This is a genomic window from Gemella sp. GL1, assembly GCF_013415365.1.
Lineage (GTDB): Bacteria > Bacillota > Bacilli > Staphylococcales > Gemellaceae > Gemelliphila.
This window is the reverse complement of the sequence record NZ_JACBYB010000013.1, coordinates 57,672-115,342: the sequence shown is the minus strand read 5'-3', so window position 1 is coordinate 115,342 and position 57,671 is coordinate 57,672. Positions and strand designations below refer to the sequence as shown.

General features: G+C 31.4%; 56 protein-coding genes and 2 pseudogenes (2 of these 58 cut by a window edge). 43 read left to right on the top strand and 15 right to left on the bottom strand.

Annotation, left to right across the window (positions count from 1 at the left end; translation table 11 throughout):
* From rnpA to HZY82_RS04015, 13 genes are all read left to right on the top strand, one after another.
* Positions 1 to 242, top strand: partial view of a ribonuclease P protein component gene (gene rnpA / locus HZY82_RS04070; RefSeq protein ID WP_135157084.1) — the 3' portion only. It extends 94 nt beyond the left edge of the window; 242 of the gene's 336 nt are visible here — the last part of the coding sequence; the start codon falls outside the window, past its left edge; the stop codon is at positions 240 to 242.
* A gap of 11 nt (positions 243 to 253) precedes the next feature.
* Positions 254 to 1,147 carry an RNA-binding cell elongation regulator Jag/EloR gene (gene jag, locus HZY82_RS04065; protein WP_135157086.1) on the top strand — a complete coding sequence of 298 codons (894 nt, stop codon included), beginning with the start codon at positions 254 to 256 and terminating at the stop codon, positions 1,145 to 1,147.
* Positions 1,148 to 1,158: 11 nt separating this feature from the next.
* Positions 1,159 to 1,527: a response regulator gene (locus tag HZY82_RS04060; protein ID WP_135157088.1), complete on the top strand. Its 369-nt coding sequence runs from the start codon at positions 1,159 to 1,161 to the stop codon at positions 1,525 to 1,527.
* 133 nt (positions 1,528 to 1,660) lie between these two features.
* Positions 1,661 to 3,049, top strand: coding sequence for a tRNA uridine-5-carboxymethylaminomethyl(34) synthesis GTPase MnmE (gene mnmE, locus HZY82_RS04055; RefSeq protein WP_228098242.1), 1,389 nt, complete (start codon positions 1,661 to 1,663; stop codon positions 3,047 to 3,049).
* Positions 3,050 to 3,082: 33 nt separating this feature from the next.
* Positions 3,083 to 3,751, top strand: a complete 669-nt coding sequence (locus HZY82_RS04050; protein ID WP_179938754.1) for a response regulator transcription factor — start codon at positions 3,083 to 3,085, stop codon at positions 3,749 to 3,751.
* Entirely contained in the window at positions 3,751 to 4,728 is a 978-nt protein-coding gene (locus HZY82_RS04045; protein ID WP_179938752.1) for a sensor histidine kinase, read from the top strand. Before HZY82_RS04050 ends, HZY82_RS04045 begins: the two co-directional genes overlap by 1 nt.
* Positions 4,729 to 5,177: 449 nt before the next feature.
* Positions 5,178 to 5,726, top strand: a complete 549-nt coding sequence (locus HZY82_RS04040) for a hypothetical protein (RefSeq protein WP_179938750.1) — start codon at positions 5,178 to 5,180, stop codon at positions 5,724 to 5,726.
* Entirely contained in the window at positions 5,707 to 6,087 is a 381-nt protein-coding gene (locus HZY82_RS04035; RefSeq protein WP_135157098.1) for a hypothetical protein, read from the top strand. Before HZY82_RS04040 ends, HZY82_RS04035 begins: the two co-directional genes overlap by 20 nt.
* A 177-nt stretch (positions 6,088 to 6,264) precedes the next feature.
* A complete protein-coding gene (locus tag HZY82_RS04030) occupies positions 6,265 to 7,029 on the top strand; it encodes an ABC transporter ATP-binding protein (RefSeq protein WP_135157100.1) in 765 nt (254 codons plus the stop codon).
* Entirely contained in the window at positions 7,022 to 9,049 is a 2,028-nt protein-coding gene (locus tag HZY82_RS04025) for an FtsX-like permease family protein (protein WP_179938748.1), read from the top strand. Before HZY82_RS04030 ends, HZY82_RS04025 begins: the two co-directional genes overlap by 8 nt.
* 162 nt (positions 9,050 to 9,211) lie before the next feature.
* The gene (locus tag HZY82_RS06625) at positions 9,212 to 9,694 is read left to right on the top strand and encodes a hypothetical protein (RefSeq protein WP_228098241.1); all 483 of its coding nucleotides are present in this window, start codon (positions 9,212 to 9,214) and stop codon (positions 9,692 to 9,694) included.
* 11 nt (positions 9,695 to 9,705) lie between these two features.
* Positions 9,706 to 10,968: an ATP-binding cassette domain-containing protein gene (locus HZY82_RS04020; RefSeq protein WP_228098238.1), complete on the top strand. Its 1,263-nt coding sequence runs from the start codon at positions 9,706 to 9,708 to the stop codon at positions 10,966 to 10,968.
* Between the two features lie 549 nt (positions 10,969 to 11,517).
* Positions 11,518 to 11,775 (top strand): hypothetical protein, encoded by a 258-nt coding sequence (locus HZY82_RS04015; protein WP_135157104.1) that lies wholly within the window; start codon positions 11,518 to 11,520, stop codon positions 11,773 to 11,775.
* A gap of 327 nt (positions 11,776 to 12,102) precedes the next feature.
* On the opposite strand, the gene HZY82_RS04010 is transcribed toward HZY82_RS04015, so the two are convergent.
* A complete protein-coding gene (locus tag HZY82_RS04010; protein WP_179938746.1) occupies positions 12,103 to 13,059 on the bottom strand; it encodes an L-lactate dehydrogenase in 957 nt (318 codons plus the stop codon).
* A 299-nt stretch (positions 13,060 to 13,358) separates the two neighbouring features.
* On the opposite strand from HZY82_RS04010, the gene HZY82_RS04005 reads away from it, so the two are divergent.
* The 3 genes from HZY82_RS04005 to HZY82_RS03995 all read left to right on the top strand — a co-directional run bounded on the left by HZY82_RS04005 (position 13,359) and on the right by HZY82_RS03995 (position 15,244).
* Positions 13,359 to 14,405 (top strand): LacI family DNA-binding transcriptional regulator, encoded by a 1,047-nt coding sequence (locus tag HZY82_RS04005; protein WP_179938744.1) that lies wholly within the window; start codon positions 13,359 to 13,361, stop codon positions 14,403 to 14,405.
* An 82-nt stretch (positions 14,406 to 14,487) separates the two neighbouring features.
* A complete protein-coding gene (locus tag HZY82_RS04000; protein WP_179938742.1) occupies positions 14,488 to 14,952 on the top strand; it encodes a low molecular weight protein-tyrosine-phosphatase in 465 nt (154 codons plus the stop codon).
* On the top strand, positions 14,945 to 15,244 hold the full coding sequence (locus HZY82_RS03995) for a PspC domain-containing protein (protein WP_135157111.1): 300 nt from the start codon (positions 14,945 to 14,947) through the stop codon (positions 15,242 to 15,244). Before HZY82_RS04000 ends, HZY82_RS03995 begins: the two co-directional genes overlap by 8 nt.
* A gap of 118 nt (positions 15,245 to 15,362) precedes the next feature.
* Here HZY82_RS03995 and HZY82_RS03990 read toward each other — a convergent pair whose 3' ends face one another.
* The 3 genes from HZY82_RS03990 to HZY82_RS03980 are packed head-to-tail and all read right to left on the bottom strand — an operon-like array spanning position 15,363 to position 19,381.
* The gene (locus HZY82_RS03990; RefSeq protein ID WP_179938740.1) at positions 15,363 to 17,138 is read right to left on the bottom strand and encodes an ABC transporter ATP-binding protein; all 1,776 of its coding nucleotides are present in this window, start codon (positions 17,136 to 17,138) and stop codon (positions 15,363 to 15,365) included.
* Positions 17,128 to 18,942: an ABC transporter ATP-binding protein gene (locus HZY82_RS03985; protein WP_179938738.1), complete on the bottom strand. Its 1,815-nt coding sequence runs from the start codon at positions 18,940 to 18,942 to the stop codon at positions 17,128 to 17,130. The genes HZY82_RS03990 and HZY82_RS03985 overlap by 11 nt, the downstream gene beginning before the upstream one ends.
* Positions 18,935 to 19,381 (bottom strand): MarR family winged helix-turn-helix transcriptional regulator, encoded by a 447-nt coding sequence (locus HZY82_RS03980; RefSeq protein ID WP_135157117.1) that lies wholly within the window; start codon positions 19,379 to 19,381, stop codon positions 18,935 to 18,937. Before HZY82_RS03980 ends, HZY82_RS03985 begins: the two co-directional genes overlap by 8 nt.
* Before the next feature lie 908 nt (positions 19,382 to 20,289).
* On the opposite strand from HZY82_RS03980, the gene HZY82_RS03975 reads away from it, so the two are divergent.
* The 4 genes from HZY82_RS03975 to ftsH are packed head-to-tail and all read left to right on the top strand — an operon-like array spanning position 20,290 to position 24,854.
* The gene (locus HZY82_RS03975) at positions 20,290 to 20,922 is read left to right on the top strand and encodes a S1 RNA-binding domain-containing protein (protein WP_179938736.1); all 633 of its coding nucleotides are present in this window, start codon (positions 20,290 to 20,292) and stop codon (positions 20,920 to 20,922) included.
* Positions 20,912 to 22,228, top strand: coding sequence for a tRNA lysidine(34) synthetase TilS (gene tilS, locus HZY82_RS03970; protein WP_179938734.1), 1,317 nt, complete (start codon positions 20,912 to 20,914; stop codon positions 22,226 to 22,228). The genes HZY82_RS03975 and tilS overlap by 11 nt, the downstream gene beginning before the upstream one ends.
* Positions 22,229 to 22,241: 13 nt before the next feature.
* The gene (gene hpt / locus HZY82_RS03965) at positions 22,242 to 22,784 is read left to right on the top strand and encodes a hypoxanthine phosphoribosyltransferase (RefSeq protein ID WP_368667357.1); all 543 of its coding nucleotides are present in this window, start codon (positions 22,242 to 22,244) and stop codon (positions 22,782 to 22,784) included.
* A 30-nt stretch (positions 22,785 to 22,814) separates the two neighbouring features.
* Entirely contained in the window at positions 22,815 to 24,854 is a 2,040-nt protein-coding gene (gene ftsH / locus HZY82_RS03960; RefSeq protein ID WP_179938730.1) for an ATP-dependent zinc metalloprotease FtsH, read from the top strand.
* A gap of 174 nt (positions 24,855 to 25,028) precedes the next feature.
* Here ftsH and HZY82_RS03955 read toward each other — a convergent pair whose 3' ends face one another.
* The 3 genes from HZY82_RS03955 to cdaA all read right to left on the bottom strand — a co-directional run bounded on the left by HZY82_RS03955 (position 25,029) and on the right by cdaA (position 27,104).
* Entirely contained in the window at positions 25,029 to 25,277 is a 249-nt protein-coding gene (locus tag HZY82_RS03955) for a hypothetical protein (RefSeq protein WP_179938728.1), read from the bottom strand.
* Between the two features lie 64 nt (positions 25,278 to 25,341).
* Positions 25,342 to 26,298: a CdaR family protein gene (locus HZY82_RS03950; protein ID WP_179938727.1), complete on the bottom strand. Its 957-nt coding sequence runs from the start codon at positions 26,296 to 26,298 to the stop codon at positions 25,342 to 25,344.
* Positions 26,298 to 27,104 carry a diadenylate cyclase CdaA gene (cdaA, locus tag HZY82_RS03945; RefSeq protein WP_135157132.1) on the bottom strand — a complete coding sequence of 269 codons (807 nt, stop codon included), beginning with the start codon at positions 27,102 to 27,104 and terminating at the stop codon, positions 26,298 to 26,300. Before cdaA ends, HZY82_RS03950 begins: the two co-directional genes overlap by 1 nt.
* Positions 27,105 to 27,258: 154 nt before the next feature.
* Here cdaA and HZY82_RS03940 point away from each other — a divergent pair, with 154 nt between their 5' ends.
* Together HZY82_RS03940 and HZY82_RS03935 are read left to right on the top strand one after the other, a co-directional pair.
* Positions 27,259 to 27,453, top strand: coding sequence for a DUF1659 domain-containing protein (locus tag HZY82_RS03940; protein WP_135157134.1), 195 nt, complete (start codon positions 27,259 to 27,261; stop codon positions 27,451 to 27,453).
* Positions 27,454 to 27,469: 16 nt separating this feature from the next.
* Positions 27,470 to 27,682 carry a DUF2922 domain-containing protein gene (locus HZY82_RS03935; protein ID WP_135157136.1) on the top strand — a complete coding sequence of 71 codons (213 nt, stop codon included), beginning with the start codon at positions 27,470 to 27,472 and terminating at the stop codon, positions 27,680 to 27,682.
* Positions 27,683 to 28,121: 439 nt separating this feature from the next.
* Here HZY82_RS03935 and HZY82_RS03930 read toward each other — a convergent pair whose 3' ends face one another.
* Both HZY82_RS03930 and HZY82_RS03925 read right to left on the bottom strand, forming a co-directional pair.
* Positions 28,122 to 28,373: a hypothetical protein gene (locus HZY82_RS03930; RefSeq protein ID WP_135157140.1), complete on the bottom strand. Its 252-nt coding sequence runs from the start codon at positions 28,371 to 28,373 to the stop codon at positions 28,122 to 28,124.
* Complete coding sequence (locus HZY82_RS03925) at positions 28,374 to 28,733, bottom strand: helix-turn-helix domain-containing protein (RefSeq protein ID WP_135157142.1); 360 nt, start codon at positions 28,731 to 28,733, stop codon at positions 28,374 to 28,376.
* 359 nt (positions 28,734 to 29,092) lie between these two features.
* On the opposite strand from HZY82_RS03925, the gene HZY82_RS03920 reads away from it, so the two are divergent.
* From HZY82_RS03920 to HZY82_RS03910, 3 genes are all read left to right on the top strand, one after another.
* Positions 29,093 to 29,425: an RNA polymerase sigma factor gene (locus HZY82_RS03920; protein WP_135157144.1), complete on the top strand. Its 333-nt coding sequence runs from the start codon at positions 29,093 to 29,095 to the stop codon at positions 29,423 to 29,425.
* Positions 29,409 to 30,113, top strand: a complete 705-nt coding sequence (locus HZY82_RS03915) for an N-acetylmuramoyl-L-alanine amidase (RefSeq protein WP_135157146.1) — start codon at positions 29,409 to 29,411, stop codon at positions 30,111 to 30,113. The genes HZY82_RS03920 and HZY82_RS03915 overlap by 17 nt, the downstream gene beginning before the upstream one ends.
* Positions 30,114 to 30,314: 201 nt before the next feature.
* Positions 30,315 to 34,253, top strand: coding sequence for a MucBP domain-containing protein (locus tag HZY82_RS03910; RefSeq protein WP_179938726.1), 3,939 nt, complete (start codon positions 30,315 to 30,317; stop codon positions 34,251 to 34,253).
* Positions 34,254 to 34,335: 82 nt separating this feature from the next.
* Here HZY82_RS03910 and HZY82_RS03905 read toward each other — a convergent pair whose 3' ends face one another.
* A complete protein-coding gene (locus HZY82_RS03905; RefSeq protein ID WP_179938724.1) occupies positions 34,336 to 35,004 on the bottom strand; it encodes a ribonuclease H1 domain-containing protein in 669 nt (222 codons plus the stop codon).
* 10 nt (positions 35,005 to 35,014) lie between these two features.
* The gene (locus HZY82_RS03900) at positions 35,015 to 36,133 is read right to left on the bottom strand and encodes a nucleotidyltransferase family protein (RefSeq protein WP_179938722.1); all 1,119 of its coding nucleotides are present in this window, start codon (positions 36,131 to 36,133) and stop codon (positions 35,015 to 35,017) included.
* Between the two features lie 531 nt (positions 36,134 to 36,664).
* Between HZY82_RS03900 and HZY82_RS03895 the strand changes: the two genes are divergently transcribed.
* The 5 genes from HZY82_RS03895 (at position 36,665) to HZY82_RS03875 (ending at position 41,561) form a co-directional block, all read left to right on the top strand.
* Positions 36,665 to 38,614 (top strand): M23 family metallopeptidase, encoded by a 1,950-nt coding sequence (locus HZY82_RS03895; protein ID WP_179938720.1) that lies wholly within the window; start codon positions 36,665 to 36,667, stop codon positions 38,612 to 38,614.
* A gap of 145 nt (positions 38,615 to 38,759) precedes the next feature.
* A complete protein-coding gene (locus HZY82_RS03890; RefSeq protein WP_179938718.1) occupies positions 38,760 to 39,269 on the top strand; it encodes a sigma-70 family RNA polymerase sigma factor in 510 nt (169 codons plus the stop codon).
* A 47-nt stretch (positions 39,270 to 39,316) separates the two neighbouring features.
* Positions 39,317 to 39,922 (top strand): hypothetical protein, encoded by a 606-nt coding sequence (locus tag HZY82_RS03885; protein WP_179938716.1) that lies wholly within the window; start codon positions 39,317 to 39,319, stop codon positions 39,920 to 39,922.
* Positions 39,923 to 40,074: 152 nt separating this feature from the next.
* Entirely contained in the window at positions 40,075 to 40,794 is a 720-nt protein-coding gene (locus HZY82_RS03880) for a YebC/PmpR family DNA-binding transcriptional regulator (RefSeq protein WP_135156856.1), read from the top strand.
* A 5-nt stretch (positions 40,795 to 40,799) separates the two neighbouring features.
* Positions 40,800 to 41,561, top strand: coding sequence for a DeoR/GlpR family DNA-binding transcription regulator (locus tag HZY82_RS03875; protein ID WP_218925242.1), 762 nt, complete (start codon positions 40,800 to 40,802; stop codon positions 41,559 to 41,561).
* An 11-nt stretch (positions 41,562 to 41,572) separates the two neighbouring features.
* On the opposite strand, the gene HZY82_RS03870 is transcribed toward HZY82_RS03875, so the two are convergent.
* Both HZY82_RS03870 and HZY82_RS03865 read right to left on the bottom strand, forming a co-directional pair.
* Positions 41,573 to 41,845, bottom strand: coding sequence for a hypothetical protein (locus HZY82_RS03870; protein ID WP_179938714.1), 273 nt, complete (start codon positions 41,843 to 41,845; stop codon positions 41,573 to 41,575).
* A 201-nt stretch (positions 41,846 to 42,046) separates the two neighbouring features.
* Positions 42,047 to 43,153, bottom strand: a complete 1,107-nt coding sequence (locus HZY82_RS03865) for an ArsR/SmtB family transcription factor (RefSeq protein ID WP_135156852.1) — start codon at positions 43,151 to 43,153, stop codon at positions 42,047 to 42,049.
* A 257-nt stretch (positions 43,154 to 43,410) separates the two neighbouring features.
* Here HZY82_RS03865 and HZY82_RS03860 point away from each other — a divergent pair, with 257 nt between their 5' ends.
* The 11 genes and pseudogenes from HZY82_RS03860 (at position 43,411) to HZY82_RS03815 (ending at position 52,986) form a co-directional block, all read left to right on the top strand.
* The gene (locus HZY82_RS03860; RefSeq protein ID WP_135156851.1) at positions 43,411 to 44,193 is read left to right on the top strand and encodes an MBL fold metallo-hydrolase; all 783 of its coding nucleotides are present in this window, start codon (positions 43,411 to 43,413) and stop codon (positions 44,191 to 44,193) included.
* 186 nt (positions 44,194 to 44,379) lie between these two features.
* Positions 44,380 to 44,834: pseudogene (locus tag HZY82_RS03855) on the top strand (ATP-binding cassette domain-containing protein); the annotation flags it as partial.
* Positions 44,832 to 45,008, top strand: a pseudogene (locus HZY82_RS06620) (ABC transporter permease); the annotation flags it as partial. The pseudogenes HZY82_RS03855 and HZY82_RS06620, both read left to right, overlap by 3 nt.
* A gap of 102 nt (positions 45,009 to 45,110) precedes the next feature.
* The gene (locus HZY82_RS03850) at positions 45,111 to 46,271 is read left to right on the top strand and encodes a CD0519/CD1768 family membrane protein (RefSeq protein ID WP_135156849.1); all 1,161 of its coding nucleotides are present in this window, start codon (positions 45,111 to 45,113) and stop codon (positions 46,269 to 46,271) included.
* A gap of 199 nt (positions 46,272 to 46,470) precedes the next feature.
* On the top strand, positions 46,471 to 47,520 hold the full coding sequence (locus HZY82_RS03845; protein WP_135156847.1) for an LLM class flavin-dependent oxidoreductase: 1,050 nt from the start codon (positions 46,471 to 46,473) through the stop codon (positions 47,518 to 47,520).
* Positions 47,521 to 47,591: 71 nt separating this feature from the next.
* A complete protein-coding gene (gene yidD / locus HZY82_RS03840) occupies positions 47,592 to 47,843 on the top strand; it encodes a membrane protein insertion efficiency factor YidD (RefSeq protein WP_135156845.1) in 252 nt (83 codons plus the stop codon).
* A complete protein-coding gene (locus HZY82_RS03835; RefSeq protein ID WP_179938712.1) occupies positions 47,840 to 48,754 on the top strand; it encodes an SLAC1 family transporter in 915 nt (304 codons plus the stop codon). The genes yidD and HZY82_RS03835 overlap by 4 nt, the downstream gene beginning before the upstream one ends.
* A 217-nt stretch (positions 48,755 to 48,971) precedes the next feature.
* Positions 48,972 to 49,790, top strand: coding sequence for an alpha/beta hydrolase (locus tag HZY82_RS03830; RefSeq protein ID WP_135156841.1), 819 nt, complete (start codon positions 48,972 to 48,974; stop codon positions 49,788 to 49,790).
* Between the two features lie 53 nt (positions 49,791 to 49,843).
* Positions 49,844 to 51,004, top strand: coding sequence for an ATP-grasp domain-containing protein (locus HZY82_RS03825; protein WP_135156839.1), 1,161 nt, complete (start codon positions 49,844 to 49,846; stop codon positions 51,002 to 51,004).
* 47 nt (positions 51,005 to 51,051) lie between these two features.
* Complete coding sequence (locus HZY82_RS03820; protein WP_228098237.1) at positions 51,052 to 52,236, top strand: ATP-grasp domain-containing protein; 1,185 nt, start codon at positions 51,052 to 51,054, stop codon at positions 52,234 to 52,236.
* A 9-nt stretch (positions 52,237 to 52,245) separates the two neighbouring features.
* On the top strand, positions 52,246 to 52,986 hold the full coding sequence (locus HZY82_RS03815) for an esterase family protein (protein WP_135156837.1): 741 nt from the start codon (positions 52,246 to 52,248) through the stop codon (positions 52,984 to 52,986).
* 65 nt (positions 52,987 to 53,051) lie between these two features.
* Here the strand turns inward: HZY82_RS03815 and HZY82_RS03810 are convergent, their stop codons facing one another.
* On the bottom strand, positions 53,052 to 54,053 hold the full coding sequence (locus tag HZY82_RS03810) for an NAD(P)/FAD-dependent oxidoreductase (protein ID WP_483299221.1): 1,002 nt from the start codon (positions 54,051 to 54,053) through the stop codon (positions 53,052 to 53,054).
* A gap of 88 nt (positions 54,054 to 54,141) precedes the next feature.
* Positions 54,142 to 56,274, bottom strand: coding sequence for a cation:proton antiporter (locus HZY82_RS03805; RefSeq protein WP_179938706.1), 2,133 nt, complete (start codon positions 56,272 to 56,274; stop codon positions 54,142 to 54,144).
* 183 nt (positions 56,275 to 56,457) lie between these two features.
* Here HZY82_RS03805 and HZY82_RS03800 point away from each other — a divergent pair, with 183 nt between their 5' ends.
* Positions 56,458 to 57,369: an ABC transporter ATP-binding protein gene (locus HZY82_RS03800; protein ID WP_135156831.1), complete on the top strand. Its 912-nt coding sequence runs from the start codon at positions 56,458 to 56,460 to the stop codon at positions 57,367 to 57,369.
* On the top strand, positions 57,362 to 57,671 hold the 5' end (the start) of the coding sequence (locus HZY82_RS03795; protein ID WP_179938703.1) for an ABC transporter permease. 899 nt of this gene lie beyond the right edge of the window; the window shows 310 of its 1,209 coding nt (coding positions 1-310); it begins with the start codon at positions 57,362 to 57,364; its stop codon lies off the right edge, out of view. Before HZY82_RS03800 ends, HZY82_RS03795 begins: the two co-directional genes overlap by 8 nt.

Sequence of the window (57,671 nt, the reverse complement as noted above, 5' to 3'; positions counted from 1 at the left end):
ACTCACCTAATCAGCAGGATCACTTTAGATTAGGAATATCTGTTAGTAAAAAATTAGGTAAGGCTCATAAAAGAAACAAACTAAAGCGTTATGTAAGAGAAGCGATCAAGCAGCATAAGGATAGGATAGTGGATAGAGATATAATTATAATAATAAGAGCTGGTGCTGTTAACATATCTTTTGAGGATTTTGTGAAATCAATAAATCATATTTTAAGAAATACTAAATTATTGAAAATATAGAGGGAAAAAGAATGCGTAACTATGAATATAAAGCAAATTCTGTAGATGATGCGATAAAAGAAGGATTAAAAGAATTAAACTTATCTGAAGATAAGGTAAAAATAGAAGTATTAGAAGCTGGTTCGGCTGGATTTTTTGGATTATTTAAAAAAGAAGCCTTAGTAAGACTAAGTCCCCTAGCCAACGACTATGGTCAAGAAGAAATCATAGAATCATCAGCAAAAAAAGTAGAAGTAGATGAGATAGAAGTAAAAAACTCTCCTGAAATAAAAGAAGATTTAGCAAAAGAAGAAATTGCTAGCCAGATAGAAGATAATGAAAATCTTGAAGAAAAAGATTTAGAAAAGACTATGGGAGAAAAATCTCAAGATTTTGAAGAAACAAGTCAAATTATAGAAGAATCTGAAAATCAAGAGAAACAAGAAGTAGTAAAAAAAGAAGATAAGATAATAAAAAATCAAGAAGCTATTGTTACTTATATTAGAAACATTGTTCACTCAATGGGATTCAAAACAGCAAGTATTGATTTTGACTTGATGGCAAGTAAGATATATCTTTTAAAAATAAAAGATGTAGACAACTCTAGCCTCTTGATAGGAAAAAGAGGTAACACCCTTAACTCAATACAGTATTTAGCAAATAATTATGCTAAAAAATTTACAAATAATTACTTTAAAATTATAGTAGATTGTGAAGATTACAGGCAGAATAGAAAAGTAACCCTAGAAGAATTAGCCCTAAATATGGCTAAAAAGTCTAAAAAATTAGGAAGACCAGTAGAATTAGAACCTATGATAAGTGAAGAAAGAAAGATAATTCATAATGCTCTGAGTAATATTAAAAATGTAGAGACATTGTCAGAAGGAAAAGAACCACATAGATACTTAATAATAACAGCTTGGTAGGAGGTAATCTTATGAAAGTTTTAATAGTAGATGATTCAGGATATTATAGAGAAAGGGGAGCAGATATTCAAAGAAAGCTGGGAAATGAAGTATTTTTTGCTAAAGATGGATATGAAGCTATAGATCAATATAGAAAAGTTCAACCTGATATAGTAACTATGGATATTTGTATGCCAAATCTTGATGGTCTTGATGCTAGTAAAGAAATAGTGAAGGATGATCCTAAAGCAATAATTATGATTTGTTCGAGTGCTGGTCATATTTATAAGAAGCAGGCCTATAAGAATGGAGCCCTATATATTCTAAAAAAAGAATATGATGAATATGATTTTAAATCAGCTCTTTATGAACTAGACCTAATAAAGAAAGAAGAATTATAAAAATTAAGAGCTGGATTTTGATGTTTTAAAATTTTTAAGTAGAAATTTAAGAAGAAGTGTAGAAATCTACACTTCTTTTTATTTTATCTAAAATAGTTTATAATTATAAAAGAAATATTATGAAAGTTGAGAAATGATAATGACAGAAACAATCGCAGCCATATCGACGGCTATGGGAGAGGGAGCTATTGGAATAGTAAGGCTTAGTGGACCTAAAGCTTTTGAAATTGCAGATAAAATATTAAAATTGCCAAAAGGAAAAACAATTCAGTCAGTGGATAGCCATACAATCAATTATGGACATGCCTATGATCCAGAAAATGACCAAATTATAGAAGAAATTATGGCTGTTAAAATGGCAGCCCCAAGAACTTATACCTGTGAAGATATAGTAGAAATAAATTGTCATGGAGGGATTATAACAATTCAAAAAATCTTGCAACTTTGTTTGGATAATGGAGCTAGAATGGCAGAAGCAGGAGAATTTACAAAAAGAGCTTTTTTAAATGGAAGAATTGATTTATCTCAAGCAGAAGCAGTAATTGACTTTATCAAATCTAAGACAGATGAGGCTTCAATGATTGCCAATGATCAAATGCAGGGAAGACTGTCAGACTTAATCAAGAGATTGAGAGCTGAAATTTTAGATATATTGGCAGTAGTAGAAGTAAACATTGATTATCCAGAATACGATGATTTAGAAGTAGAGACAACATCAACAATACTTGAAAAATCAAAATCAATAAAAGAAGACTTAGAAAACTTGTTAGAAACTTCGAAACAAGGAAAAATCATTAAAGAAGGTCTAAATACAGCCATTATAGGACGTCCAAATGTAGGAAAATCATCACTACTTAATAACTTGCTACAGGAAAATAAGGCAATCGTAACAGATATAGCAGGAACTACACGTGATGTTTTAGAAGAACATGTGAATATTAAGGGAGTTCCTATTAAACTTATTGATACAGCAGGAATTAGAGAAACAGACGATTTGGTAGAATCTATAGGAATAGAGCGTTCAAGAAGGGCCTTAGAACAAGCAGACCTAGTTCTCTTTTTACTAAACTCAGCAGATGAGCTAAGTGATGTTGATAGAGAATTGCTAAAATTAACGCAAAACAAAGAAATAATTATAATTTTAAATAAACTAGACTTAGAAACAAAAATTGATTTAGAAGAAGTAGAAAAACTATCTTATGGACACCCTATTATTAAAACATCTATGACCTCTTACTTGGGAATTGAGGACCTAGAAAAAAATATAAGAGATATGTTCTTTGATGGAAAGATAAGGCAAAAAGATGCTACCTATCTATCAAATTCAAGACAAATAAATCTAATAAAACAAGCCTTAACAAGTCTAAACGAGGCAATTTCAGCAGCAGAAATAGGACTAGAGGTAGATATGGTATTAATAGATTATACTAATACTTTCAAATTACTAGGAGAAGTAATAGGCGAAGATACAAGTGAAGAATTAATTAATGAATTATTCTCAAGATTCTGTCTAGGAAAATAAAAATGTTTCACATGGAACAAAAAGGAGAGAAGTATGTACAAAATAATGATAATAGAAGATGATGAAATAATCGCAAGTTCTATAGTTGAATATTTAGAAAAATGGGGTTTTGAAAGCAAAATAGCAGGAGATTATTCTAGGGTGATAGAAGATTTTGTGGACTACTCTCCCGATCTAGTCTTAATGGATATTAATTTGCCACAGTTTGATGGCTATCATTATTGTGAACAAATAAGAAGACTTAGTAAGATACCTATTATCTTCATGTCTTCAGCATCAGATGATATGAATATAGTAATGGCTGTATCTATGGGGGCTGATGACTTTATAGCTAAACCCTTTAAATTAGTTGTTTTAAAAGCAAAAATAGACGCTATTTTAAGAAGGGTCTATAACTTTAATTCTGATAAACATCTTATAAGTTATAAGGACTTAATTTTTGACCTAAATAAGGATAAGGTTAATTATAAGGGACAGTCTATAGAACTTACAAAAAATGAAGCAAAAATATTAGCCATACTACTCGAAAATAGGGAAAATATAGTAACAAGAGATGAAATAATGAGAGGTCTTTGGGATAATGATTCTTTTGTTGATGAAAATACCCTATCTGTAAATGTCAATAGATTGAGAAAAAAACTAGAAGAAGTGGGCATAGTAGATTTTATTAAAACTAAGAAAGGTAAAGGATACATAGTTTAATGAAGAAATATCTAAAAGATAAGCTTGTTTTACTAGTATTATTACTTATAAATAGTTTGTTTATGATATTGGTAATTAATATTTTATATGGCGTAGATTATGAAATAAGCCTATACCCTATTTTTATCTCTTGGCTATTACTATTTATATATTTCGCCTATGATTATTATAAATATAGAAAGAAAACAAAAATTCTGGAAAACTTTCAAAAAGATTTAGACTATGATTTGAAAGATGAGAAAGATTATTTTACCTATATGGAGAATAAAATTTTAGACTTAGCCAGCAAGCTCCAAAAAGAAAATATAAGAATATTTGATAAAAAAGAGTTTGAATTACAGTCGACAATTGACTACTATACAATGTGGATACATCAAATAAAAACACCTATAGCTTCCCTATCCTTTCTTATTGAAAATTTAGAAGATAAAAATAAGAAAAAATTAGAGATAGAACTTTTCAAAATAGAACAATATGTAGACTTACTTTTAAGTTATATAAGACTTGATGATAAAAATAATGATATTGAGGCAGAACAAGTCCTAATGAAAGAAGTTGTAAATAAGATTTTAAAAAAATATGCCAACCTATTTATATCTAAATCTATTAATTTAGACTATCAAAAGCTTGATATAATTTATATAAGTGATAAAAAATGGCTAGAATTTATAGTTGAGCAGATTATTTCAAATGCTATAAAGTATAGTAAAAATAAGGGGAAAATAAAGATTTATCAAGAAAATGAAGCTCTTGTAATAGAAGATGAAGGTATGGGTATAAGCAAGGATAACCTTCCAAGAATATTTGAAAAATCATTCACTGGTTTTAATGGAAGAAAAGACAAACAATCATCAGGTCTGGGTCTATATCTAAGTAAAAAAGCAGCAGACAAAATATCTTGCCAGTTAGAAATTGAGTCAGAGATGAATGTGGGAACAAAGGTAAAAATAAAAGCTGTAAAAGATAATGTTTTATAATGAGATTAGACTATTTCTATTTTAAATATTTCAAAATAAAAATAGTCACCAAGTTATATTAAATTAATGTACTATAGACAAGAAAATTATAAGAAATATCATATACAAAAAAAGACAGGGTGACTCCTGTCTTTTTCTTTTTCAAGGTTGATTACTTGTTAAAAATTATCTTTAGTCATTTTCAAGATAGTAAACTAATAAATTATAAAAAGTGTGATATTAATCACTTTTTATTTATAATATTGCTCAAATTTTTTGTAATATATAAAGAAAGAACAAAACTAATAAAAGCCCTTACCCTTCTATTATATCATATATTTTTCAAAAAAATAAGACTGTTTTTTTACTTGTTTTTATGTTATATTGTAGGTGAAGAAAAAATAGTAGCTACTCATCTTCTTAATTATTTACGCTTTATATTTACAGTATTTTCATAGGAGGAACTTATTATGAAAAAATCAATTAAATTAACAAGTGCTTTATTAACTGCTGGATTATTAATTAGTCCTTTAGCTACATTGAATAATAATTTTAATAATGTTGCTGAAGCAAAGACAACACAATCAACCAATAATGTTCGAATTTCTCAAAAAGATAAAGCTATAGGAAATATAGTTAAAGATTATATTAAATTAAACAAAGTTAATAATTCTTATAGATTTATATTTATTAAAGATTCTTCATTAGATAGAAGATTGAAAAAAATTAATGCGAATATTACATCTAAAGATGTTCAAAGATTAGTAAATAATTTAAATAGTCAACTTATAAAACAAGGTACTAAGGGACAATTATATAGTTTCATAGATCATGTTAAAAATCAGCCTACATCTAGAAGTGTTTGTTCTAATGTTCTTTCTTGGGGAGGATTAGGTGTAGGAGCAGGTTATGGAGCATTAGGATTAGTTTTAGGAGCTACTGGACCAGCTGGTTGGGCATTATGGGCAACAGGAACCGTGATAGGAGGTGTAGCCACTTATGGAGCGTCACAATGCTAAAATATGGAAGTCTTTTGTAATAACGATATTACTACTAGTATCAATTAGTGCAATTGTAGTTTATTTAAAAAACCATGAAGTAATAGATACAGGTCTGTACATGATACTGCTTATTGCGAATTTTATACTTACACCTTTAATTTTAGTGAAGAGTATTTTCTTTGAGAAAAATATAAAGATAAATGTAAAATGGAAGAAATTTATAATAGCATATCTACTAATAATATCAATTGGTGCGATTATATTTTATCTAAAAAGCTATGCAATAATAGATACAAAAGTATATATGATTTTGCACCTTGCAAATTTTATGTTTACCCCCTTAATTTTATCCAAAACAGCTTTTTCTGAGAAAAAGTAAGATTTTCTAGACCCATCTTAAATAGAAAAATATAAATAAAAAATTCATAATTAGAATCCAGAGATCCAATCTTACAGAAATGTAAGATTGGATCTTATTTTGTAAGGAAAATCGATTGTTGTCAGGTAAATTAGGAAGTACAATAATAGTATGAAATAAAAAAGAAAGAGGAACAAGATGATATTAGAAGTAAAGAATTTAAAGAAAACTTACAGCAGTAAATTTGGAGGAGTTAAGACGGAAGCCTTAAGAAATATTAACTTCTCTATTGAGAGAGGAGAATATGTTGCCATAATGGGAGAGTCGGGTTCAGGAAAGACTAGTCTATTAAATATCATTGCAACTTTCGATAAAGCAACAAGTGGTGAAATAATCTTAGAAAATACAAATCTAAGCAAATTAAAAGAAAAACACTTAGCCAAATTTAGAAAAGAAAATCTAGGATTTGTCTTTCAGGATTTTAATTTATTAGACACCCTAACAATTAAAGATAATATTTTATTGCCTTTAGTCTTAGAAGGGCAAAAAGCAGAAGTAATGGAAAGAAAAGTAAAAGGGATAAGTAAATCTTTAGGAATTGATAAATTATTAAACAAATATCCCTATCAAGTATCTGGTGGACAAAAACAAAGAGCTGCAGTAGCAAGAGCTATAATCACAGAGCCAAAATTATTACTAGCAGATGAACCAACAGGAGCCCTGGACTCTAAGTCAACAGACACCCTACTTGATATATTTGAAGCTATTAATAAGACTGGTCAAACCATAGTAACTGTAACCCACTCTATCAAATCAGCAGCAAGAGCTAAACGAGTATTATTTATAAAAGATGGGATAGTTTTTCATCAATTACACAAGGGGGATGCAAGCAATACAGAAATGTATAAGAGAATATCTGAATCTCTAAGCCTACTACAAGGTGGAGGTGACAACAATGACTAGTATATATAGAAAATTGGCCTTAAGCAATATTAAACAAAATAAAAAAATAAGCTGGCCTTATATTATAGCATCGACAATTTTAACGTCCCTATTCTATATAATGCTTTCTATCATAAGTAATCCTAGAATAGACGATTTAAGAGGAGCTGCAGCCTTAAAACAGCTCTTATCTTATGGCCAAGTAATAGTAGCTATCTTTATTTTTATCTTCCTATTTTCAACTTATAGTTTTTTAGTAAAAAGTAGAAGTAAAGAACTGGGGCTTTATGCGGTTTTAGGAATAGATAAAAATAAGATTATCAGAATCTTATCACTAGAAACCATCTATATTTATCTAAGCTCAACAGGATTAGGAATTTTACTAGGTATGGTCTTAGATAAATTAGCCTATCTATTTCTTATGAAGTTAGTAGAAGGAGAAGTCAAGTTAGGATTTTATATTTCATCCTTTGCTGTAATAACAACTATTCTAGTATTTGGACTTATATATTTATTAATTTTACTAAGTACAATTATCAAGATAAAAATGATGTCGATAATAGGACTTTTAAAAGATGCTCAAAAAGGAGAAAAAGAACCTAGAGGAAATATAATCCTATCCCTACTAGCCCTTGTTTTAATCGGATATGGCTACTATCAATCCTTAATAATTGAAACGCCCCTAAAAGCAATTCAAGAATTCTTCTTTGCAGTACTGGCGGTAATTGCGGGAACTTACCTATTCTTTACAGTATTCTCAGTTTTTGTATTAAAGAATTTAAAAAAGAATAAGGCAGTATACTATAAAACCAAAAATTTTATTTCTATATCTAACCTTTTGTTTAGAATAAAGAAAAATGCTATAGGACTAGCTAATATTTGTATTTTATCAGCAATGATACTAGTAACTATTGGTTCAACAACAAGCTTATATGTAGGTGTCCAAAAAAGTATAGAAACTTCTGCACCAAGAGATATTACGGTTAATGTACATAGAGGAAGTCAAGAAAACTATATAAAATTAAAAAATGAGTATGATAAAATAGTAAAATCTAAGGGAACAGAAATGAAGGATGTAATAGATCTTGCTTATACAACTATAGTAGGAGAAAAATTTCAAGATGGAATAAAATTTACCCAGCCAAATATAGACAAATTGGACAAGATCTTAACAGTAATAATTATAAGTCTGGATGAATATAATAAAAATACTTCATCAAGTGACAGTTTAGATGATGGTCAAATTTTATTTAGTGATTTAAGAAATAATAATGTCCCAGAAAATTTTAGGATAAATCAGTTAGAGTATAAGGTTAAGAGGGCAGAAAAAGAAATAGAAATTCCCGACTTTAATGCTAATATAACAGATACTTACTTTCTTGTAGTAAAAGATCAAAAAGAAATAGATAAAATAAAAGAAAACTATGTAAGTAGTCTTGGAGAGGGATCAACTCCATTAAAAGGACAAATATTTTATGGCTTTAATCTAGTAGATGCTAGTAAGGAAGATGAAATTATAAAAGATATTGAAAGTTTGGAAACTTTAATTAATACAAAAACAGACAATTTGGGACTTGTTGAGGATAAAGATGGGATTAGTCTAGTTGTTACATCAGATTCAAGAAAGGATTTAGCAGCAAGTATAAATAATTTATATGCCTCATTCTTATTCTTAGGAATCTTGATTTCATCAGTATTTTTAGTATCGCAAATACTGATAATGTATTATAGACAATTATCAGAAGGATATGATGATAGGGATAAATTCCAAATCATGAAAAAAGTAGGGCTAGAAGACAAGGAGATAAAATCATCAATAAAGAGCCAAGTTTTACTAATATTCTTTGCACCATTAGTAGTGGCTACAATTCATGTAACATTTGCTTATCCAATAATAGAGAAAATGTTAAAACTATTGTCATTTGGAAATACATCTACATTTATATATGCTATGTTAGCAACAGTGGCAGTATTTATAGTTTTCTACTTTATTATCTATAAAACAACATCAAGACTATACTACAATATAGTTAGTAGATAGTAAGAAAAGGCGTGAATTAAATTCACGCCTTTTTCCTATGAAAGATTTATTTGTTAGTTATACAAATAGCTATCTTAATAATTGCTTCATGTTGAGTAATTTTGGATTCTTTAATCATTTTTTAATTCTCCCTTTAAATTTTCTGAAAAAAATGAGTATTTTATGATTTTAAGATTAAAAGATGAATTATGTTTTGTTTATGATGATTGTGGAATTGAATTTTATTATGCGGCTATTCTTCTTAAGAAACTTGTATATCTTAGACTTATTAAATATTTATCTTTAAGAATAAGGGAGGATTATGAAATTATGAAAAAATATTTATTAAATAGATTAGGAGAAAATAGCTTTTTATTTATTTTGATTTTTTTAGGAGGTGCTTTAAAGGTAGGATCAGCCTACTGTATAGGTAATGCCTTTACTGAATTGATAAAATATAATATTGAAGAGTTTAATTACTATATAAAAGTATCTGGACTTATATTTTTATTTTATTTGCTTTCTTTATATTTAAAGATAACTTATGAGAATTATGTTACACAAAAAATGATTACAGATATTCGTTTAGATATTTCTAGTTCTATTACTAAGAATAATTTTAATACTTTTCATAATAAAAAACAGGTGACTATATATCTTGGTTAAACAATGATTTGATGCTTATAGAACAAAAAGGATTTGCTAATTTTTATCAGATAGTAACCTATGTAATTGAAACTATTTTAGCTATTATTGCTCTACTTGCTTTTCATTGGTCGATTATTCTATTCACCCTATTCTCAGCTATGATAACTTTACTATTCCCTAGTATATTAAACAAGCAAATAGAAGATAGATCAACCCTTTATACAAAATCTCTAGAAAATTTTGTATCTAAAAATACTAATATCTTGCAAGGTTTTGATGTTTTATTATCATTTAATAAACTGAATATTTTAAACAAAACTATGTTCAATACATCTAATAATATTTTAAAAACTTCTGTTTCTTTAAGAAAAAGTTTAGCAGGAGCTGCAGTATTAGGAGGAATAGGTAATGTTTTGAGTCAGCTAGGTATAATTGCCTTAACTGGATTTTTAGCAATTAAAAATATAGTAGGTTTTGGTTCTATTTTGACAATAGAAGCCCTATCTTCTACTATATTTAACTCTGTAGGAAATATTATGAATGTTAGTATTGAATTAAAAACGGTAAATCCTATTTTTAAAAAAATTAACAAGTATATTTTAGAAAGTGAGAATGTGGATTTAAAAAATAATAGCCATAAAAATTTTGTTGAAAAGATAAATACTTTTAATATAAAAAATTTGTTCTATACTTATGGTGATAAAATTATATTTAATGATTTTAATTATATTTTCTTAGCTGGAAATAAATATGCTATTTTAGGGGAAAGTGGTAGTGGTAAATCTACACTTTTTAAATTATTAACAGGGAGATTAGATGATTATAAAGGTAGTATAAAGTTAAATAATAGAGAAGTTAAGGATATAAAAAAGAGTGATTTATACAATCAGATAATTTATATAGCACAAGATCCTTATATTTTTAATGATGATATTAAGTTTAATATTACTTTAGGAGATGAATATGATGATGACACTGTAAATAATATACTTAAAGAAGTAGGTCTATACGACTTAGTATCTAATTTAGAAAAAGGAATATATACAAAACTGGAAGAAGGGGGAAGAAATTTATCTGGAGGACAGAAACAAAGAATCTCTTTAGCCAGGGGATTGATTAGGAATAAAAAAATATTATTTTTAGATGAAATAACATCAAGTCAAGATGAAAGAACATCAGACAAGATAGAAGATTTAGTATTGAATAATAAAGAATTAACGGTATTTATGATAAGTCATAAATTGGATAAAGAAAAATTAGACAAGTTTAAAGATATTATTAGGCTAAGTTAAATATTATCCTTGTCAGAAAAAATACGATTTTATTCTTTATAATTTTTAAAGAGAAAAAATAGCAAAACTACTCGTAGTAAGTTTGCTATTTATGTTTTGCTTAAGGAATTTATCTTAGCTTTTGATGTTGAGGATAATTCATCTAAAAATTTTTATGTATGTTTAAAAGAAATATCTTCTATGTCTATATTAGCAAATTTAGCTGAAAATTTACTCATTACTTGATGAGTAACTGCATAGGTACATATAAAGAATTACAGCTTTTATTTTTTATGATATAATTATTTTGTTACTTCAACCAAACTCGTAACAGAGGGAGGTGAATATATGCTGTTGATAATAGATTTAATAGTTTCTATTATGGTAAATATAATTTCCTACTATATTTGCAAATGGTTGGATAGAAACTTTAAGAAGTAATCAACCTTGAAAAAATAAAAAGACAGGAATTGTAGTCCTGTCTTTTTATATATGCTGTCTTTAATAGATTTTATATCTATATTGTATCATCTGAAATAAAATAAGTCAAGATTAGATGAAGCTGGAAATGTGACCTTATCATTAAGGGGAGCATACTTAGTTTTTTGTTTTATACAAAATGAGCCATTTTACACAAGTCAAAATGTTCTTGTACTTATTCCTAGATTAAAAATTTCAGACTATTGTAAAAAGTTTATAGCCACAATGATATTTAAGGAATCTCAAACTTACTATAAGGCCCTTGAAAATGAACTCAATAGACATATAAAAAGAGATTTTTCAATTTATTTACCTATTAAGAATGATGATTCTCCTGATTGGGAATAGATGGAAATCTATATGAAAAAATTAGAAACTACAATGAAATATGTGATTGAAGTTAACAATAATTCCATTAATGCTGGCTAAGTGAGTTATATTTAATTACTATATCTAAACAATTTATAAGACTAAAATTTTATTAATGAATTCTATATGGTTTCGATTAAATAGAGTTCATATTTTTATAGTGGTCTATTATGGTATTGAGAATTTAAGAAGTCTATTTTTAGACTATTATGGTCTGTAGTGTAATTGATTTAGATTTATAAGTATAATTAAAAAATAGAGAAATATTATTGATAAAAAAAGCAAGGATTAATCCTTGCTTTTTTATTATAGTCCTAATTTTTCGTAAGCTGAATCTAAAGTGTCTTTTAATACTTTAGCAGAGTGTTGCATCTTAGTTAATTCTTCTTCAGATAATTCTAATTCAACGATTTCACGAACACCTTCACGACCGATGATAGCAGGAGTTCCGATGTATAATCCATCAACACCATATTGTCCTTCTAGGTATCCAGATACTGCAAGTTCAGTGTTTTCATCACGTAAGATAGCTTTAACGATTGTGAATAAAGCAATACCGATTGCGTAGTAAGTAGCACGTTTACGGTTAATTACTTCATAAGCTGCACGCATAACTCTTTCTTCAACTTGAGCAAAATCTTCCCATTTGAATTTCTCAGAAGTTTCTAAGAATTTGTGGAATTGTTTACCATATACGAAAACATTAGACCAAGCTGCTAATTGAGTATCTCCGTGTTCTCCAATAATGTATCCACGTACTGAGTTTGGAGCTACATCTAAGATTTCTCCTAACATGTAACGGAATCTTGATGTATCAAGAGTTGTACCAGATCCAACGATTTTGTTTTTAGGGAATCCAGTGAATTTTTGAAGTGCATTAGTTAAAACATCAACTGGGTTAGATGCGATAACGATAACTCCATCGAATCCAGATGCCACAATTTGGTCAGACATTTCTTTAACAGCTTTCATGTTTTTATCTACTAAGTCAAGACGAGTTTCACCTGGAGCTTGAGGAAGACCACCACAGATTACGATAACGTCTGCGTCAGAACATTGCTCATATCCTCCAGAAGTAACTTTGATAGGTGGAACTAAAGCTCCAGCGTGGTTAAGATCCATTGCTTCTCCTTCAGCTTTCTCTGGGAAGAAGTCAATTAATCCTAATTCTTCAACAAGACCACTTGAATATAGTTGGTATGCAAATGACATACCTACCATTCCAGCACCGATTAAAACTACTTTTCTGTTTTTAGCTTTCATTTTGAAAACCCTCCATAATTAATTGTAAAAATATATTATTGTATTATAACAGTAACTGTTTTTAATACTTTATATTTAACATTATAACACAAAAAAAGAAAAAGAGAAATCGAAAACATGAAAAAAGTTTGTAAAAATTTTTCTTTGTATTTATCATGAAAATATAAAGGATTGGAGAGGATAAAAAATAAAAATTAAATAGAAAACCCTTTACAAGGCGGTAGAAATTTGGTAAAATACTTATATATTGTAAAGGTTTTTAGTGTTTTGAAAGAATAAGTAACAAGGAGTGATTAAAAATGACAACAGCGACCATTTATGATGTAGCAAGAGAAGCAAGAGTCTCAATGGCGACAGTTTCTAGAGTTGTGAATAATAACCCAAATGTAAAGGCAACAACAAGAGCGAGAGTTCAAGAAGTTATTGAAAGGTTAAAATATACACCTAATGCTGTGGCAAGAGGATTGGCTAGTAAAAAGTCTACTACTATTGGTATTGTCTTGCCGGATATAGCAGACTTAGCATCAGCAGAGGCTGTATCGGGAATAGAATCTGTAGCTAATATGTATAAGTATAATATTATCCTTGCTAACTCATGTAGTGATAAAGAAATGGAAAAAGAAATTTTCCAATCTTTTCAATCTAAACAAGTAGATGGAATTTTATATTTAGGACATTCAATATCAGAAGAATCTCGTGGATTACTAAAAAAATTAAATATACCTGTAGTTTTATCTGGTAACCTAGGAAGTGACGATACCTTTTATTCAGTAAATATTGATTATGAAAAAGCATCCTATGATATAACAGGTGAATTATTGAAACACGGAAGAGAAAAAATAGCTATAGTTATTTCATCTTTTGAATCTCCAAAAGCACAAAGAATGATTGCTGGATATAAAAGAGCATATGCAGAAAATAAAAAGTCCTTGGATTCTAATTTAATTATTGAAGGTTATAAATCGTATAAAGATGCATCTAATGGCTTATTAACAACTATTCAGAAGAATAAGGCTAATGTTGTTTTAACTATGTTTGATGAAGTGGCAATTTCAGTTCTTCATCAAGCACAAGATAAAGATTTAAAAATACCATCTGATTTTGAGATAGTGTCATTTGAAAATACAAAACTATTAGATATAACAAGACCAAAAATTTCTTCGGTATTCCACCCTATCTTTGACGTTGGAGCTGTAGCTATGCGTACCTTAACTAAGATTATTGATATTGAAAAAGCTAGATCTAAGGGTCAAGAAATTACTGAAGAAGACTGGGCAGGATTAGAAGAAGATAAGAAAGAGATACAATTGCCACACAGAGTGGTTCATAGACAAACAACAAAATAATAAAAAGCTAGGTAATTATTTATTATTTACCTAGCTTTTTTGTTATAATTATTAAGAAAAGAATAAGAGAGGTATGTGTAAGATGGTAAAAGTAATATTTGTCTGTCTAGGTAATATTTGTCGATCGCCTATGGCAGAAGCTGTATTTAGAGATATGGTAGAGAAGGAAGGATTAGCAGATAAAATTCAAATAGATTCAGCAGCAACAAGCACTTGGGAACAGGGCAATCCAGTTCATAAAGGGACAGTAGATAGACTTGCTAAGGAAAATATTTCAACAAAAGGAATGTTTTCAAGAACTTTAGAAGATAAGGATTTAGACTATGATTATATAGTAGGAATGGATGAATCTAATATAAAAAATATTAAAAAATTTGTTGCAGGTAGAGAAAGTGGTCAAATAAAGATGCTTTTAGAATATGCAGGAGATAAATCTTCTATTGCAGATCCTTGGTATACAGGAGATTTTGATAAAACTTATCAGGATGTTCTACGTGGAACTAGAGCCTTATTAGAAGTAATTAAAGGAGATTTAAGAAATGGATAGATTAAATAAAATTAGGGAAAGAATTCATGAATTTGCTAAAATGAAGAATTTATATAGAATTGAAGAAGGATCACTTATAGGTGGAATTTGCATGATGCTTGCTGAAAAGTTTTCTATACAAGTTATCTTTATAAGATTATTATTTATAATTTTAGCAAGCTCTTCACTAGGTGTAGGACTTATACTTTATCTTATGCTAGTATACTTACTACCTAAAAAGCATAGAATAGAAAATGATTATATAGATGTAGAATTTAGAGAGAAAAAAACTAGTAGAGAAAGAATTGAATAAGTGTAGACTAATAATAATTAAAATATATACTTGCAATAAAAAAAGACAGCTTTTAAGCCTGTCTTTTTTTTATAAATAGATATTAAGTTTTTTGAAAGTAGATTTTTTGACTACTATCTTAGTCTTCTCCTTCATCAAACTGAGAATTGTATAAGTCAGCATAGAAACCAGCTTTTTCTAACAATTCTTCATGATTACCTTGTTCAATTATATTACCATCTTTCATAACAAGGATTAAATCAGCATTTTTAATTGTTGATAATCTATGGGCAATAACGAAAGAAGTACGACCTTTCATTAAGGTATCCATGGCTTTTTGTATAAGTTGCTCTGTACGAGTATCTACTGAAGAAGTAGCCTCATCAAGAATTAGAAGAGGAGAGTTTTTCAGTAGGGCACGAGCGATTGTAATTAATTGTCTTTGACCTACAGATAAGCTATTATTATCATCAATTATTGTATCGTAAGAATTTTCTAACGTCTTGATATAGTGATGAACACCGACAGCCTTTGTAGCTTTTTCAAGTTCTTCATCAGAAATATTTTTTTGATTGAAAACTAAGTTGTCACGAATACTTCCTTCAAATAGCCAAGTATCTTGAAGTACCATAGCAAATGCATCGTGAACTTGGGCCCTAGTCATATCTTTGATATCTACTCCATCAATGATAATAGAACCAGAATTAATATCATAGAATTTCATAAGTAGGTTAATAATAGTAGTTTTTCCTGCTCCGGTAGGTCCAACAATGGCGATTTTTTGTCCTGGTAAAGCCTTGGCTGAGAAGTTTTTAATAATTTCTTTATCAGGAGTGTATGAGAAGTTTACATTTTTAAACTCAATTTCTCCCTTGATATTGTCTGCTTTAGTGGCTGTAGATTTTTCTTCAGGCATTTCTTTTTCTCCTAGAAATTCGAAAATACGGCCCATAGCAGCAGATGCTGACTGCATAACAGTAGCAACTTGAGATAATTGTCCAAGTGAATGACCAAAAGTTCTTACGTAAGTTATGAAGGCAACTACATCTCCTAGTGTAATTTTTCCATCAATAACAAGAATAAGTCCAACAAGGCAGACCATAACATAACCAAAGTTACCAATAAAAACCATCATAGGCATCATAATTCCAGAAATAAATTGTGATTTCCAGACAGATGTATATAATTGATTATTTAATTTAGTAAAGGCTTGTCTAGATTGTCCTATAGCATTGTAAGAAGATACAATATTATGACCAGAGTAAACTTCTTCTACGTAAGAATTAACATTGGCTAGGTTATCTTGTTGTTTCTTAAAGATTGGTTGAGATATACCCATGATAATACCTACAAAAATAAAACCAATAAAATTAGATCCAATAACAGTAAGGGCCATTGTAATATCTAATTTAAACATCATAAAGACAGAACCTACAAAAAGAATTGTTGATGAAATTAAAGTTGTAAGTGACTGAGTTAATGACTGGCTTGCGGTATTAACATCATTGGTAATCCTTGATAAAGTATCACCTTGAGCATGGCTATCAAAATAGTTAAGGGGCAGTTTATTGATTTTTTTAGAAATAGCACGTCTTAGTTTTTGTGATAACTTTTGCACTACACCAATAATTAAAACTCCACCAATATAAGAAGCAAGGGCAGATAGAATATATAAAATTCCAATGAAAGAAGCTAAGTCAATTAGTCTTTCAGTATCCATATCAGCAATTAGACCTTGATTAGAAATTCTAAAAGAATCAGCAATAATGTTGGTGATATCTTTTAGATATTCTGGTCCAATAACTGTAATTACAGAGGAGAAAATCCCTAAAATAATAGCAATAGAAAAAGGAAGAGTGAATCCCTTTGCATATGTACTTAATTCTCTAAAGAAAGTTTTTTTATTATTTTTCATTTTCTAATTCCTCCTTAGATAATTGTGAGTAAGCAATTTCTCTATATACTTCATTATCTTCTAATAGTTGGGCGTGACTTCCCATTCCGACAATACGACCTTCATCTAAAACAAGAATTAAATCAGCATCCATAATAGTAGAGATACGCTGAGCTACGATTAATTTAGTAGTGTCTTTAAGATTTGCATTAAGAGCTGATCTTAAGGTTTTATCAGTCTTGTAATCAAGAGCTGAGAAGGAATCATCAAAAATAATAATTTCAGATTTTCTAGCTAAGGCACGAGATATGGCAAGCCTTTGTTTTTGACCACCAGAGAAATTAGTTCCACCTTGAGAAACTTGAGAGTTTATCCCTTCTTCTTTAGTTTGGACGAAATCCTTGGCTTGGGCGAGTTCTAAAGCTGACCAGATGTCTTCTTCAGTCATATTTTCTACATTACTGATACCCATGTTGATATTATCTTTGATATTACCAGAAAATAGGACAGCCTTTTGTGGTATGTAGGCTACAATTTTTGATAAATCTTCCTTAGAAAAGTCTTTAACATTGATACCCTTAATCATAATATCACCTTGGCTAGCATCAAAGAGCCTAACTATAAGGTTGATAAGTGTAGATTTACCAGAACCAGTAGAACCTATAAAGGCAATAGTTTGTCCTTTTTTAGCTGTGAATGAAATATTTTGTAAAACTGCTTCAGAATTTTTAGTATATCTGAAAGAAACGTTTTTAAATTCTAGGATAGGCTCATCAGTCTTAACTTCCTTACTAGTTTTAGGGAAAATGATACTTGTTTCAGTATCAAGAACCTCATTAATACGTCTTGCAGAAACAAGGGCACGAGGAAGAATCATAAATACCATCATCATCATCATAAAACCGAAGACAACTAGCATTGCATAAGATGAGAAAACAATCATATCAGAAAAGACGGTTAGTCTATCACGCATAACACTTTCAATTTGGCTAGGGTCACTAGGTATTTTAATATCATTGATAATAAAAGCACCTAAAAAATAGATAGCTAGGGTCAATCCAGAAGATATTGCTGTCATTACGGGACTAAATAAGGAATATAGTCTACCAGTAAATAAATTTAGGTTAGTAAGATCATTGTTAACCTCAGCAAATTTATCCTCTTGATATTTTTCAGCGTTATAAGCACGAACTACTCTGATACCAGTAAGAGATTCTCTAGAGATAAGATTTAGCTTATCCGTCATCTTTTGGATAATTTTTTCTCTAGGGAAGGCAAAGATAATAATAGCTGAAATCATCAGCATAAGAACCAATATAGCACTAGCAGTAACCCACATCCATTCGATGTGTTTACCATAGATTTTAGACATAGCCCATATAGCCATAACAGGTCCTTTAATTACAACTTGAAGTCCCATAGTTATTAGCATTTGAATTTGAGTAATATCATTGGTAGTTCTAGTTAGAAGACTAGGAATACCAAATTTCTTAAGCTCGGTGTCAGAAAAATCCAGAGTTCGGTTAAAAATATCTTCTCTAAGTCTGTGAGTGAATGAAGCGGCAATTCTTGTAGATAGAAAGGCTACGGTAACAGAAGCCATAAGACTTAGAAAAGAATAGTAGATCATCTTCATACCAGGAGAATCCATATTGAAAGCAAAAATGTCGCTAGAGCTTGTTCCAGGAATTCCTAGTTTGTTAGTAATTTCAGACATAAATGATGGAATTTCAAGTTCTAACCAGACATTTATAAAAATGAAAATTACTGTAAATAAAGAAAGAGCTAGTTCTTTCTTAGATAAACGTTTTAATAGTTTAAACATTTTTATCCTCCTTCATATTTAAATTTTTAGCAATAGTTTCAAATGTATTTTCACATTTGATAAAATCTTCTGTAGAAATGCCCTTAAAAGCTGTACTTATAAGTTCATCATGAAAAGAAGTTAGGGCAGGGATTTTTGATCTGGCCAAGGGGGTAAGGATTATTTTCTTATAACGTTTGTCATTTTCCTTACTTAGAATTTCTACAAATCCGTTTTTATTCATACGTTGAATAAGTTTAGAGGCAACAGACTTAGAAATATTAAAGTGTTTTTCAATATCTTTAATAAAGATAGTCTTATCCTCGTTTTCACTTAAAAAGTAAATAATTTTACCTTGAGGTCCGGATAAGGAGTCTAAATCATAGTCCTTAGCAAGGTCGGATGCGTATTTTTCAAGTCCAGATAGAATTTTCTTTATTCTTCCAATAGGGCTATGCATAAAATCACCTCCAAATAGTTCTCATGACAACTATTTTAGTATTAGAAAAAATAAAAGTCAACAAAAATAGTTCTCATGATAACTATTTATTATTTTTAAAAATGTAAAAGAATTTATGACATAAAAATTGGCAAAAGCTATAAAAAAGAGTAGCTACAAAACTACTCTTCTTTTATATTCTTTAAATATAATCAAAATAAAATTATCAAATTTATTACTCGCTTGAATATTATCAAGCCCACTGTCTTAACCCACTAATTTTTTGATTGTAAATCTTTATATTAAAATATGTATACTATTTAACTCTCACTAAAAAATAAGATAACTCTAAAACAACATGTATGTTTACTCATGTTTTGGAGCTATTCAAAATAACATAACGCTAAAGCGTAGCTTAAATTTTTACAAGATTTCCTAATCAAGTTACTCGCTTAACAGGCTACAATTTTGAATAGCTCCCTTAATATTTATTAACTTAATTATAGCAAATTTTATATTTATCAAAAAAAGTAAAGCTTGCTATAGCAAGGATTAGCCTTATTTATTATTTTTTAGAACTATAAAATTAGTTAGTATTTTTTATTAGCTATAGGATAAAATAAAATATGTAAAAAGCAATCTTAAATTTCTATAAAATATATAATAGAATAATTTTTAGAAAAACTAGTATTAATAATTAAAAGATGAAAGGATTAGATAATTTATAAAAATATTTAAATAGCTTGAAAAAAAAAAGATGGATTAGTATCCATTTTTATTTTGGACTATATTATTAATTATATCTATTTTTATAGAAGGAAATAAGTTTATAAGAAAACTTCTTAATTTTACTAATAAATATAATTTAGGGCTTTTTACTGAAAGCTAGACTATGGTATAATAAAAATAATTTTTTAGGTGGTGAAAATATGGAATTAATAAAAGGAAACTTAGTAGAGGCTAAGGTGACAAAAGTAGATAATCAGGGTTTATTTTTAGATTTAAAAGAGGGTGTAAAAGCTTTTCTACCTAAACAAAATATGCATGTCGGAAAAAAGAAAAAATTGACAGAGATTTTTTCAGAAGGCTATATCATCAGTGCTAAAGTTTTATCTAGGAAAAAGGATTACTATGTGCTAAGCCAGAAAGAAATTGAGCAAACGCAGTCTAAAACAAGTGAAAATAAAGTAGCTAGTAAAGAAGTTAAAAATACTAAGAAAAAATCTAAAAAAGAATCCAAGACGCAAGAAAAAAGTGATAAGAGAAATTTAAAAGAAAGTAATTCACTTGCAGTAGAAGATAAGCAAGAAGAAAAAAAATCTATAAAGTTAGAAGATTTAAAAAAATTAAAAAGTTTTGGTTCAATGAAAATCTCTGTTCAGAAGAAGAATTCGATAAAAAGCTTGGCAGAAGAGAAAAAGCAAGAAGAAGAAAAGCCAGAAATCTTAGATATACCAGAAAATTTTGTAGAGAATATTCAAAAATCATTTGAAGAAAATTCAAAAAAATTTAATGATATACTTAAAAGACTAAAGGAAGAGGGCTACATAGATGAAATTTAATATTGTATGGAAAAAAGAAGACTCTATAGCCTTAGCTCTGTCAACAGGAGTAGATTCTATAGTTCTTCTGGATTTACTTTTAAGTAAATACAGGGATACTTATAAGGAATTAGTAATTTTTCATGTAAATCATGGTTTTAGACCCCAGTCGGAGGAAGAAGCTATTTTTGCCCAAAGCCTTGCTGAAAAGAATGGACTGAGATTTTTCAAAAAAGATTTGAACTTAAATGATGTTACAAATAATCAACATATTTCCCAGGAAATGCTAGCAAGAGAAGCTAGATACAGTGCTTTTTATGAATTTTCTAGTCAGTCGGGAGTAAATTTAGTTCTAACAGGTCATCACCAAAATGATAATTTGGAAAATATTTTTATGAGAATTTTAATGGCAAGGGCAATAAATCATCGTATAGATATAGAAGAAAAATTAGACAGGGGGCAAATAAGCCTTTTAAGACCTATGTTAGAAATAAGAAAAAGTCAGATAGAAGAATATGCTAAATTAAAAAATTTAGACTATAGGCAAGATGAATCTAACTTTGATACAAGATATACAAGAAATTATGTAAGGAAAGAAATTATCCCCCATTTGAAAAATATAAATGCAGGAGCGGAAACTAATGTTTTAGAATTTGCCCAGCATTACAAAGAGATGCAGGACTATATTCAAGCTAGTTTTGAGGAAAGATTAGCAAGGATGGATATAAAAAAAGAGCAGGATAAGATTAGTATAGCTTTCGAAGATTATGAAAAATTTAGTGATTTAGAAAAAGAATTATATATAACGACTATTTTAAATAAGGAACTAGATATATATATGGTCACTAGATCAGCTATAAAGTCAGCAATTAAGCAAATAGATAAGACAAATAGGAACATAAGTCTAGACTTAAAAGAGAATATTAAAATAATCAAAGAATATCAAAGTATAAGAATAGTTAAATTTGAAAAAAAATGTTATAATGATAAGATAATCATAAATAGCATATCTTCTCAAGAAGAAATCTATAGCTTTGCGGGAAGTCAGATATTAATATCTGAGAATAATTTAGATGCGGATTATGGTTTTAATAAAGAAGACTTACCCTTAACTTTTAGATTAAAAAAAGATGGGGATAGGATTCAAAGAGGGAATATAAGCAAGAAAGTATCTAGATTATTTATAGATTACAAGCTAGCCAAAGAAGATAGAGAAAGAGTGCCAATCTTAGAGAAAGAAGGACGAATATTGGCTGTCTTGGGTCTAACTAAAAAGTTAAATAAAGAAAAAAAATATGATTATTATATAAAGATTTTGAAAGGGTAAAATAATGTCAAATATACATGATGAAATTAAAGAAATATTTTTCAGTCACGAAGAAATTGTAGAAGCTAGTAAAAAAATAGCGGAAATAATAGACCAAGATTACAAAGATTGTGAAAAAGATCCTGTTTTAGTATGTACATTAAAAGGTGGACTTCCATTTAGTGCGGAATTAATCAAGCACATTAATAGGCACATAATAATAGACTTTATAGATGTAGCCTCTTACCACGGTGGGACAGAATCTACAGGAAAATTAATCCTTAGAAAAGATGTAACAATGGACTTACATGGTAGAGATGTAATTGTAGTAGAAGATATAGTTGATACTGGTAAGACAATCAAACACATACTAGGACATTTAAAAGAAAGAGGAGTTAGGTCTGTAGAAGTGGCAGCACTTGTTGATAAACCTGAGGCTAGACTAGTAGATGTTAAAGCTAAGTATGTGGGAGTTATTTCTCCAAAAGAATTCTTGGTAGGATTTGGACTGGATTATGCTGAAAGATATCGTAACCTACCTTATATAGGGATTCTAAAAGAAGAAATGTACTCTTAATATTGGGATAATAAATAGGAGGTAAGAATATTGAACAATAGACAAAAACCAACCTTGGCCATACTGGCCATGGTACTTTTATCAATAGGAATATTCTCATTTTGGCAAAGAGATCTGCCAGGAACAATTGAGAAAATAAATTATAGCCAATTAGTACAAAGTGTAGAAGAGAATAAGGTAAAAGATGTGACCGTGCAACAAGCAGATGATGTCTATGTCATTAAAGGAAAATATACTGAAAATGATAAATCTTTTACAACAAATATTTCAACAAGAGATTCAGAAATTTGGAAAACATTTTATGATAAAGCCAAAGAAAAGCAAGTAGGAAACTTAGAAATTAAGCCAGCAGAAAAGACTGGGGTAATTTGGTCATTCTTAGCTAACCTGCTACCATTCTTAATTATGATAGGATTGTTATTCTTCTTCATGAGCCAACAAGCTGGTGGAGGTAAGATGATGAACTTCCAAAAATCAAAAGCTAAAAAAATAGAAGGTGACGATGCCAAAGTTACATTTAAAGATGTAGCAGGATCTGATGAAGAAAAGCAAGAATTGCAAGAAATGGTAGCTTTCCTTAAAGATCACCGTAAGTTTACAAAGATGGGTGCTAAGATACCTAAGGGAGTATTACTTGAGGGTCCTCCAGGAACTGGTAAGACATTGCTTGCTCGTGCTGTTGCTGGAGAAGCAAAAGTACCATTCTTTTCAATCTCAGGTTCGGATTTCGTAGAGATGTTCGTAGGGGTTGGAGCAAGTCGTGTACGTGACCTATTCAAAGAAGCTAAGAAATCAGCACCATGTATTATCTTTATTGATGAGATTGATGCAGTAGGGCGTAAGCGTGGTTCTGGAGTAGGTGGAGGAAACGATGAGCGTGAACAAACACTTAACCAATTACTAGTAGAGATGGATGGTTTTGAGGGAGATAAAGGAATTATAGTTATTGCTGCAACTAACCGTGCAGATGTACTAGATTCAGCCTTGCGTCGTCCGGGAAGATTCGACAGACAAATCAAGGTTTCAACACCAGATGTCAAAGGTCGGGAAGCAATTCTTAAGGCGCACGCTAAGAACAAGCCTTTAGCAAAAAATGTAGAATTAAGACTATTAGCAGAAAAAACTCCAGGTTTCTCAGGAGCAGATTTAGCCAACTTGCTTAACGAAGCGGCCCTACTTGCGGCACGTGAAGATAAGAAAGAAATCGAAAAAGAAGATCTTGATGAAGCAATGGACAGAGTAATCGGAGGACCAGCGAAAAAATCTAGAGTTTATACTGAAAGAGAGAAAAAATTGGTAGCCTACCATGAAGCGGGACATGCAGTTGTAGGTATGGCCTTAGATGCAGCAGATAAGGTACAAAAAGTTACAATAATTCCACGTGGAGATGCTGGTGGTTATGCCCTGATGATTCCAGAAGAAGAAACTTACTTTAGAACTAAGTCGGAATTATTAGCCAAGATAGCTGGACTTCTAGGAGGGCGAGCAGCAGAAGAAATCTTTATCGGAGAAATTTCAACTGGTGCTCACAATGACTTAGAGAGAGTAACAGCTATTGCAAGAGCAATGGTTACTGAATATGGTATGAGTGAGAAAATTGGAAATCTACAATTCCCTTACAATGATCCATATACAGGTCGCCAATTATCATCAATTGGTAACTACTCACCTGAAACTCTAAAAGAAATTGATGCAGAAGTAAAAGCCATTGTAAAAGAAAGTTACGATAGCGTACTTAAATTAATAGAAGAAAATAGAGATAAATTAATTCTAATAGCAGAAACACTTATGAAAGTTGAAACTATTGATAGAAAAGAAATTGTATCACTTTACGAATTTGGTAATATGCCAAATGAATTAGATGAAGAAACAGCTAAAAAATTAGACAGAATAGTAAATAAAAAACACTATGAAGAGCTAGAGAAAAAAGAGGCTGAAGAAGCTGCTAAAAAAGCAGAACAAGAGAGAAAAGATAAAGAAAAATTAGAAGAAGCTGAGAAAAAAATTCAAGAAGAAAAATCTCAAAAAGAAGAAAATAAGACTTCTGAAATAGAAGAGAAGAAAGAATAATAAAAAGTCCTGAACCTTGGTTCAGGACTTTATTCTTAATATAAAATAAGAAGGGATATAAATTTTGCCTAAGCATGACCTATATTTTCTATTTCATATTAGAGGAAGACTTGTTTCACATAGAACATTAATACAAAAAAAGCTTAGTCTGTTTAATACAGACTAAGTTTTTTATTATCTACTTAAGAAAAATCCAAAAGCAAAAACTAAGATTGCCAGCATTAAAGCAGAAAATATTTTCTTTCTTTTTTCTTTTTGTATTCTTAATTCAAAAATCTTTTGAAGTATCATGACAAATAAAGCCACAATAATTAAAATCTTTTTAGTAGCGAAATTTTTAATAACTAAAGAGCCGATTAAAAGACCTAAAGCTAAAAGATTAGAGATTAGAAAAAATAAAGAAAATCTATAATTTGTATTCAATGATCTCACTCCTTATATTTTTTAATAATTATAGGAAATAAGAAGGCAAGAAAATCTTGCCCCATTATTTTTCACTGGTTTTAATAATAACCTTAACATTATTAGGGTCGGTGATGGTTGAATTAGAAATATTAGAATAAACCTTAAGATTAGATAGTTCCACATTATCCTCCTTTATACTAGAAAGTTCAACATCTACAAAAAGTTCTTTAATATCATCTAACTCTTTCTTAGTTTGGGCCTTAACTATAGCACTAGCGGGTTCTATACTAATAGATTCTAGACTACGATTATCAGGAAGTGTCCCAATTTCTTTAGCAGTGATAGTTAAAGATTTTTCTATATTTTCAACTTTTATATTCAAAGTAGTTTTTTCTTTTTCAAATTCAATATCTTCTATTCTATTAAAGTTACGGTCATAAGCAACTAGGCTAGCTTCTTCATTTCTGTTAGAAGAAATCTTAGTTCTTTCGGGAGATTCTGCCCTAACTTCATAAATATTATTTATAGAATCTTCAGCACCGTAGATTTTAATAGTTTGATCTGCAGGAGTTACAGAAGATATACCAATACCAACAAGTAATCTTTCATCCCTAATAGAAGTTTTCACAGGAAATTCTTTAGAGAATTTTGCCCTTACAGATACAGGAATAAAGTCTGGATTTGCAACAGCAGTAATATTAGGATCCATTCCTAGAAATTCAACTTTTATATCCTGATCAGTATTGGCCTCAATATTAGATAAATCCAATGTAGCTTTGAAAGATTTATCCAAGGCCTCTTTTTGTACGATAGATATAGGTCCTGATAACTTAACATCTACGCTAGTAGGAAGTCCAACTATATATAATTTTTCCTTGTCATAAGTAACTTCAAGAGGAGCATTGTGAACCCAAGTAGTAGTGTAATTGGCAGAAGTAGCAGGGAAAAATTTTCCTACAATATTTTCATTAATTGATAAAAATAAAAATATAGCTACAAATAAAGAAATAATATGGACACCAAGCTTTTCCTTATTCATTATTCAACACCTCCTAGATTTGTGGTTCTCATAGACCAATGCTCATCAAGAAGTCTTCTCAATTTTTCATTATCCAGTTCAGTAAGTAACCTTCCATTCATTGCAAGAGAAATATGACCAGTTTCTTCTGAAACGGTAATAGCCAAAGCATCAGTAATTTCAGAAAGACCTATGGCAGCCCTATGTCTAGTACCAAATTTGCTAGAGATATTACTAGAATCAGAAAGAGGTAAGAAACAAGACGCTGCTTTAATGGTAGACTCTCTTATAATAACAGCTCCGTCGTGAAGAGGAGAGTTAGGAATAAATATATTTATTAAGAGTTCATTAGAGATTTCAGCATTCAGTGTAATACCTGATTCTATATACTCATCAAGACCAGTATAGTTTTCAAGAATTATCAAAGCCCCTATACGACGTCTTGCCATATGCCTAGTAGAATCAATAATAGCTGTGATAATAGTAGACTTATTGGTAGTCACTTTTTTATTAAAAAATAGAGAGGTCATATTAAATCTTCCCATACGTTCTAAAGTTCTTCTAATTTCAGGTTGGAAGATGATGATACTAGCAAGAACTCCCCAAGTTACAATCTGGTCGATAATAAAAGACATAGTCTTGAAACCAAAAAGATTGAAGATAAATCTTAAAGCAAAGATTATGAAAATACCCTTAACAAGCTGAAGTCCACGAGTTCCCTTTAGTAGAGTAAGAGAAATATATACTAATAACCATACTAAAGAAATGTCCAAAATAGAAATTAAAGCTTGAACGAAAAGATTTTCAGAGAAATAATTTGCTAACATATATTCTCCTTTCACAATTTATTTAACTTCTTTAATTATAACATACAAAAAAAAAATATAAAATTTTAAAAAATTTTGGAAAAATAAATCAATTTTTACGATGTATATAGTGTCAAGGGCCTAAGACAAAAACAAAAGTAAGGAGAAAAAAGAAATGACAGTAGTAAAAAAAGAATTAAGACTACACTATTCAGTAGAAAAAGAAGGAAAAGAAGTGAAGAAAAGCTATTCTTACCAAGTAGCAAAAGAGCTAGATAAGCAAAAAGCTAGAGAAATAGCAGACCTAATGAGTCCACTATTTTTAGAAGATATTGAAAATGTATCAGTGCAAACAACAGAATTAATATAATAAAGGAGAATAGAGAATGAAAAAAACACTAGTATTAGTATTCAAGACAGAAGATAAAAAAACATATAGATTGAATCTAGTAGACCCTAAAGAAAACTTGTCAAAATTACAAGTTCAAACGCTGGCTGAAAAGATAATCGAAGAAAAAGTTTTTGATAACTCAAAAAGAGAATTAAAAAGTTTCGAAAAAGCTATCTATGTTTCTCGTAAAGAAGAGGCTTTAGCCTAGAAAGGAGTTTAGCCCGGGAATCATTTCCTGGGCTATAGCTATAATTATGGAATTAGTAAATGTGATAAATTCTGTAGGATTTCCTATATTTGTGTCCTTATTTTTCTTGTTAAAATTAGATAAAAGCTTAAACAAGATAGCAGAAAAACTAGCAGAATTAAATCAGACTATAATAGAATATAAAGATATGAAATAAAACCTAGGAATATTCCTAGGTTTTTCTTGATTGGAAAAGAAAAATAATGTTATGTTTTATCTATAGAGCTATAGCTATATGACAATAGGGCTAGTTAGTTTGTAGACTGCGAGTATAAGTCTATCTATATAGTATTTTATTAATAGATAGACTTATATTGTTAATATAGAGTCGATCAAACTCTCTATATTATTTTTAAAATGTTTAATTTTGTTAACAAAAAAACAAGGTAGAAAACCTTGTTTAATGTCTTACAAGTTCTATTCTATCAGCATCATCTTTGGAAAAATCATCCCTAGTAATATGTTTTATTTCATGAAGATAAGTCTTCTCAAGTTGATTAGTAGAAAACTTAGAATTTAAAAATATGGTATAAGAACCGTCCTCGTTTGCTACAGTGCAACCACGCACCCGACAAGATTTTAAATCCGTAAGTACAGTATTAATGCAAATACCATTAATAAATTGTGTGTGTATGTAGTGTGATGTTTGCATTTAGCTCCTCTCTTTAAGGTTAAGTAAGAGATCAGTAACTAACTTTAGATCTTCAGCAGAAGCCTTACGACTTGCATCAAATAAGACTCTGAGTTCTCGATTTTCAAAAATATCTTGGGCAATTTCTCTTGTTTCTTCATCAAGATAATAATGCTTATCAGCTTCCCAGCCATAGAGGTAGGAAGGACTAGTGCCCAAAGCATTTGCTAAAGTCTCTATCTTCTCCTTTGGTATATTAGAAATAATTCCCTGTTCATACTTGTGCAAGGTTTGACGTGAGATATTTACCATTTTTCCAAGATGATCAAGTGTATAATTTTTCTTTAATCTAAGTTCTTTGATTTTGCCACCTACAGTCATTTTATCACTCCTTGCTATAAATTATACATTCATTTAACTTTAAAAGCAACAAAATTTTAAAAGTAACTTGACAAGCTACAAAATAAGTGCTAAGATTTAGATACAGGAATCAGCTACCATCAAAATTTTTTAAGTATTTTGTAACTTTTAAGGATACTTGATGGAAATAAAAGACGGGGGATTTTTAGGTAGGTAACTAAATAAGTTACAAAATGCAGGCTACATATACTAGTAATTTATAAAGACTTAAAATATTAAAAATAAGATTAAGGACAGTTTAAATGAAACAGGCTTGATAAGTTTTGAAAATGAAGAGTAATTCGCAATAAGCATCAATAACTACATACACAAGGAGAAATATGGAAAGAAAATTATACATTGAGTATTTACTGAAAAATGTCTTTAGATTAGAGGAAGGATTTTTAAAAGATAAGGAGTTGGGACTCTTAGACTATATATCTAATGAGGAAAAAGTAAGCTTAATAAGGGACCTTTTAGTGACTAAAGATGTCTATAGTCATTTAGATATAGCCAAAAGGGAAGTATTAATTTTAAGATATATTGAAGGTCTAATGGTAAAAGAGATTGCCCAAAAACTTCATTATTCAGAAACGAGAGTAAAACAAATTTGTAAAGAAGCTAAAGAGACATTAGCAATGAAATTAGGAGGTAAGTATGCTAAAGAAAATTAATAAAACATTGATGAATGCAGGAAAATTGGAGTCGATAGATTTTGTGGTAATTCATAATGATGCAGGTTACATGAAACCAAGTCAATATCTAGCATGGTTGGAGAAAAGGAATAAGGCGCTGGGAATTGCCCATTATTATATTGATAGAAATGAAATAGTTAGGGTGGTAGATACTTATAATATTGCTTATCATACAGGAGATTGGTGGTCAAACTGCCGTTCTATAGGTTATGAAATCTGCCAGTCAATGCTGACAAACGATCAAGATTTTCTAGCAAATGAAGATATTGCCCTAATGCAGGTAGCAGAAGATATGCTTTTTTATGATTTAGAAGTTAATGAAAATACTGTAAGATTGCATCACGAGTTCACTCCAACATCTTGTCCGCATAGGTCACTGAAATTACATGGCGGAACAACGCAGTCGCTTAAACAATATTTTATAGAAAGAATCAAGTATTTTATTAGCCTAGGTCCAGATTTAGATACAATGTTAAGAAAATATGCAAATAAGGAGAGTTTAGCCTTTGAGAATAATACAGATAATGATGTTAATATAGAAGAAATTGTTAAACAGGTTATAAGAGGAGACTGGGGTAATGGTATAGTAAGAAAGAAAAATTTGGAAAAAGCAGGCTATAAGTATGTAGATATACAAAGAAAAGTTAATGAGTATTATGAAGGATAGAGGCTTTGTAAAGTCCCTAATCCCTTTTGTTAAAAACTTTTAGAAGCAAAACTTAAAATATACTTAATTTTTTTTTTTTTTTTTCAGAGAGTTTATGGTTGATTTTAATTTTGCAGTTTGCTATAATTACAATACTATCATATATGTTTAGACAAATAAGATAGACAATTATTTTAGTAAATAAAGAAAGGACAAATTAGAATGTTTAATAAACACAATGAAACCAAGCAACGTTTCACCATTAAGAAATATTCTTTCGGGGTTGCCTCAGCTCTAATCGGTGTCTTCTTTGCTGGAGCATCAGCTCAAGCTGAAGAAGCCGTACAAGCACCTGTAACAACAGTGGCACCAGCCCCTGCAACGGCAGCAGAAAAAGTAGCGGCAGTTATTACAGCACCAGCTGCAAGTCAAGTAACGACAGCAGCACCAGCTACAACAGCAGCACCAGCTACAACAGCAGCACCAGCTACAACAGCAGCGCCAGCTACGACAGAAGCTGCAAAAACAACAGAAGCACCAGCTACAACAGAAGCTGCAAAAACAACAGCAGCACCAGCTACAACAGAAGCTGCAAAAACAACAGAAGCACCAGCTACAACAGAAGCTAAGGAAGTAGCTGCATTAGTAGAAGCAGAAAAAGCTAAAGCAGAAACAAAGACACAAGCTCCAAAAGCTGAAGTAAAAGCAGAAAAAGCAAGTGTAGAAACTAGTCAAGCAGTTTTTACAACTCCAACTGCAAAAACAACAGAAGCAACTTCAATTGAGCCAAAAGCAAGTGTAGTTGTAGAACACACAGTTGAAGAGGAGCCTGTTTCAGAAACAAAACCTGCAAATGGAAAATTTGTATTCTTGTCAGCATATGTAATGAAAAATCTTACTCCAGCTGAAATTGCAGCTCTAGCGGCTAGCGATTTTGCAGGTTTCGAGATGACGGCTGCTTTATATGAGAGCTTATCACAAGCGCAAATAAGAGCATTGATGAGAAACAAAAATTACCAAAGCTTGGGTACTTCCCTAGGATCATTCCGTAAAGCAACAGAAGCAGAAGCAGCGCCAAGAGATGGATACTCAACTACAACAACACTTCCAGTAAAAGAGGGAGAAAACCCTTATATAGATCCAGATCCAACTCACCAAACTACAGAAGTTTTCGTTGTTAGACCACAAGATACTACGACAGCTAAACATGAAGGAAGACAATATACTTTCGCTGTTTCTAAAGATGATGTTGATGGTACGGGTACTCCACAAAAAATATTCATAACTACAACTGATAAAGGATCTGTTATCAGCAAAGTTGAATATGATTTAGCGTCTCTTCCTAGTAATGCTACAGAAGTAGTTGCATTAGATGATTTTGCACAGGTAGAGGTTAAGAAGGCTAAAAATGGTGTTGAACGCTATACGTTACAAAAGCTTAATGGAGATCAAGATCAAGGAACATTTTTCCCAATAGCAGGTAATTCGACAAAAACTGCGACTGAAAATGCTATATCTGTTCCTTTCCGTAGAACTACTTGGGATAGTCAAGTAACTAGTTACCGTGTACAAGGAACAGAAGAAGAAATCCACCCTGACTATGTTCAGTATGGTTGGACTAATATAACAGAATATACGACTCAACCTTTAGATATTGCAGGATATGAACTTGTTTTAGAACCTATTAATAAAAACGGTACTGTGTCTACATCTGCTCGAGAAATTGAAGGAAATGTTATGTATTTAAAATCTGTAGATGCACGTGGAACAGGTTATCGTAGACTTACTCTTAGTGAAGATGGAAACTCTGTTAAGGTAGAGCGATACTTCACATATGCAAAAGAAGCATCAAACTTTGATCCAAGCTCTAAAACAGAAGAAGGGCGTGTTCCGGCAGAACTACCTAGTGCTAAAGAATTTTGGAAAAATCTTGACAAATATACTCTTCATGAAAATATTTCTGCAGAATTAAGTAAGGAACGTGAAATTGCTGGTAGAGCTGGTAAAGTAGAATTCATTCAGTCACGTTTTGCAACAGAGAAAGCTGACGGGACAAAACCAAGTTCAGAAGATTACGACAAATTATATACATCACAAATACTTGAAAAAGATGGAATTCCTGGAACTGCAATTTATGATTTTCACCGTACTATAGATACATCTTTCGACTTCATCTTAAGTGACAATGTTATTTACTACTATTTACCACAAGGGGAAGTAGTGGTTAGCTATGTTGATGAAAATGGAAAAGAGCTTAAAGCTAAAGTAGTGGATACACCTAAATCTGCGACAGGTACGGCTTATAACACTGATGAAGACAACAAGCCAGAACGTATTGTAACAGAAGACGGAAGTGTTTATGAACTTTCTCCAGCAGGAGACTACCCAGTTGGAAAAGTTGATAGTAATAACCATTTAACAACTTCGGCAGCAACTACAGGTGAAGTTGAACGTGATACTGTTAAGGAAGTTACTTATGTTTACCGTAAAGTTAAAGAAGGAAACGTAGTAGTAAACTATGTTGACGAACAAGGAAATGTAATTAAAGATCAAGTTGAAGATACTCCAAAATCTAAAGAAGGAACAGAGTACGACACAACTGACAACAAGCCACAAACAATTGAAAAAGATGGTAAAACATACGAGCTTGTAAAAGTTAAAGACGGAGACAAAGAAAACGGAAAAGTAGTAGAAGGAACAACAGAAGTTACTTACATCTACAAAGAAGTTACAAAACCAACTCCAACACCGGAAACTCCAAAAGATCCAGGTAAATACATACCGTACATTGAAGATCCAGAAAATCCAAACAGACCAGAGGATCCAACACCAGTACCGTATGACGAAACACCAGAAGATCCAACTGACAACCCACCACTTCCATACGTACCAGGATATGAGCCAAAAGTACCAGGAACTAATGAGCCGTTGAAACCAGTTGATCCAAACGATCCAACAAAAGGATACATTCCACCAACAATTACAGATCCAAACGATCCAACAAAAGATACACCAGTACCATATGTACCAGTAGCTAAAGAAGGAAACGTAATCGTACACTACGTTGACGAGCAAGGAAATGTAATTAAAGATCCAGTTGAAGACACTCCAAAATCTAAAGTAGGAACAGAGTATGACACAACTGACAACAAGCCAAAAACAATTGAAAAAGATGGTAAAACATACGAGCTTGTAAAAGTTAAAGATGGAGACAAAGAAAACGGAAAAGTAGTAGAAGGAACAACAGAAGTTACTTACATCTACAAAGAAGTTACAAAACCAACTCCAACACCGGAAACTCCAAAAGATCCAGGTAAATACATACCGTACATTGAAGATCCAGAAAATCCAAACAGACCAGAGGATCCAACACCAGTACCGTATGACGAAACACCAGAAGATCCAACTGACAACCCACCACTTCCATACGTACCAGGATATGAGCCAAAAGTACCAGGAACTAATGAGCCGTTGAAACCAGTTGATCCAAACGATCCAACAAAAGGATACATTCCACCAACAATTACAGATCCAAACGATCCAACAAAAGATACACCAGTACCATATGTACCAGTAGCTAAAGAAGGAAACGTAATCGTACACTACGTTGACGAGCAAGGAAATGTAATTAAAGATCCAGTTGAAGACACTCCAAAATCTAAAGTAGGAACAGAGTATGACACAACTGACAACAAGCCAAAAACAATTGAAAAAGATGGTAAAACATATGAGCTTGTAAAAGTTAAAGATGGAGACAAAGAAAACGGAAAAGTAGGAAATGGAACAACAACTGTTACTTACATCTACAAAGAAGTTACAAAACCAACTCCAACACCGGAAACTCCAAAAGATCCAGGTAAAGACAAACCAGGAAAACCAGCTGATAAACCAGCTAAACCAGGAAAACCAGCTGACAAACCAGCTAAACCAGGAAAACCAGCTAAACCAGGAAAACCAGCTGACAAACCAGCTAAACCAGGAAAACCAGCTGTTAAACCAGCTAAACCAGGAAAACCAGCAGCAGGAGTGAAAGCAGGAGCTAAAGACTTACCTAAGACTTCAGCTACAACTGAAACTAACTCTGCTCTACCAGCAGGATTAGCAGCAGTACTTGCAGCAGCAGGATTATTAGTAGGAAAACGTCGTCGTAAAGAAGACTAATCCAAAATTAAAAGACTAGAGAATTTCTCTAGTCTTTTTTTATGGATAAAATGGGAATAAAAATAAAAGATAGTCTTTAAGACTATCTTTTATTTTTAAAATCAATAATTGCCTCTTTTGCTAATTTATCAGCTTCTTCATTTAGTTCAATTCCAGAATGGGCAGCTACTTTCATAAAGTGAATTCTAACCTTTTGAGCAGCAAGATTAACTAATCTTGCATACTCTTTAGTATAATCAAGTTTAGCTTGCCAACGTCCTAAAGGCCAAGCAGAAATTCCTTCATAATCATGATAAATATAAATATCTTCAAGCCCTTGATTAATAGCATAAGTAATTACAAATTTAGTTGCCTCAAGTTCTCCTGCAACATTTCTAAAATTGGATAACTCAGGATTAGCAGAGGCGAATTTATGTTTTATTATCTCGTTTCCATTAACGATAACAAGTCCAGACCCAAATACAAAAGAATTTGCATCAAAAGATCCGTCGACATATGCGAAAACTTTACCATCTAATTCTTCATGGGGATTAGATGGGTTAAAAGTAGTTGATTTTTTCTCAGTACTTTGATTTCTAGTTGATGAACCGGGATTGTCCTGACCTGCAAGGAAGTTTAGTGCCTCAACTTGTGTTTTAAATGATTTATATACGGCACCTTTAAAAGCTTTAACTTGTGCCTCGCATTCAGACCAAGTACCATAGATTCCTGGCTGTCTTCCAACTCTTACTGCATAAAATTTATTTGCCATAATTTATCTCCTATAAAATTTCAATTCTATTTTTAAATATATCTTTATCATTAGATAGCAACTGATAGATTCTAGCAGCCTTAATATCTTGAATGAAGAAATTTTCATTATTTTGCTTTAACTTTTGGTGTAGAGTAATTTTTTGACTCCTATTTATTTGTCTAATAAGGCTAGTTTTATCTTTTTTAACGGCTAATATCTTTACATGATTAATTTCCCTGTGCATATCTTCATAAGAAGAATTTGTTAAAATATGTATTAAAATTCTCGCAATTCTCTTTCTAGAATATCTCTTACTTGAGATGAAATCTATAAGTTCAGAATATGACTTAGCTTTTAGGGCAGCCTTGTAGATTCTATTTTCTAGACCTTCTCTAATATCGTAGATATTTTTTATATTGTCAGGCCCCATAGCTAGAATTTGATATTTAATTGAAGTGAAAAACATTTCTTCATTAAGAATTTTATGATTTTTAATTTCACTCTTCATAAATTTCGACATATACTTATAAACAAAATCACTATTAATATTATTTCTAATAGAAGTAGCTGATAAAAATTTAGTTTCTTCTAATTTATCATTATTTAGTTTCTGCCCCTCTCTAGCAATTGATATGATTTTAATGTGAGCTGCTTTTTCCCTAATAATTTTATAGTAAGAATAGGCAAGTATAAAATTAGGAGAATTATCAGGGATTTCCAAGACTTCTTGCATAATTTTAGGATAGGAAAGGCCCTTTTTAAGTAAGCATCTTATTTGATCTTGTTTGGATAGCTCATTATGATAAATCTTATCAAAACTTTCTATAGGATAGTCAGTTCCAAAAATAAGATGAGTAATATCAGATTTTATTAATATCTCCAAGGAATATTTAGCAAAATCATCACTATAAGCAAGAGATGCCCTATAAGGTAAGGCTAAAACTAAATCACAACCAGCCATAACAGCAGCCTTTGCCCGAGAGTAGGGATTTACTATAGCTACCTCCCCCCTTTGAGTAAAAAATTCGCTCATAACACAAATAAGTTCCCCAGAGGCATTTTTTTCTATTAGATCCCTAGCTTGTTTTATTAAATACTCATGACCCAAGTGTAGGGGATTGAATTCTGCTATAAGTCCTATTCTCATAAAATAACTCCTATAAAATAATATCTTATAATTATAACTGAAAAAGGATAATACTACAAATTAGTAAGGTAGTAATTGAAGTATTAATTATAGAAAAGAATTTATATAGGCTAATAAATAAAAAAATTTAAATTTTCCCATTCAATTTAAAGTAAATTTAAACCAAGTAGTACATAATAGTATATGTAACTACTAAATGTAGTTATATTCTTCATAAACTTTCCTTTTCTATAAAAAGCACCCTAGGGTGCTTTTTATTGTTTTATAGATAATAAAGATAATAATTGAAATAAAGTTACATTTAAAGAAAGTAGTATGAATGCAGGAATATTACTATAGAAGAAACTAGTAAAACACTGAATTTGTTACAAATAATTGCCTTAAAAAAACCAATAAGTCACAACTATTAAGCTAGTATGTCAAAATTGTTACAAGTATTGAATGTCGTAGATTTATGGTATAGAATTATAACTATAGTTTGATATTTAAATTGAAAAAAGTAAAAAATCAGAAATGAGGATTGAAATTAATATGAAAAAGACAACATTGAGATTAACAAGCGGAGTACTACTATCCTCTCTATTTTTAGGGCATGTATCAGTAGTAGATATCGCAAAAGCAGAAGAAAATAAACAAGTATTTGAAACAAATAATAGAAATAAAAACATCGCAACTAAGATTACTAGCGAAAACAACAAAAATTATCTAGTTCTAACAGCAGCAACAGATGTTGAAAATTTAAACCTAACAGTAAAATTAGGAGATCAAGAAAAGAAATTTAAACATGATAAAATTAAAGCTGGAGAAAGTGTTAAATTTGAATTAGTTTTACCTAAAAATCAAACATCACAAAACTCTACATCTAATAGAGTAGTTAACCCAGCTAAAACTGATGCAAAATTAATTGCAGGGACAGATGAAGCAAGAGAAACATTAACTACTGAAGTATTAGTAGAGGGATTAAAAATTACAACAACAGTTTCTTATAATGTAGAAGCATCTAAAGTAAGTGTTCAAGCTGTATCTTCAAATTCAACTTCAGAAGTAAGTTCAAGAGCACTAACAGCTCCTGTTAAAACTCAAACACAATTAGTAGAAGAGAAAGCAGCAGAAAATAATCCGGTAGGAGCTCCATTAGCACCAGTTAAAGAAGTAGCAACTGACTACCCAACAGTAACTCCAACAGAAGAACTTACATTAGCGCAAGTAGCACCTGTAGTTCTTGTTAATGCTACTTCATTAATGCAAGAAAAAGGATCAGAAGTTTCAGCGACAGTAGCGCCAACTCCAGTTGTAACAACGCAAGCAGCTCCGGTGACAACAAAAGCACCAGTAGCAGTTGTAACAACGAAGGCAGCACCAGCAACAACAAAAGCACCAGCTGTAACAACACAAGCAGCTCCGGCGACAACAAAAGCACCAGTTGTAACGACACAAGCGGCTCCAGCGACAACAAAAGCACCAGTTGTAACAACACAAGCAGCTCCGGCGACAACAAAAGCACCAGTTGTAACGACACAAGCAGCTCCAGCGACAACAAAAGCACCAGCTGTAACAACACAAGCAGCTCCGGCGACAACAAAAGTACCAGTAGCAGCTGTAACAACGCAAGCAGCTCCGGCAACAACAAAAGCACCAGTAGCAGTTGTAACAACAAAGGCAACGCCAGCGACAACAAAAGCACCAGTTGTAACAACACAAGCAGCTCCGGCAACAACAAAAGCACCAGTTGTAACAACACAAGCAGCTCCGGCAACAACAAAAGCACCAGTAGCAGCTGTAACGACACAAGCAGCTCCAGCAACAACAAAAGCACCAGTTGTAACAACACAAGCAGCTCCGGCAACAACAAAAGCACCAGTAGCAGCTGTAACGACACAAGCAGCTCCAGCAACGACAAAAGCGGCAGTAGCTACAACAACAGCTACAAAAGTAATGCCGTTTGCAAACTCTAACTACAAAATTACTTCTCCATATGGAAAAATAAGAAACATTTCTTCACTTGGTCTTACGGATATCCACAACGGAGTTGATTTTGTAACAAGTAATTCTAAAGAATCTATCCTTTCAACAGAAGCAGGGGTAGTATCAGGAGCAGGAACTTGGTATGATGGTGCTCAATATGTAACAATTAAGCACTCTAACAACTCTTATACTTCTTACTGGCACTTAGCTAACAATTCAATCACTGTTAAGCAAGGTCAACAAGTAAAAGCAGGACAAAAAATTGGTACGATCGGTACAACTGGTCAATCAACAGGTATTCACTTACACTTCATGCACTCAACAACAGAACAATGGTGGGATACTCACAAAGATCCAATGAAATATCTATCAAATGCAACTATGACTGGATCAAATAATGCTGTAGGAGGGGCAGTAGCACCAGCAACAAGAAAAGCAGCAGCGACAACGACAACTGCAGCAACAAGAAAAGCAGCAGTAGCAACAACAACTACTACAGCTAAGAAAACAAGATAATTAAAATAAGCTAGGACATCCTAGCTTATTTTTTATGTAAGATAATGGGTAAAATAGTTGTAAAGTATAATGTTTAGTCTATCTTATTGAGTCTAGTTAATTTTATTTATATAATATTGATAAAAAATAATTAAGAGGACTATATATGTACAAATTAAGACCAGAACAAGAAGAAAAATTCGAAGAATATTTTTTAAAGTACCAAGATAAGATTAAATTGGCAGTTTATAAATCTAATATTAAAGAAAACAATTACAACCATTTTTATTCACATGCCTTAGAGGGTTTTTTGCAATCATTCTTAATTTTAGATGCGGGAGATATAAGTGAGAAAGATTTTCCTGCTTTTGCCTTTACTACCATGAAAAGAAAGATTATAGATGAATTAAGACGAGTTTCTAAAAATAAAGATATAGCGATAAATATAGATGAAAATTATAAAAATATTTCTTATGTAGATTATAATATAGAGAAAATTCTTGTGAAAAATGCCCTAAAAGATAGTCTGACTTTTAAGGAAAATGAGTTTTTAAAGTTGCTAGAAAAAGGCTATAATTATAAGGAAATTAGCAAGATAGAAAGAGTTTCCAAATCACAGTATTATAACATTTTAGGGTCCATTAAGTTAAAGTATAATGACTTGCTTTACAAATAAAAAATACATGCTATAATAATAACAAGAGGAAGATAGAGGTGAAAATTATGAAAAACACTGATAGAATATTAAAAATATTAATAGTAATTGCAACATTTATTATATTGTCGACTCTTGCAGTCATGGCTTTCTTGAATTTTTCAGGTGATAATAAATCTTCTAATGTTAGAAAAACACAGGATGCAACAACTATAAGACAAATTTCGTCGACAAGTGAACAGACAAGCACTACAAGTGAGAAGGAAGAAACTTCAACTAGTTCAGAAGATGAAAGTGAGCCAAGGTCAGCACTTACTACAAGTATGACAAGATCTACTGCAAATGTAGCTAGAACTACTGAAAGAGTAACTAGTCAAACAGTAGTTCAAACAACATCTCGTCCTACAGAAAGCGTTAAAACACAAGCAAATATATCGTTAGAGGAAGCAATTAAGGAAAATGCCAATGAGGACAGAGGGGAAAGAGAAGAGTCTGCATCTGCAGCAGGAAGCTCTAGAACATTTTCTACACAAGCCCAAGCCCATGCTTATGGTGTAGCTGAAATTAATAGAATTGCTAAAGAAAATAAAAGAGCTGCATCTTATGTAGTTAAAGCTATAAGAGATGCCAGTGGAAAAGTAACTGGATGGCAAGCTGACATTACAGTGGATTAATAATAAAAGAAAGTCACTATTAAATCAATCTTAGTCTTTTTAAGATAATGAATTAATAAGCTGACTTTCTTTTATACCTTGAAAATAGCCTTAAAATAAGCTAATATAGTATAAGTAGAAATATTTTATCAAAAGAAAGAGAGGCGACAATAATGGGTCGTAAATGGAATAATATTAAAGAGAAAAAAGCAGCTAAAGATGCTAATACTAGTAAAATATATGCTAAATTTGGTCGTGAAATTTATCAAGCTGCCAAGTCTGGAGAACCTGATCCAGAAATCAACCGTAATTTACGTGTAGTTTTAGAAAGAGCTAAGACTTACCGTGTTCCTAAAAACATTATAGATAGAGCTATTGAAAAAGCAAAAGGTGGATCAGAAGAAAACTATGATGAATTACGTTATGAAGGATTTGGAATTGCCGGAACTATGGTAATTATTGATACTTTAACAAATAATGTAAACCGTACAGCTGCAGAAGTACGTACAGCTTTAGGTAAAAATGGAGGAAACTTAGGAGTTACTGGTTCTGTAAACTACATGTTTGATAATACAGCAGTAATTGGTGTTGCTGATAAATCAGAAGAGGAATTATTAGAAATTCTGATGGAAGCAGACTTAGATGCTCGTGATATTATTGAAGAAGATGGACTAACTATAATTTACGGTGCTCCAGAAAACTTCCATGAACTGCAAGATGCACTAAAAGCAGCTGGAATTGAAGAATTTGAGCTAGCTGAAATTTCAATGATTGCTCAAAATGAAGTAGCTTTAAGTGAAGAAGACAAGGCTAAATTTGAAAGAATGTTAGAGATGCTTGATGACTGTGAAGATGTTCAACAAGTATTCCATAATGTTGACTTAGAGGCATAATAAAATTGGCTAAAAACATTTTAAAGGCAGACAGACATTTATTTATACTTAAAGTCTTAGACAAGAAAAAAAGTGTTAAGGTCTTAGACCTGGCTAGTGACTTAGGTGTTGCTGAGATGACTATTAGACGTGACCTTAAAGAATTAGAAAATCATGGCCACCTTATTAGATTTCATGGTGGAGCAAAATCTAAGGGTAAGTCTTTTCTTCAAGAAGATAATTACACCAATAAGATTGCTGTAAAGATTGAAGAAAAGAAAGAAATTGCTAGAAAAGCTGCCCAATTAATTTCAGATAATGAAACTATTTTTATCGGGCCAGGTTCAACGACTAATCATCTATATGACTTTATAAAAGATAAAAATTTGAACATAGTAACTAACTCTATAACGGTTTTTGAACAATTTAAAGAAGAAAAAAATTGTGATTTGATTTTTATAGGTGGTCGTTACAGGGCTAAAACACAAGGTTTTGTCGGTTATTTTACCCAGAAAAGTCTTAGTAAAATAGCTGTTAATAAGGCATTTATAGGTGTTAATGGTATAGAATTAGAAAATCTTACCATTTCAGATGAAGAAGAGGGTAAATGTAATGAAATAATCTTTAATAATGCAGAAGAAAAGTATGTTCTTGCAGATTCGAGTAAATTCTATACCCACGCTTTCTATTCTTTTTATAAATTATATAATGTAACAGGAATAATTACGGATTCTAAATTAGACTCTGCCGTAAAAGAGAAATATAAGAAAATATTGAAGATATTATAAAAAGGCAAGCCTTATAGGCTGCCTTTTTTTCTTAGTTTTAAGAATATTGCTACTAGAATAATAACAAGAGGAATTTTTAGCAAAATTATTGCTAAATCTAGGCTTACATTTTTGATGAAGAATACATTAAGTACATCAAGAAGAGTAAGGATAACAAATACGATCATAGTATAGATTAAAATATTAGATGTTTTACTTTTAAGATTCTTCTTTCTAATTTTTACTATTACATATGAAAGAAAGATTATAGTTATAATATTAATAAGTTCAGTGAATATAAGCATGTACTTTTCTCCTTAAATTTAGTATGGTTTATAGTGAATATGCCGGAAGATCTATTTTTTATAGAAAGAATATTCTCCCTTTTAATTTATGTGAATAGACTTAGTTTTATTTGAAACACTCATGCCTAAAGTCAAGAATGTTCTTGGATAGAGTATAAAGCTAGTATCAAAAGAATTATTTATGACTAGCCTTCTAGCATATTATTTTCTCTCTATTCCCTTTAGGCTAAGTAGTTCTTCTATCTTGTGGAGAGCTACTTCCAGCTGTCTAGTATTAACATACATAGATCCGTCGTCATTACAGGCTATTAGGCCAGCCTCTTTTAAGTTGTTTGTTTGATAGGTGATAGCTGGAGGTGATACTTGGAAGAATTTACTTAGTTTTTTATTAGTATTAAGACCGAAACTAATCATTCTTAAAATATCAAGTCTTGTATCATCAGCTAGAGTCTTAAGAACTTGCTTACTTAATTTTTCGGCAGCTATCATATTTTCAGAATAATGGATAGAATCAAGGCCTAGGCAGTAGATAGCTTTATTGTGTGGATTTTGATAGAAGGAAGTATCCTCTTCAAGTATTTTGCTAATAATACTAATTCTATTGGCACCAAAGAGTAAAGGAATAATCTCTATTTCATTATCATCTTTTTCAATTTCTTCTAAATCTAAGATTTTTAGCTTTTTAAACTGCACCTGTAAGTTAGATAATTTTTCTGACCCTAAAAAATTGTTGGCCGCTAGGAAAATTTCCCTAGGATTCATCTGAAGAAGTTCAGTTTCCTTTTTCTTGAATAATTCTTTAGCAACTTTATAATGTTTTTCAAAAATTGGATAGATCTCTTCAAAAAGCTTGACTACATTAGCTTGAAAATCTTTAGGATTTTCTAAGATTTCTAGTAGATAGTATTTGATAGAAGATGAAAGAGGCATAGATTTTATGTGTTTGACACTTTCTTTATCTGTCATATAAGAAACTTCTAACTGCATTTTAAGGCTGGACTTTATTTCTTGCTCAGACATAGCTAGGAATAGTCTTAAAAATTCTTCCTTATCCTCTATATCATTATTTTGGTATAACTTTCTATAACAGGCCTGTAATATAGGGTAAAAAGGAGACATAAAGACCTTTTCGAAGTCCAGCAAATGACTTTCAATATCTGCATAAAGGTCTTTATAAATTTTATAAAATTCTATTGTTTCAAATTTTTTATAAGTAGATTCTACTTTTAAATTAAATTCCTTAGACATACATTCTAAACCTATTATGAAATCTAAAAGTATAGCCTTATTTTCATTAGCAAATTTCATTTATATACCTCGATTAGTTTGTCTTATAATAATTCTACATTAAATCTATGCTTAATTCAATTATTGTAGAGAATATAGAGGTCTGGAGAATAACTATAAAAAGTGAGATATGGATATTTTTTATAAATTAAATTACTAGTATATAGTAAATAGAAGTATGAATATAGTTTATAGCGTGACTTTAGGAATTTAAACTGTATAGATATAAAGAAAAATGGTATAATAGTTTTTATCTTTGTGTAATAGGAGAATAGAGAATGAAAATGTCAGTTTTAGCATCTGGTTCAACAGGTAATGCTATATATATAGAAGACGGTGATTTTTCTTGTCTAGTAGATGCAGGATTAACTGGTAAGAAAATAATAGAAAATCTAAACTCTATAGGTAGGGATATAAGTCATGTAAAGCATATATTTGTAAGTCATGAGCATGTAGATCATATTAAGGGAGTAGGGGTATTAGCCAGAAAATATAATATACCTATTTATGCAAATAAGGAAACTTGGGATAATATGCCCATAGGTCAAGTTTCTTCTGATCTAAAATTTCATTTTGATAAGGATGTGGCTATGGATTTTGCTAATCTTACTATCAGATCTTTTGGTGTTAGTCACGATGCTGCCAATCCACAATTTTATACTTTTGAAGCGGCTGGGAAAAAATTATCTATTTTAACAGATACAGGTTATATTTCTGAAAAGATGATAGATTATATTAAGAATTCGGATGTTTTAATCTATGAATCTAATCATGAAGAAACTATGGTGATGGCATCTTCTTATCCTTGGAAAACTAAACAAAGGATTTTATCAGATTTAGGCCACTTATCTAATGTAGATTCTGCTAACTGGCTACCTAAGATTATAGGGGATAATACCAAGAAGATCTATCTAGCCCATCTATCTATGGAAAATAATACAAAAGATTTAGCCCGACTAACAAGTAAGTCAATTTTAGAAAACTATGGTTTTGACTGTGATAATAAAATTGATTTGCTAGATACAGATCCAAAACAAGCTACAGATTTAATTGAAATTTAAGAGCCACTTGCCGGGCTCTATTTTAATTAAATTTTAAATATTCAGAAAATTATTACATTTTCCTAATAAAATTGTGAATTATTGTTGTAATTTTCCTAAAAGTTTAATATGATATATATAGAATCTTATTCGGAAGTAGTTTAACCTATTAAATTTTGAACAAGTTCGGAAAGGAATTATTAAATAATGAAAAAATTATTAGAGATTAAAAATTTAGAAACAGCATTTAGAATTAAAGATGAATACTTTAATGCTGTTGATAATGTTAGTATCGATTTATATAAAATGAGGTATTAGCCATAGTTGGAGAGTCAGGTTGTGGTAAATCTACATTGGCTACTACACTTATGGGACTTCATAATGAAAATTTTACACGTTCTAGTGGACAAGCAATTTATGATGGTAAAAATTTAGTAGGACTAAGTGAAGAAGAATTAAATAAGATTAGAACTAAAGAAATAGGAATGATTTTCCAAGATCCACTGTCTGCCTTAAATCCACTACAAAAAATTTCTTGGTAAATCGAAGAAGCCTTGATATATCACACGGATATGGATAAGGAGGCTAGAAAGGAACGCGTTATTGAATTGCTAACACAAGTTGGAATTCCAGATCCTCAGCGTTGTGCTGACCAATATCCTCCAAATACTCCTTCAATCGGAACTTTACTAGCCTATGCCAAGGATGCTGATATCTTAGTTAATAACATGTATATCTGGTTGCCAGCAGCCTTATCAATTTTAATAATTGCCCTTTGTGTAAACTACATTGGTCAGGCTCTAAGACGTGCTTTAGATGCAAGACAAAGGCTATAATAGAAGATTGGATTTCAATCCAATCTTTTTGTTTATAATTTGAATCTAGTTTAAATATTTGCTATTATAGTCATTAAGTATTTATATAGGAGATATAATTTAATGAGAGAGAGAAATAATAATTTAAGTAAGCCAGCCATAAGTTTGGAAACTTTTGTCTTTCTTGCAATAATGCTTGTTATTTTTGGTTCTATGGCCTATAAAATGGGTGTAGGAAATATGTTTAAAACAATGATGACAACAGCCCATGATTTATTACTCAATACAGTATTTTACATTATGGCCATGGCTGTAATCACGGGAGCTTTATCTATGTTATTATCAGAGTTTGGTGTAATAGCACTTATTAATAAACTATTCGCCCCTCTGATGAGACCCTTATGGGGAATGCCAGGTGCAGCAGTAACTGGTGCAGTATCAACCTATTTATCAGATAATCCAGCCATTATTCCTTTTGCTAAAGATAAAAAATTCACAGTATTTTTTAAAAAATACCAAATCCCTGCCTTATGTAACTTAGGAACATCTTTTGGAATGGGTCTTATCGTTACTGTATTTATGGGAACCCAAGGTAGTGGATTTATGAAAGCTGCCTTGATTGGTAATTTAGCGGCCTTAGTGGGTTCTATAGTTAGTGTTAGATTAATGCTTCACTATAGTAAAAAATATTTTGGAGATAAGGCAGAAGAACCTTATGAAGAAATGGCAAAAGATGACCATGACTTTCAAAATAAAAGAGAAATTCGTGAGGGAAATATTTTCCAAAGAATACTGGATACCTTACTTGAGGGAGGAAAAGTAGGTGTTGAAATGGGGCTGGCTATTATTCCAGGGGTACTTATCGTTTGTACCCTTGTAATGATGCTTACTTTTGGTCCTGCTAAAACGGGTGCTTATACAGGAGCAGCTTATGAGGGAGTTTTATTCCTACCATGGATAGGTGAAAAATTATCATTTATCCTAGAACCCTTATTTGGATTTAAATCACCTGAAGCCATCGCTTTCCCAATTACTTCACTAGGAGCTGTTGGTGGTGCTATGTCACTTGTACCAGGTTTTTTAGAAAGAGGACTTATTGGTGCCAATGAAATTGCAGTATTTACAGCTATGGGTATGACTTGGTCTGGTTACTTAAGTACTCATATTGGTATGATGGACGCTTTGGGTGTTAGGCAATTATCTTCAAAAGCAATCATTTCTCATACTATAGGAGGTATAGTTGCTGGTATTATTGCCCACTACATTTACATATTAGTATTTTAAGACTTGCTTTATAGCAGGTCTTTTTTAGTTTTTAAATTATGGAAAGTAACTACAGGAAGAATTTTGTAAATATATATTATAGTCTAATTAAAATTTCCTGGAAAATTTACTATATAAGGTCTTATTTTATTGACAAAGAAAAAAAATAGATATAGTATAATAATACTAACTAGTGATAAATTGAAAGGTGGAAATAATAATGATAGAGTTAGGAATTTCAACATTTGGGGAAACAACGCCCTTAGAAACTACAGGACAAGCAGTAGCACATGACCAAAGAATAAGAGATATGATTGAAGAAATAGAACTAGCTGACAAGGTAGGTCTAGATGTTTATGCTATAGGAGAACATCACAGAGAAGATTTCGCAGTATCTGCACCAGAAATCATTATGGCGGCAGGGGCTGTTAATACAAAAAATATTAAACTTTCATCAGCTGTAACTGTACTTTCTTCTAATGACCCAGTTAGAGTGTATCAAAACTTTGCGACGGTAGATGCTCTTTCTAATGGAAGAAGTGAAATTATGGTAGGTCGCGGTTCATTTATTGAATCATTTCCGTTGTTCGGATATGACTTAAATGATTATGAGGAATTATTTGATGAAAAATTAGATATGTTATTACATATTAAGGAGAATGAATATATAAACTGGCAAGGTAAGCATACTCAATCGGTAGACAATAAACCAGTTTATCCAAGAGCTGTTCAAGAAGACTTCCCTATTTGGGTGGCGACTGGAGGAAATGCCCAATCTAGTATTAGAGCTGCTCATAGAGGTCTGCCAGTAGCTTATGCAATTATAGGAGGCAATCCTTTAGCATTCAAAAGCCGTATTGATTTATATAGAAAATATGGTAGGGAAGCAGGATACTCTGAAGATAAGCTAAAAGTAGCAGCACACTCTTGGGGATTCATTGCAGAAGATACTGAAGAAGCTATTGATAAATACTTCTACCCAACTAAATGCCTAGTGGACAACATATCTAAAGATAGACCACACTGGCGTGAACTTACATTTGAACAATATTTAGGATCAGTAGGACCAGATGGTGCTATGATTGTAGGTTCTCCAGAAGTAGTTGCTGAGAAGATAATCAATATGGTTGAAAACCTAGGTTTAGATAGATTCTTACTTCACCTGCCAGTAGGATCTATGCCACATGAAGATACAATGAAAGCTATAGAACTGTACGGAACAAAAGTTGCTCCGATTGTAAGAGATTACTTTGCTAATAAAAATAAATAGTCGAGTTAAGTAACTTGATTTTTCGCTAACTTCTTTTTATAATTTTAGAAGATATTGAAAAAGGTGTTAGTATGACAAAAATTGTAGTTTATTTAATTAATTTATATAGAGCATATATTTCTCCCTTGTCGCCCCCTTCTTGTAGATTTTCTCCGACATGTTCTGCCTATGCTTTGGAATCTTACCAGAAATTCGGCTTTTTCTTGGGGACTTATCTTACAGTGAAGCGGTTATTAAAATGCCAGCCATTTTACAAGGGAGATTATTTTGATAATGTGCCTCTATTTAAAGAAGACATTTTTAGAAGCAGGGGGAAACAATGAACAAATTATTAAAAATCTATCCATTACCTATATCTGGCTTTGCCTTGGCACTTTTTACCATGGCAAGCCTTTTATCGTCTTATTCAAAATATTATAAATATATATTTCTGGCTTTGGGCCTACTTGTCTTGTTTTTATTTATCTTAAAACTTATAAAAATGCCTAAAGAAGTATTAGAAATATTAAGAACCAATCCTTTAGGAGCGTCGGCTTTTCCAACTTTCTTTATGGCCAATGTTGCTTTGGCAGGTCATATTTATGACTATAATCAAGTTTTGGCTAAGTTTATCTATATCTTAATGTTAATCCTTTTTCTTATCTACACCCTATATTTTATAAGAAACTTTGTAGTTAATTTCTCTATAAAAAATGTATTTACAACTTGGTATATTGTATTCGTAGGTCCAGCTATATTCTTAGTCCATTCTAGAATAGTTGATAAGACTTATGAGCTTAATGCCATACTTTTCTATACATCTACAAGTTTTCTAATCTGTATGATACTTATTTTATATAGAGTCCTAATTGTAGGTTATAAAGAAGAATTAATAAGGGCAACCTTACTTGTTTTATCAGCGCCGGGATCTCTGTTGTTTTTAGCATATCATAACTTTATAGGGGATACAGCAGGGCAAACCTATATTTTTATCTATGTCTTATCACAATTCTTTTATGCTTGGGTTCTATTCTATATACCAGGGATTTTAAAAGGGAAATTACATCCAACTGTATCTGCCATGACCTTCCCTATGGTTACAGGAGTTTTTTCTACTAAATTATTTGCTATAAGTTGTACAAATAAATTTATAGATTATGCTTACTATTTTCAACTTTCAATAGCTCTGATAATCATTGCCATTACGCTATTGTGGCATATTAAAACATTGGGCTATGAAATGAAAAGAAAATAAAATTATAAAATATAATTTAAAAAAGTCATCAATTTTCTGAAAATTGTATTGACTTTTTTTTGTATTGGTGTTATTATATCTTTAACTTAATCAAAAAATGACTAGATTAGTAATTATTAATTGGGAGATATTGAAATGAAAAATAAAAAGTTTTTAAAAGTTTTTAGTTCGGCCATGGCCCTTTCATTAAAGTAAAAAATTTTTTCAAGGAGAGATAATGAACAATTCTTATTTTTATTTAGAATTAAAAACACATAGGCTACCATTTGCTTTCGGTAACAGAAGGATTAGGGTGTTACTACCCAAGGGATATGCAGATTCTGACCAAACATACCCTGTAGTTTATATGCATGACGGACAGAATGTTTTTCATTCCAGAGAGGCCTATTCAGGACATTCATGGAAAACTGTTCATGCCATTAAAAAGAATCCGGATTTACCTAAGATGATTATAGTAGCTATAGATAATGGAGAAGAACAAAGAATGTTCGAATATTCTGCTTGGAAGTTTGGCTCTTTAGCCTTCGCAGGTTCTATCAAGTTTGGTGGAAGAGGAGGAGAATATGCTGATTTCGTGATGAACAGAGTGAAACCTTTTATTGACCAAACCTATAGAACTAAGTCTGATGCTAAGCATACGGCCATGATAGGTTCTTCTCTGGGAGCTAATATTTCCCAATTTATGGGGATAGAATATAAGGAGCAAATTGGGGGACTAGGTATTTTTTCTTCGGCCAATTGGCTGACAAGGGCAGATTTTGCTAGATATATTGAAAGAAATGCTATAAACACAGAACAAAGAGTATTTATTCAAGTAGGTACTCAAGAAGGTGACGATACGGATAAAACCCTAACTTTTGATAATTTAAAACAAGCTTATATTGATGAGTCATTGTTATATTACAAACAATTATTAGAGGCAGGTCTATCTATAGATAAGATTAAATTGCTTGTCGCTGCAGATGGAAGGCACACAGAAGAAGAATGGGCTAAATACTTACCAGAATGTCTAAGATTTTTAAGTGAAAACTGGTAATCAGAATATTAATATAGAAAATTAATGAAGAATATAATATGAGGTAGAGGAATATGAATTTTTTAATAACATCACCAAACTTTCCAAGTAACTTGCAATATTTTGCATTAAGGCTGAAAGAAGAAGGGGTAAATGTTTTAGGTATTGGAGACACTCCCTATGAGGAATTATCAGACAATCTAAAATATGCATTGACAGAGTATTATAAAGTAGAGAATATGGAAAATCTTGAAGAAGTAAAAAGAGGTGTGGCTTTCCTAATCTTCAAGCATGGACCGATTGATAGAATTGAATCTAACACAGAGCACTGGTTGGTTAATGATGCTGAATTGCGTGAGCAATTTAATGTACCCGGTGTTAGACCCAATGATTTAACAAAAACAATGTATAAGTCGAGAATGAAGAGTATATTCAAGAAAGCAGGTCTTCCTGTAGTAGAAGGATACTTGGTTAAGAGTGAAAAAGACTTCAAAAAGGCTTTAAAAACACTTAAGTATCCATTTATAGCTAAACCTGACCACGGGGTTGGGACTTCGGCTACATACAAGATAGAAAATAAGAAAGATGCTGATTTCTTCTTGGAAAACTGGGACGGAGTAAATTACTTCTTAGAACCATTTGTTGATAATGCGGAATTATGTACTTATGATGGACTGATTGGTGCTGATGGAGAGGTTGTTTATGAGACAAGTTTCTACTACAACACTACAACTTTAGAACACACTAATGGAGCTGACTATTCTTACGTAGTAGAGTCTAAAATGGATCCAAAACTTCAGAAATATGGTCGTGATATTGTTAAGGCCTTTGGAATGAAGGAAAGATTTTTCCATATTGAATTCTTTAGAAAGAAAAATGGAGAATATGTTGTTATCGAATATAACAATAGGTCGGCTGGTGGTCACTCAATTGACCTTTATAACTACGCAATATCTGACGACTTATACAAAGTTTATGCACAGATTGTAACAGGTAAGTTAGAAGAGAAACCTGTCTTTAAATCTAAATACGCCTCAAGTGTTTCAAGACGTGACGGTGTAGAATATGTACATAGTAATGAAGAAATCCATGCTAAGTATGGAGAGGATATTAAGATGTCTATGAGACTGCCAAAAGTTTTCTCAGAAATCATGGGAGATGAGGTATTCGTAATTCTTAGCGACACTAAAAAAGAAGCAGATGAATTAGTAGCTTTTATCCATAAGAGAAGATAGGAATATTTGTTCATAAGGATATAAAAATATAGAGAAAAGTGGAGGTTATGAATAAAAATATGATGAAGAATATGAATTTTTTAATAACATCACCAAACTTTCCAAGTAACTTGCAATATTTTGCATTAAGGCTGAAAGAAGAAGGGGTGAATGTTTTAGGTATTGGAGACACTCCCTATGAGGAATTATCAGACAATCTAAAATATGCATTGACAGAGTATTATAAAGTAGAGAATATGGAAAATCTTGAAGAAGTAAAAAGAGGTGTGGCTTTCCTAATCTTCAAGCATGGACCGATTGATAGAATTGAATCTAACACAGAGCACTGGTTGGTTAATGATGCTGAATTGCGTGAGCAATTTAATGTAACAGGTCCTAAACTCAAAGATTTAACAAAAACAATGTATAAGTCGAGAATGAAGAGTATATTCAAGAAAGCAGGTCTTCCTGTAGTAGAAGGATACTTGGTTGAGGATGAAAAAGATTTCAAAAAAGCTTTAAAAACACTTAAGTATCCATTTATAGCTAAACCTGACCACGGGGTTGGGACTTCGGCTACATACAAGATAGAAAATAAGAAAGATGCTGATTTCTTCTTGGAAAACTGGGACGGAGTAAATTACTTCTTAGAACCATTTGTTGATAATGCGGAATTATGTACTTATGATGGACTGCTTGATGCTGATGGGAACATAGTGTATGAGACAAGTTTCTACTACAATATTCCGACCTTAAATCAAATTAATGGTAAGGATTCTTCCTTTACAGTAGTGGATAAGGTTGATCCAAAACTTCAGAAATATGGTCGTGATATTGTTAAGGCCTTTGGAATGAAGGAAAGATTTTTCCATATTGAATTCTTTAGAAAGAAAAATGGAGAATATGTTGTTATCGAATATAACAATAGGTCGTCTGGTGGTCACTCAATTGACCTTTATAACCACTCAATTTCCGGCGACTTATACAAAGTTTATGCACAGATTGTAACAGGTAAGCTAGAAGAGAAACCTGTCTTTAAATCTAAATACGCCTCAAGTGTTTCAAGACGTGACGGTGTAGAATATGTACATAGCCATGAAGAAATTTATGCTAAGTACGGAGATTGTATTAAGATGTCTATGAAACTGCCAAAAATTTTCTCAGATATTATGGGAGATGAGGCATTCATAGCAATCAGTGATACTAGAAAAAAAGCAGATGAGTTAGTGGAATTTATCCACAAAAGAAAATAGGAGATAGCTATGCATGTTGAAAATTTAAGCCAGTGGTCTGGTGAACTTAATAGAGAAATGTACCTTAATAGGTATGGTAATGCAGGTTTACCTGTAGTAGTATTCCCATCGACTGGGGGAACTCATAATGAATATTTTGATTTTGGAATGATTGATGCCTGCAAAGACTATATAAATGCAGGATTAGTACAATTTTTTACACTACAAAGTGTGGACAATGAGTCATGGGAATGTGAGTGGAAATCAGGGCACGACAGAGCTCAAATGCACAGAGCCTATGAACGTTATGTGATTAATGAGGCTGTGCCATTTATCAAACACAAAACAAATTGGTTTGATCCATTTATGGCTACTGGTTGTTCAATGGGAGCTTATCATTCATTCAATATTTTCCTACAACACCCAGATGTATTCCAAAAAGTTGTAGCCTTAAGTGGAGTCTATGATGTAAGATTCTTTGTTGGAGAATATGGAGATGATGAGGCACTCTTCTCAAATTCACCAAGTGATAACATTTGGCATCAAAATGATGCTTGGTTTATTGATAAATATCGTTCGGCAGATGTTATCGTCTGTACAGGACTTGGACCTTGGGAGCAAGATGGTTTAGATTCATTCTTTAGTCTAAGAAAAGCCTTCGAAGAGAAAAATATTCCGGCTTGGTTTGATGTATGGGGAGAAGATGTTGCCCATGACTGGGATTGGTGGAGAATTCAAATGCCTTACTTCCTAGGAAAATTGTTCTTATAAAAATAAAGACAGGAGTTGCTATCAACTTCTGTCTTTTTATATTTCAAGTTTTCATCATAGTAAATTTATTCTTTTATCAAGGATGTAGAGTGTAAACTTCTTAGTTTTGCATTTGGATTGATATAGAGTAGGGCTTGGCTTACAGCAATAGGTGCCTCCCCAAAACCTATAGCAATTAGATCGATTTTTCCATCATAGCTAGCAGCATCACCAATAGCGTAAACTCCCTCCATATTTGTTTCTAGTAAGTTTGAAGTGAAGATACTTGATAATTTATGATCAATATTCCAATTTTTTAAATTTTTATTTGATGACTTGAAGCCGTAAGATACTATAAGATTATCTAAATTCAGCTCCAGAAGTTCGTCTGATTTAACTTTTTCTATGTTTATAGATCTTAGTTGACCATCATTTCCCTTAAGCTCTTTAGCTAGATAAGGAGTAAGGATTTTAACGCTAGATTTTTCCAATAGTTCAAGGCTATATTCATGAGCTCTGAAACTATCTCGCCTATGGATTATAGTCACGCTTTTAGCTAATGGTTCTAGTGCCAAGGCCCAATCAACCGCAGAATCTCCACCCCCACAAATTACCACATTCTTATTTTTGAAATCTTCTAATCTAGTAACATTGTAGAATAGAGATTTATCAGCAAAATTCTCTTCTCCATCAAGGCCAAGTACCCTTGGGGAAAATGCTCCTGTTCCGCAGGCGATAATGATGGCTTTGGAAAAATGCTGAGTTTTGTTGGTAACTATCTTGAATATGCCATCTTCTTTTTCAAAATATTTTACTTCTTCCTTTAGGGAGATTTGGGTAGTGTCTTTAAATCGCTCTAATTGTTCAAGTAGATTTTTTGTAAGCTCTCTTCCTGTGATGGCAGGGTAGGCAGCTATATCGTAAATCATTTTTTCTGGATAAAGAATAGCCGGTTTACCGCCTAGTTCAGATAAAGCTTCTATAATGTTGACACTAGCCCCCCTAAGTCCTGCGTAAAAGGCAGCGAATAGACCAACAGGTCCAGCTCCAATTATTGTTATATCATGAATTTTTTTTGTCATATACAGCTCCTAAATTTAATATCTATAATATTATAGCATTATCTTAAAAAATAAAAAATCAAGAGATTTTCCATTATTCTATATTGAAAATTATTTATTCATGTGTAAATAAAAGTGCCTCTGCATAATTTATTTCCTTGAAAATGATATCAGCTTCTTCAAAAGAAATTTGCCTTGAATTTCTCATTTTCATAATAATTTCTTTTTGAATACTAATGGCTAAAACCCACATATCTTCATAAGAATGGCGATATGATTCAGGCTCATTTATAAATCTTATAAATAAGACATTTTTAAAGTTAGAAAAAATAGTATTAACCATATTCTTAAGTATGTCTGGATAATTATCATCTAGGTCAGCTATAATATTTTCTGAAACTCTATCGAATTCATTGGTAATATTTCGATAATCCTTGAACTGATCAGTAATAGCTTGGGTTACTAGGTTTAAATCTCTATTTTTTAGTCTAGATTTAAAGGTTTCTAGTCTAATTATGGATTTCATTCTACCTTCTTTTCGTGCCAATCTTATTTGAATAATTATTTGTTTAAGAATATTATAGGTAACTAGTTTTGCCCTTCTTAAATGCCTAATTTCTTGAATAGTTATAAGTAGTTCACTATATTTCCCTTGATCCTTAAATTCCTTAAGCTTTTCTTTTTCTTTTTTTTCTATTTCTTTATAAAGTTCTAAGAATTTTTCTTGCACTAATTTATATTCAATTTCATCAGTGTAGAAGATTGCTTGCTCATACAATTTCTTTATAATCATGGCATAAGCAATTTGCTCTTTAGCGCTAGTGTCATCGGTATTAGCAGAGGCAATAACCGTGTAAGGTTTTTTATTTTTTTCTAAAATTTTGATACTTTCAAGAATAGCCTGACTACGAATTTCTTCTGCAGAAAATTCTTTGCTCTCTTGCTGGCTATCTTTAACAACTAGAGGAAGGAAAAGAGTTCCTATAATAATTGATGCCATTACAACAGAACCTGCAATAAATAGTAAGGTAGATCTTAGAGGGAAGTCATGACCACTAGAGGCTATAGTTAAAGGTATCATAAGGGCGGTAGCTATTGTTATAGTACCATGGATACCACTTAGAGAAGTTATCAAGGCATATTCAAAGCGGTTATAATTACCTATATCTAGCTTTCTTTCTGCAATACTTTGAGTTAGTCTTTGTATAGATGAGAAAGAATGCCTAGGGAATTGTATATAGAAAATATAGACAAATAAAAATCTAACCAGCATCATAGCTACTGTTATAATAATTATATATAATATGACTAGGTAAATATTTATTTGTGGATTACTTAGTACACTATTGAAAATATCTGGTAATAAATAACCTAAAAATACAAAAACAAATCCATTTAGTATAAAGGCAATTGTTGTTTGATTATTGGCTATTAAAAGAGCGGGTTCAGAGTTAATATTTTCTCTTTGGAATATATCTTTTTCTAGGTTATAAACTAGAGCCGTCATAACTACCGCCACAATACCTGAAACGTGGAAAGTATGCTCTGCTATTAGGTAGACTATGACAGGTGTTATCAGCTGGAATATAACTAAGGTAGACGATTCATTTTTAGAAAAGCGACCTAGCATTTCCTTTATCTTAACCAAGATAACTCCTAGTGCGGCACCTAAAATTGCTCCTCCCAAAGCAACCTTGAAGAAACTATGAGTTGCACCTGCTATAGAGAATGTTCCGCTAAGAACAGCAGCTATTGCTATGTTGAAAGATACCAATCCAGCAGCATCGTTAAGTAAAGATTCTCCCTCAAGAATATCCATAAGTCCTTTAGGGAGTTTCATTCCCTTAGTTACTGATTTAACAGCTATGGCATCAGTAGGGGAAAGGATAGCTGCAAGAGCAAATGCTGCGGACACAGGAATGTCTGGCAGAAGTAGGTGGATAATAAATCCAACGATAAGAACTGTTATTAAGACTAACCCAATAGCCATAAGAAGAATTGGCTTTTTATAAAGCCAAAATTTACTTCTTGAAATATTATAGGCGTCTGTAAATAGAAGTGGTGCTACTACTAAAGCTATGAAAGTAGCAGGGTCGAAATGAAATTTATCTGAAATAGGTAGGAAGGCAAATAATATACCTAGCACAATTTGAAATAAAGATGCTGGAATTTTTGGGAAAATATTATTTAAAAGAGTTCCTACTATAACTAGACCGACAAGAGCGGCTAAGATATTTAGTATTTCCATAAATCCTCCTTGTAATTTATTTTATCTAATTATTGTATATTATTGATAAAGATTTTTCAAAATTTACAATTTTCAGAAAAAAAAAAAAATAACAGAAAATTAAAATAAAATATTTACTTTTACATTCACTTGTGTTACTATAAAGATATAAAAACGATTTCATAAATTATAGGAGGGAATAGAATGATACTAGAGTTTAGGAATATTCATAAATCTTTTGGCGATAAGGATGTCTTAAAAGGTGTAAATTTTACGGCTAGATCAGGGCTAGCCAACGCCTATCTTGGAACTAATGGTTCTGGTAAGACTACATCATTCCGTATTTTATTAGATATATTCAAGGCAGATAAGGGAGAAATCTTACTTGATGGAAAGAGCTTTGATAGAAGTAAGGTGAAGATTGGTTACTTACCAGAAGAACGTGGTATGTATGATGGAGTAGGTTTGGTTGATCAGTTAGTTTACTTCGGCCAATTAAAAGGAATGTCTAAGTCTGAAGCTAAGAAAGAAGCCAAACGTTGGTTAGATTTTTTTGAATTAGAAGACAATAAGAAGCAATTAAAAACTCTATCCAAGGGTAATGCTCAAAAAATACAGATTATTCAATGTGTTATTGACGATCCAGATATTCTAATATTAGACGAGCCATTTTCAGGTCTAGACCCTGTGAATACTGGAAAATTAAAAGAAATTATTAATGATTTTATAGCTAGGGATAAGCTGGTTATCTTCTCATCTCACCAAATGCCAGTTGTAGAAAGTTTTTGTGAATATATCAACATCCTAAACGATGGACGTATTGAGCTAGCAGGAAATTTGGAGAATATTAAGAAGGAATATAGTCATGGAAAGATGCTACTAGGTATTTCAGAATTATCTACCAGCCAATTATTAGAGGAATTGAAAGAAACTAAGCTGAATATTGAATATTCAGTAGATAGGGGACTTCTTGTTTTAGACTTTAAGATCCAAACTGCTAAAAAAGAACTGCTTAATTATTTAGAAGATAGAAATTATAATATAGAAGAATTTAAGCTATATAAGCCAACATTAGAAGAAATTTTTGTAGAGAAAGTAGGTGAAAATAATGCGTAATTTTATAACAGTATTCAATTTTGAGTTCAAGCAATTTATAAATAAGAAGTCAACTCTTATAACCCTAGGAATATATGTCCTATTAGCCTTTGGGATTACATTTATTCCTAACATCATAGCAGGAAATAATCCTATAGCAAAATTCTTTTCTTCAGAGGATAACTCAAACTTTCAGCGTTCAGCCTACATAGTTAAGGATTTGAATTTCGACAAGACAGTCTTGAAAGAGGCCAAAGAATATACAGATAGAGCTAAATTAGAGGGAGATCTTAAATCTGAAACTATTGATGAGGCAATCATCT

Bases quoted from the DNA above. Each gene is read 5' to 3' on its own strand.
- jag (WP_135157086.1), top strand. From the start codon at position 254: ATGCGTAACTATGAATATAAAGCAAATTCTGTAGATGATGCGATAAAA.
- HZY82_RS04060 (WP_135157088.1), top strand. From the start codon at position 1,159: ATGAAAGTTTTAATAGTAGATGATTCAGGATATTATAGAGAAAGGGGA.
- mnmE (WP_228098242.1), top strand. From the start codon at position 1,661: ATGATAATGACAGAAACAATCGCAGCCATATCGACGGCTATGGGAGAG.
- HZY82_RS04050 (WP_179938754.1), top strand. From the start codon at position 3,083: ATGTACAAAATAATGATAATAGAAGATGATGAAATAATCGCAAGTTCT.
- HZY82_RS04045 (WP_179938752.1), top strand. From the start codon at position 3,751: ATGAAGAAATATCTAAAAGATAAGCTTGTTTTACTAGTATTATTACTT.
- HZY82_RS04040 (WP_179938750.1), top strand. From the start codon at position 5,178: ATGAAAAAATCAATTAAATTAACAAGTGCTTTATTAACTGCTGGATTA.
- HZY82_RS04035 (WP_135157098.1), top strand. From the start codon at position 5,707: ATGGAGCGTCACAATGCTAAAATATGGAAGTCTTTTGTAATAACGATA.
- HZY82_RS04030 (WP_135157100.1), top strand. From the start codon at position 6,265: ATGATATTAGAAGTAAAGAATTTAAAGAAAACTTACAGCAGTAAATTT.
- HZY82_RS04025 (WP_179938748.1), top strand. From the start codon at position 7,022: ATGACTAGTATATATAGAAAATTGGCCTTAAGCAATATTAAACAAAAT.
- HZY82_RS06625 (WP_228098241.1), top strand. From the start codon at position 9,212: ATGATTTTAAGATTAAAAGATGAATTATGTTTTGTTTATGATGATTGT.
- HZY82_RS04020 (WP_228098238.1), top strand. From the start codon at position 9,706: ATGCTTATAGAACAAAAAGGATTTGCTAATTTTTATCAGATAGTAACC.
- HZY82_RS04010 (WP_179938746.1), bottom strand. From the start codon at position 13,059: ATGAAAGCTAAAAACAGAAAAGTAGTTTTAATCGGTGCTGGAATGGTA.
- HZY82_RS04005 (WP_179938744.1), top strand. From the start codon at position 13,359: ATGACAACAGCGACCATTTATGATGTAGCAAGAGAAGCAAGAGTCTCA.
- HZY82_RS04000 (WP_179938742.1), top strand. From the start codon at position 14,488: ATGGTAAAAGTAATATTTGTCTGTCTAGGTAATATTTGTCGATCGCCT.
- HZY82_RS03995 (WP_135157111.1), top strand. From the start codon at position 14,945: ATGGATAGATTAAATAAAATTAGGGAAAGAATTCATGAATTTGCTAAA.
- HZY82_RS03990 (WP_179938740.1), bottom strand. From the start codon at position 17,138: ATGAAAAATAATAAAAAAACTTTCTTTAGAGAATTAAGTACATATGCA.
- HZY82_RS03985 (WP_179938738.1), bottom strand. From the start codon at position 18,942: ATGTTTAAACTATTAAAACGTTTATCTAAGAAAGAACTAGCTCTTTCT.
- HZY82_RS03980 (WP_135157117.1), bottom strand. From the start codon at position 19,381: ATGCATAGCCCTATTGGAAGAATAAAGAAAATTCTATCTGGACTTGAA.
- HZY82_RS03975 (WP_179938736.1), top strand. From the start codon at position 20,290: ATGGAATTAATAAAAGGAAACTTAGTAGAGGCTAAGGTGACAAAAGTA.
- tilS (WP_179938734.1), top strand. From the start codon at position 20,912: ATGAAATTTAATATTGTATGGAAAAAAGAAGACTCTATAGCCTTAGCT.
- HZY82_RS03950 (WP_179938727.1), bottom strand. From the start codon at position 26,298: ATGAATAAGGAAAAGCTTGGTGTCCATATTATTTCTTTATTTGTAGCT.
- cdaA (WP_135157132.1), bottom strand. From the start codon at position 27,104: ATGTTAGCAAATTATTTCTCTGAAAATCTTTTCGTTCAAGCTTTAATT.
- HZY82_RS03940 (WP_135157134.1), top strand. From the start codon at position 27,259: ATGACAGTAGTAAAAAAAGAATTAAGACTACACTATTCAGTAGAAAAA.
- HZY82_RS03935 (WP_135157136.1), top strand. From the start codon at position 27,470: ATGAAAAAAACACTAGTATTAGTATTCAAGACAGAAGATAAAAAAACA.
- HZY82_RS03930 (WP_135157140.1), bottom strand. From the start codon at position 28,373: ATGCAAACATCACACTACATACACACACAATTTATTAATGGTATTTGC.
- HZY82_RS03925 (WP_135157142.1), bottom strand. From the start codon at position 28,733: ATGACTGTAGGTGGCAAAATCAAAGAACTTAGATTAAAGAAAAATTAT.
- HZY82_RS03920 (WP_135157144.1), top strand. From the start codon at position 29,093: ATGGAAAGAAAATTATACATTGAGTATTTACTGAAAAATGTCTTTAGA.
- HZY82_RS03915 (WP_135157146.1), top strand. From the start codon at position 29,409: ATGCTAAAGAAAATTAATAAAACATTGATGAATGCAGGAAAATTGGAG.
- HZY82_RS03910 (WP_179938726.1), top strand. From the start codon at position 30,315: ATGTTTAATAAACACAATGAAACCAAGCAACGTTTCACCATTAAGAAA.
- HZY82_RS03905 (WP_179938724.1), bottom strand. From the start codon at position 35,004: ATGGCAAATAAATTTTATGCAGTAAGAGTTGGAAGACAGCCAGGAATC.
- HZY82_RS03900 (WP_179938722.1), bottom strand. From the start codon at position 36,133: ATGAGAATAGGACTTATAGCAGAATTCAATCCCCTACACTTGGGTCAT.
- HZY82_RS03895 (WP_179938720.1), top strand. From the start codon at position 36,665: ATGAAAAAGACAACATTGAGATTAACAAGCGGAGTACTACTATCCTCT.
- HZY82_RS03890 (WP_179938718.1), top strand. From the start codon at position 38,760: ATGTACAAATTAAGACCAGAACAAGAAGAAAAATTCGAAGAATATTTT.
- HZY82_RS03885 (WP_179938716.1), top strand. From the start codon at position 39,317: ATGAAAAACACTGATAGAATATTAAAAATATTAATAGTAATTGCAACA.
- HZY82_RS03880 (WP_135156856.1), top strand. From the start codon at position 40,075: ATGGGTCGTAAATGGAATAATATTAAAGAGAAAAAAGCAGCTAAAGAT.
- HZY82_RS03870 (WP_179938714.1), bottom strand. From the start codon at position 41,845: ATGCTTATATTCACTGAACTTATTAATATTATAACTATAATCTTTCTT.
- HZY82_RS03865 (WP_135156852.1), bottom strand. From the start codon at position 43,153: ATGAAATTTGCTAATGAAAATAAGGCTATACTTTTAGATTTCATAATA.
- HZY82_RS03860 (WP_135156851.1), top strand. From the start codon at position 43,411: ATGAAAATGTCAGTTTTAGCATCTGGTTCAACAGGTAATGCTATATAT.
- HZY82_RS03850 (WP_135156849.1), top strand. From the start codon at position 45,111: ATGAGAGAGAGAAATAATAATTTAAGTAAGCCAGCCATAAGTTTGGAA.
- HZY82_RS03845 (WP_135156847.1), top strand. From the start codon at position 46,471: ATGATAGAGTTAGGAATTTCAACATTTGGGGAAACAACGCCCTTAGAA.
- yidD (WP_135156845.1), top strand. From the start codon at position 47,592: ATGACAAAAATTGTAGTTTATTTAATTAATTTATATAGAGCATATATT.
- HZY82_RS03835 (WP_179938712.1), top strand. From the start codon at position 47,840: ATGAACAAATTATTAAAAATCTATCCATTACCTATATCTGGCTTTGCC.
- HZY82_RS03830 (WP_135156841.1), top strand. From the start codon at position 48,972: ATGAACAATTCTTATTTTTATTTAGAATTAAAAACACATAGGCTACCA.
- HZY82_RS03825 (WP_135156839.1), top strand. From the start codon at position 49,844: ATGAATTTTTTAATAACATCACCAAACTTTCCAAGTAACTTGCAATAT.
- HZY82_RS03820 (WP_228098237.1), top strand. From the start codon at position 51,052: ATGAATAAAAATATGATGAAGAATATGAATTTTTTAATAACATCACCA.
- HZY82_RS03815 (WP_135156837.1), top strand. From the start codon at position 52,246: ATGCATGTTGAAAATTTAAGCCAGTGGTCTGGTGAACTTAATAGAGAA.
- HZY82_RS03805 (WP_179938706.1), bottom strand. From the start codon at position 56,274: ATGGAAATACTAAATATCTTAGCCGCTCTTGTCGGTCTAGTTATAGTA.
- HZY82_RS03800 (WP_135156831.1), top strand. From the start codon at position 56,458: ATGATACTAGAGTTTAGGAATATTCATAAATCTTTTGGCGATAAGGAT.